Annotated in this window: 34 protein-coding genes and 1 pseudogene (1 of these 35 cut by a window edge); 20 read left to right on the forward strand and 15 right to left on the reverse strand. The window is 72.1% G+C overall.

Translation table 11 applies throughout. From position 1 onward, the window contains the following. The 3 genes from ACWDGI_RS36495 to ACWDGI_RS36505 all read left to right on the forward strand — a co-directional run. Window positions 1–515: the 3' portion of an ATP-binding protein gene (locus tag ACWDGI_RS36495; RefSeq protein WP_450766602.1), read on the forward strand. Its footprint begins 2149 nt before the window's first position; only the last 515 of its 2664 coding nucleotides appear in the window; the start codon falls outside the window, past its left edge; it ends in the stop codon at window positions 513–515. 349 nt (window positions 516–864) lie between these two features. Next, window positions 865–1587: a hypothetical protein gene (locus tag ACWDGI_RS36500; RefSeq protein ID WP_450766604.1), complete on the forward strand. Its 723-nt coding sequence runs from the start codon at window positions 865–867 to the stop codon at window positions 1585–1587. A gap of 72 nt (window positions 1588–1659) precedes the next feature. Continuing rightward, window positions 1660–2157, forward strand: a complete 498-nt coding sequence (locus ACWDGI_RS36505; RefSeq protein ID WP_046731250.1) for a glycosyltransferase family protein — start codon at window positions 1660–1662, stop codon at window positions 2155–2157. 6 nt (window positions 2158–2163) lie between these two features. On the opposite strand, the gene ACWDGI_RS36510 is transcribed toward ACWDGI_RS36505, so the two are convergent. Together ACWDGI_RS36510 and ACWDGI_RS36515 are read right to left on the reverse strand one after the other, a co-directional pair. Then, on the reverse strand, window positions 2164–4149 hold the full coding sequence (locus ACWDGI_RS36510; protein ID WP_450766606.1) for an N-acetylmuramoyl-L-alanine amidase: 1986 nt from the start codon (window positions 4147–4149) through the stop codon (window positions 2164–2166). Between the two features lie 254 nt (window positions 4150–4403). Beyond that, complete coding sequence (locus ACWDGI_RS36515; protein WP_450766608.1) at window positions 4404–5543, reverse strand: aminoglycoside phosphotransferase family protein; 1140 nt, start codon at window positions 5541–5543, stop codon at window positions 4404–4406. A 266-nt stretch (window positions 5544–5809) separates the two neighbouring features. On the opposite strand from ACWDGI_RS36515, the gene ACWDGI_RS36520 reads away from it, so the two are divergent. Continuing rightward, the gene (locus ACWDGI_RS36520; RefSeq protein ID WP_450766610.1) at window positions 5810–7309 is read left to right on the forward strand and encodes a DNA-binding protein NsdB; all 1500 of its coding nucleotides are present in this window, start codon (window positions 5810–5812) and stop codon (window positions 7307–7309) included. A 53-nt stretch (window positions 7310–7362) separates the two neighbouring features. Here the strand turns inward: ACWDGI_RS36520 and ACWDGI_RS36525 are convergent, their stop codons facing one another. Further along, on the reverse strand, window positions 7363–8793 hold the full coding sequence (locus ACWDGI_RS36525) for a PP2C family protein-serine/threonine phosphatase (protein WP_450766612.1): 1431 nt from the start codon (window positions 8791–8793) through the stop codon (window positions 7363–7365). Window positions 8794–9140: 347 nt separating this feature from the next. Here ACWDGI_RS36525 and ACWDGI_RS36530 point away from each other — a divergent pair, with 347 nt between their 5' ends. Continuing rightward, the gene (locus ACWDGI_RS36530; RefSeq protein WP_351707504.1) at window positions 9141–9554 is read left to right on the forward strand and encodes an SsgA family sporulation/cell division regulator; all 414 of its coding nucleotides are present in this window, start codon (window positions 9141–9143) and stop codon (window positions 9552–9554) included. 140 nt (window positions 9555–9694) lie between these two features. Then, window positions 9695–11728: a phosphocholine-specific phospholipase C gene (locus tag ACWDGI_RS36535; protein WP_450766614.1), complete on the forward strand. Its 2034-nt coding sequence runs from the start codon at window positions 9695–9697 to the stop codon at window positions 11726–11728. On the opposite strand, the gene ACWDGI_RS36540 is transcribed toward ACWDGI_RS36535, so the two are convergent. Together ACWDGI_RS36540 and ACWDGI_RS36545 are read right to left on the reverse strand one after the other, a co-directional pair. Beyond that, the gene (locus ACWDGI_RS36540) at window positions 11718–12746 is read right to left on the reverse strand and encodes a Gfo/Idh/MocA family protein (RefSeq protein ID WP_450766616.1); all 1029 of its coding nucleotides are present in this window, start codon (window positions 12744–12746) and stop codon (window positions 11718–11720) included. The two genes, ACWDGI_RS36535 and ACWDGI_RS36540, sit on opposite strands and share 11 nt — an antisense overlap. 67 nt (window positions 12747–12813) lie before the next feature. Further along, window positions 12814–13908: a baeRF3 domain-containing protein gene (locus ACWDGI_RS36545; RefSeq protein ID WP_450766618.1), complete on the reverse strand. Its 1095-nt coding sequence runs from the start codon at window positions 13906–13908 to the stop codon at window positions 12814–12816. A gap of 116 nt (window positions 13909–14024) precedes the next feature. Here ACWDGI_RS36545 and ACWDGI_RS36550 point away from each other — a divergent pair, with 116 nt between their 5' ends. The 3 genes from ACWDGI_RS36550 (at window position 14025) to asnB (ending at window position 17444) form a co-directional block, all read left to right on the forward strand. After that, window positions 14025–14375 (forward strand): hypothetical protein, encoded by a 351-nt coding sequence (locus ACWDGI_RS36550; protein WP_450766620.1) that lies wholly within the window; start codon window positions 14025–14027, stop codon window positions 14373–14375. A gap of 89 nt (window positions 14376–14464) precedes the next feature. After that, window positions 14465–15268, forward strand: a complete 804-nt coding sequence (locus ACWDGI_RS36555) for an alpha/beta fold hydrolase (protein ID WP_450766622.1) — start codon at window positions 14465–14467, stop codon at window positions 15266–15268. 337 nt (window positions 15269–15605) lie between these two features. Further along, complete coding sequence (asnB, locus tag ACWDGI_RS36560) at window positions 15606–17444, forward strand: asparagine synthase (glutamine-hydrolyzing) (protein ID WP_450766624.1); 1839 nt, start codon at window positions 15606–15608, stop codon at window positions 17442–17444. A gap of 3 nt (window positions 17445–17447) precedes the next feature. Here asnB and ACWDGI_RS36565 read toward each other — a convergent pair whose 3' ends face one another. Then, the gene (locus ACWDGI_RS36565; protein ID WP_450766626.1) at window positions 17448–19058 is read right to left on the reverse strand and encodes an alpha/beta hydrolase; all 1611 of its coding nucleotides are present in this window, start codon (window positions 19056–19058) and stop codon (window positions 17448–17450) included. Window positions 19059–19352: 294 nt separating this feature from the next. Here ACWDGI_RS36565 and ACWDGI_RS36570 point away from each other — a divergent pair, with 294 nt between their 5' ends. Then, complete coding sequence (locus tag ACWDGI_RS36570; protein ID WP_450766628.1) at window positions 19353–20066, forward strand: chaplin; 714 nt, start codon at window positions 19353–19355, stop codon at window positions 20064–20066. 413 nt (window positions 20067–20479) lie between these two features. Beyond that, the gene (locus tag ACWDGI_RS36575) at window positions 20480–21334 is read left to right on the forward strand and encodes a GNAT family N-acetyltransferase (RefSeq protein WP_450766630.1); all 855 of its coding nucleotides are present in this window, start codon (window positions 20480–20482) and stop codon (window positions 21332–21334) included. Here the strand turns inward: ACWDGI_RS36575 and ACWDGI_RS36580 are convergent. Then, window positions 21286–22545, reverse strand: coding sequence for an MFS transporter (locus ACWDGI_RS36580; protein WP_450766632.1), 1260 nt, complete (start codon window positions 22543–22545; stop codon window positions 21286–21288). The genes ACWDGI_RS36575 and ACWDGI_RS36580 overlap by 49 nt on opposite strands. A 60-nt stretch (window positions 22546–22605) precedes the next feature. On the opposite strand from ACWDGI_RS36580, the gene ACWDGI_RS36585 reads away from it, so the two are divergent. After that, window positions 22606–22980, forward strand: a complete 375-nt coding sequence (locus tag ACWDGI_RS36585; protein ID WP_450766634.1) for a MerR family transcriptional regulator — start codon at window positions 22606–22608, stop codon at window positions 22978–22980. Window positions 22981–23097: 117 nt separating this feature from the next. Here ACWDGI_RS36585 and ACWDGI_RS36590 read toward each other — a convergent pair whose 3' ends face one another. Continuing rightward, window positions 23098–23361 (reverse strand): GlsB/YeaQ/YmgE family stress response membrane protein, encoded by a 264-nt coding sequence (locus ACWDGI_RS36590; protein ID WP_450766636.1) that lies wholly within the window; start codon window positions 23359–23361, stop codon window positions 23098–23100. Between the two features lie 217 nt (window positions 23362–23578). Here ACWDGI_RS36590 and ACWDGI_RS36595 point away from each other — a divergent pair, with 217 nt between their 5' ends. Continuing rightward, window positions 23579–25012 (forward strand): hydrolase, encoded by a 1434-nt coding sequence (locus tag ACWDGI_RS36595; RefSeq protein WP_450766638.1) that lies wholly within the window; start codon window positions 23579–23581, stop codon window positions 25010–25012. On the opposite strand, the gene ACWDGI_RS36600 is transcribed toward ACWDGI_RS36595, so the two are convergent. Both ACWDGI_RS36600 and ACWDGI_RS36605 read right to left on the reverse strand, forming a co-directional pair. Further along, a complete protein-coding gene (locus ACWDGI_RS36600) occupies window positions 24999–27749 on the reverse strand; it encodes a glycoside hydrolase family 2 protein (RefSeq protein WP_450766639.1) in 2751 nt (916 codons plus the stop codon). The two genes, ACWDGI_RS36595 and ACWDGI_RS36600, sit on opposite strands and share 14 nt — an antisense overlap. Before the next feature lie 112 nt (window positions 27750–27861). Then, complete coding sequence (locus ACWDGI_RS36605; protein WP_450766641.1) at window positions 27862–29049, reverse strand: ROK family protein; 1188 nt, start codon at window positions 29047–29049, stop codon at window positions 27862–27864. 138 nt (window positions 29050–29187) lie between these two features. On the opposite strand from ACWDGI_RS36605, the gene ACWDGI_RS36610 reads away from it, so the two are divergent. The 3 genes from ACWDGI_RS36610 to ACWDGI_RS36620 all read left to right on the forward strand — a co-directional run bounded on the left by ACWDGI_RS36610 (window position 29188) and on the right by ACWDGI_RS36620 (window position 32082). Then, window positions 29188–30657, forward strand: coding sequence for an APC family permease (locus tag ACWDGI_RS36610; protein WP_450766643.1), 1470 nt, complete (start codon window positions 29188–29190; stop codon window positions 30655–30657). Window positions 30658–30719: 62 nt separating this feature from the next. Continuing rightward, window positions 30720–31259, forward strand: coding sequence for a GNAT family N-acetyltransferase (locus ACWDGI_RS36615; RefSeq protein ID WP_450766645.1), 540 nt, complete (start codon window positions 30720–30722; stop codon window positions 31257–31259). 55 nt (window positions 31260–31314) lie between these two features. After that, entirely contained in the window at window positions 31315–32082 is a 768-nt protein-coding gene (locus ACWDGI_RS36620; protein ID WP_450766647.1) for an ArsR/SmtB family transcription factor, read from the forward strand. A gap of 74 nt (window positions 32083–32156) precedes the next feature. On the opposite strand, the gene ACWDGI_RS36625 is transcribed toward ACWDGI_RS36620, so the two are convergent. After that, entirely contained in the window at window positions 32157–32597 is a 441-nt protein-coding gene (locus ACWDGI_RS36625; RefSeq protein ID WP_450766649.1) for an SPW repeat protein, read from the reverse strand. A 200-nt stretch (window positions 32598–32797) separates the two neighbouring features. Continuing rightward, entirely contained in the window at window positions 32798–33388 is a 591-nt protein-coding gene (locus ACWDGI_RS36630; RefSeq protein WP_450766651.1) for an RNA polymerase sigma factor, read from the reverse strand. 174 nt (window positions 33389–33562) lie between these two features. On the opposite strand from ACWDGI_RS36630, the gene ACWDGI_RS36635 reads away from it, so the two are divergent. Beyond that, window positions 33563–34600, forward strand: coding sequence for a MerR family transcriptional regulator (locus ACWDGI_RS36635; RefSeq protein WP_450766652.1), 1038 nt, complete (start codon window positions 33563–33565; stop codon window positions 34598–34600). 144 nt (window positions 34601–34744) lie between these two features. After that, window positions 34745–35992 (forward strand): NAD(P)/FAD-dependent oxidoreductase, encoded by a 1248-nt coding sequence (locus ACWDGI_RS36640; RefSeq protein WP_450766654.1) that lies wholly within the window; start codon window positions 34745–34747, stop codon window positions 35990–35992. Between the two features lie 13 nt (window positions 35993–36005). Here ACWDGI_RS36640 and ACWDGI_RS36645 read toward each other — a convergent pair whose 3' ends face one another. The 3 genes from ACWDGI_RS36645 to ACWDGI_RS36655 all read right to left on the reverse strand — a co-directional run bounded on the left by ACWDGI_RS36645 (window position 36006) and on the right by ACWDGI_RS36655 (window position 40501). Continuing rightward, window positions 36006–37511, reverse strand: a complete 1506-nt coding sequence (locus tag ACWDGI_RS36645; protein WP_450766655.1) for a cryptochrome/photolyase family protein — start codon at window positions 37509–37511, stop codon at window positions 36006–36008. Window positions 37512–37523: 12 nt separating this feature from the next. Then, on the reverse strand, window positions 37524–38897 hold the full coding sequence (locus tag ACWDGI_RS36650) for a cryptochrome/photolyase family protein (protein WP_450766657.1): 1374 nt from the start codon (window positions 38895–38897) through the stop codon (window positions 37524–37526). 74 nt (window positions 38898–38971) lie between these two features. Beyond that, a complete protein-coding gene (locus ACWDGI_RS36655; protein ID WP_450766659.1) occupies window positions 38972–40501 on the reverse strand; it encodes an SDR family oxidoreductase in 1530 nt (509 codons plus the stop codon). Between the two features lie 237 nt (window positions 40502–40738). On the opposite strand from ACWDGI_RS36655, the gene ACWDGI_RS36660 reads away from it, so the two are divergent. Both ACWDGI_RS36660 and ACWDGI_RS36665 read left to right on the forward strand, forming a co-directional pair. Further along, a complete protein-coding gene (locus ACWDGI_RS36660) occupies window positions 40739–40906 on the forward strand; it encodes a hypothetical protein (protein WP_450766661.1) in 168 nt (55 codons plus the stop codon). A gap of 196 nt (window positions 40907–41102) precedes the next feature. After that, a pseudogene (locus tag ACWDGI_RS36665) lies at window positions 41103–41262 on the forward strand (S-(hydroxymethyl)mycothiol dehydrogenase); the annotation flags it as partial. Window positions 41263–41495: the final 233 nt, after the last annotated feature.

The raw sequence follows: 41495 nt of genomic DNA on the forward strand, positions 1-41495 counted from the left end.
TCCCGGCGGCCGTGGTCTTCCCCGACGCCCAGACGGTCTACGGCGAACTGCTCCTCGCGCGCGGCCGCACCCAGGAGGCGGTGGCCGAGCTCTCAGCCGCGGGCCGCCGCCTGGAACCACGCGGTATCCGCAACCCCGCGTGGTGCCCCTGGCAGCTCCACCTGGCCCGCGCCGAGAGCCACGACGCACCCGACCGTGCGCTGGCCACGGCCCTGGAAGCGGTCGGCCGCGCCCGCCAGTTCGGTGCCCCGTCGGCGATCGGACAGGCCCTGCGCACGGCGGCGGAGGTCACGACGGGTCCGGCCCGCCTGACCTACCTGAAGGAAGCGGTGTCCCACCTGGAACGCTCTCCGGCAGCTTATGAACTGGCGTGCGCGCAGGTGTCCCTGGGCCGGGAACTCCGCGACGTCGGCCACCTCCGCAGGGGCCTGGAGACGGCCGAGCGGTGCGAGGCGGACGGCCTGGCGGACGAGGCGCGAGCCGAACTGGCAGCGGCGGAGACGGCGCCTCTCTAGCAGCGGTCGGCGACGACCCACCCAGGCGCGCGGGGCCGCATCCGACATGTGGCTCCGCCGCGCGGCGGTCCGGCGGCGAGTTCGACGGCCGGGCCGAGGCCGGTGGCGGTGTCGGCGCGGGCGCTCCCGCGGCGGGACGGGGCGCCCGGCTGCCGGAGCCGGAGAAGGCGCCATGGGCCGTCACGATCGCGGGCTTGGTCCGTCCGGGTCCCCCGTGGTGAGGCGGTCCGCCGACCACGGACGGCCCGGGATGCGGGAGGGTGCGTTTCGTTGGAACGTTGTCGTGTTCGAGGGTGCCGCCCCACATGCCTGGAGCGCGACGGTGCCCGTCCACGGGGCGAGGAGAAGAATGAGCGGCCTGCTCTCCGACGTTCTCGAGGCCCACGGCGGCGTGCGGCGGTGGGAGCAGCTGACGACCGCGACGGCCACCATCGTCAGCGACGGCGAACTCTTCGCGGCCAAGGGCCTGCCTCAGGACCTCCAGCCGCGCCGAATGACAATCGGTCTGCACGAGGAACGCGCGTCGGTGAGTCCCTTCGGCTCCCCCGAACAGCACACCGACTTCACGCCCGGCCGGGTAGCGATCATGCGGAGCGACGGCACGGTCGTCGCCGAGCGTCTCGACCCGCGCGAGTCGTTCTCGGGGCACGTCCTGGACACCCCCTGGGATCCGCTGGACCGTGCCTATTTCAACGGCTACGCGCTGTGGACGTACCTGACCACACCCTTTTTCATGATCATGGACGGCATGATCGTGGAAGAGAAGGAGGCCTGGGCCGAATCGCCGACCAAGCGCTGGCGCGGTCTGCGGGTCACGTTCCCGGACGCCGTCGCAAGCCACAGCACGGTCCAGGACTTCTACTTCGGGGACGACCTGCTCCTCAGGCGGCACGACTACCACGTGGACATCGCCGGCGGGTTCGCGGCCGCCCAGTACGTCACCGACTTCGAGGAAGGGGACGGCATCAGGTTCCCGACCAGGCGTCGCGCGTATCTGCGCGGGACCGACGGACGGCCCGATCATGATCACGTCATGGTGAGCATCGATCTGAGCGACGTGCGCTTCTCGTGACGCGTGTCCGGGCGCACCCATCGGGGAGGCGCGGCGGTGGGGAAAGCGCCGGGGCCCCGTACCATGGACCGCATGTCGTTCCTCCGTCGCCGCAGCGCCACTCCCGCCGGCCCCGACTTCGACGTACTGGCCATGGACCCGGGCGACTGGCCCGGCAACCTCGGCGCCGGGCTGCTGCCCGCCCCCGACGGCACCTGCCAGGGCGTCTTCCTGCGCTACGACCTCTTCGGCGGCCGCGGCCCCGCGATGATCATCGGCAACCTCCCCGAGGGCTCCCCGGCCCGCGAGGTCGCCGAGGACGAGGTCCCCTTCGAGGTGGGCCAGCTCCTGCTCGCGCTGGAGAACGACGAGGACGTCACCGTCGTCGGCACCGAGGACATGCCGGTGCTGCAGGGGGACAACCTGCTGATCGTGCGTCGCCTCAAGCTCTCCGAGAGCCGGATCTCCTGTGTCCAGTTCGACCGCAGTGACGGCGTCCTCGTGACCATCGCCGCCTGGGACCGCCCGATCACGGACGACCTGTACGCCCTGCTGAAGCCGCTCCCGGCGGAGTTGTTCCAGCAGGGCTGACGACGGTTACCTCCGCCCCCACCTGCCGGCGGGCGCCACCGTCACGTCGGCCGCGCGGACGAACTCGACCCGGTGGCCGTACTGGATCTCGTAGTACAGGTCCTTGCCGACCACGACCCGGTGCGAGGCGGTGTCGAAGGTGACCGCGTAGTAGTACTCGCCCGGCACCGCGTCACCGACCACGTACTCCTGGCCCGCGGGGATGGTGTACGGCAGCGCCGACACCGCCTGCGTGGGTACCCCGGAGGGGTACGCGGACGCCTCCGGATAGGCGCGGCCGTACACCGGGATGCTGGTCAGGCCCGCCTTGGGCGTCACCACCAGCCCCGCCGCGGTCACCGCCGTCGGCGCCTTCGCCGGGTTCTTGAACCAGGCCTTCTGCCCCAGGTACCAGATCGCCGTCCAGTCACCCCAGGTGTCCGCCACCGCGTACTGCTGGCCGGTGGAGACCCGCGAGGAGAGATCGTTCACGTCGGCCGTCGGCGTCCTGCCGAGGCCGATGTCCTTGATCAGGGCCGAGCTCTCGTCGTGGTCGGAGTACAGCCGTACCTCACTGGAACCGTGCGCGGCGCACGGCTGGCCACTGGTGGCACAACCGGTGTACGTCGGCTGGTTCGTGGCGTAGTCCGGCAGGATCGTCACCAGACCGCCCTTCTTGCCCGCCGTGCGCTTGAAGGGGTGCTCCAGCAGCTCGAAGTAGTGCCGCCAGTCCCAGTACGGGCCGGGGTCGGTGTGCATCCCGGGGATCGTGGAGGTGGTCGGCCCCGGCACGTTGTCGTGGCCCAGGATGTGCTGCCGGTCCAGCGGGATGCCGTACTCGGTGGTCAGGTACTTCACCAGCCGGGCCGACGACCGGTACATCGCCTCCGTGTACCAGGCGTCCGGCGCGGCGAGGAAGCCCTCGTGCTCGATGCCGATCGACTTGGCGTTGATGTACCAGTTGCCCGCGTGCCAGGCCACGTCCTTCGCCTTGACGTGCTGGGCGATCAGACCGTCGGTCGAGCGGATGGTGTAGTTCCAGGACACATAGGTCGGGTCCTGGACCAGGTTGATGGTCCCGTCCCAGGCGCCTTCCGTGTCATGGATGACGATGTACTTGATGCTCTGCGAGGCCGGCCGGTCGCCGAGGTCGTGGTTGCCGTAGTCGTTGTCCCCGAACTCCTCGTAGGGCGCCGGGATCCATTCGCACGACACCGTTGTCGGGCATTCCGTGTCGTCCGCCGCCACGGTGCGCAGCCCGGTCAGCTTCAGCTGCGCGCTGTCGGCCGTCAGCTTCGGCTGGGCGGCGAGGGCGACGAGCTGTCCCTCGTCGGTGGTGCGCTCCTCGCCCGTGTGGAGGACGTCGAACACGTCGTTCGCGTACGCCGCCGCGGTCGCCGAGTCGTCGGCGCCGGAGAAACGGGCGATCGCGCCGTACCAGTCGGCCGGGTCGGCGCTGAGCGGCTGGTGCAGGGACTGCTGGGCGGAGGCCAGCAGGGCGGCGCCGCCGGCCACGTTCGCCGCCGGGTCGGTGCGCAGCTCGGCCGCGGGGATGCCGGTCAGCCCGGCGGCCCGGACCAGGGTCCTGAGGCGGGCCGGGAGCGCGGAGTTCGCCGGCACCTTGACGCTGGGGTGCAGGGCCGGGCGGGCGCTGTCGCCGCGGGCGTCCTCGGTTCCGTCGGCGAAGTGCTCGGTGGTGGTGGCCAGCGCGGTGCGCGCGTCGGTGAGGTGCATCGGGCCGTAGCCGCCCGTCACACTCGGCGCGCCGCCATGGGTGTCCCAGCGGGACTGGAGATAGGAGACGGCCAGCAGAACGCTCTGCGGTACGTGGTACTCGGCGGCGGCGGACGCGAACGCACGCTGGAGCAGTCCGGCGGACGACGAGGTCTCGCCGGGCGGCGGAGCGGCACCCAGCAACGGCAACAGCAACGCCGCGGAGCCGACCGCAGCGGCCGCCCTCCGCATACGTCTGCCGCCACGAGTGGGCGCTGGCTCGGTGACGGATCCTCGCAATGCGGCCTCCTGGGGCGATCGAGCGCGGCGGGGCGTGCGGGGCTGAGCGTGGCTCAGTGGTACCGGCTTGCCGACGATCCGTCAATCATGCCCAGAGGAGGGAGAATTCCCATGTCATACGATGATCGTGGGAGTTTCGCGCCGGAGGCTCCCGGCCTGCGCGGCGTCAGTGGCGTACACCAGTGAACGGTACGGCCGTCCGAGAAATCCGCGGCGCGCGGTTGCCCTGAGCGCACCGCGGATTCCCGTCCCCGTCAGCGAGTGCCGACCGCCGCGCGCACGGCCCGGCGGGCCAGCTGGCAGTCGTCGTGCAGCCGCCGGAGCAGCAGCCGCTGTTCCTCGCCGGTCGGCGCGGCACTCGGATGGGCCATACCCTGTGCCGCCGGGGTCGCGTCGTGCATCGAACGCTGCACGGCGGTCTCGTAGGTCCGGATCTCCCGGGTGAGGACCAGCATCAGGTTCACCAGGAAGGCGTCCCGCGACGCGGGCCCCGCCGACTGGGCGATCTGGCTGATCTGACGACGCGCCACCGGAGCGTCCCCGAGCACCGACCAGAGGGTCGCCAGGTCGTACCCCGGCAGGTACCAGCCCGCGTGCTCCCAGTCCACCAGCACTGGACCGGCCGGCGACAACAGGATGTTCGACAGCAGGGCGTCGCCGTGGCAGAACTGGCCCATCCCCTGCCGGCCCGCCGCGACCGCGATGCCGTGCAGCAGCTTCTGCAGGTCACCCATGTCCCGGTCGGTGAGCAGACCCAGCTCGTGGTACCGGGAGATACGGGCCGCGTAGTCCACCGGGGCGTCGAAGGTGCCGGCCGGGGGTCGCCAGGCGTTCAGGCGGCAGATCGCGCCCAGGGCGGCCCGGATGTCCGCCCGGGGCGGAGCCTCCGCCGGGTGGCGCTGTACCGCCGCCACCCGACCGGGCATCCGCTCGATCACCAGCGTGCAGTTGTCCGGGTCGGCCGCGATCAGCCGCGGCACCCGGATGGGAGGCCGCTGCCGGACGAACGAGCGGTATGCGGCTATTTCGTGGCGGATCCGCTCCGCCCAGGCGGGGGAGTGGTCCAGTAGACACTTGGCTACTGCCGTGCTGCGCCCTGTCGTCCCGACGAGGATCACGGACCGCCCGGAGCGCCGCAGCACCTGCACCGGAGCGAACTCCGGGCAGATCCGGTGCACCGACGCGATGGCGGTGCGCAGCTGTGCCCCCTGGGGGCCGGACAGGTCGAGTCTCCCGCTGAGCGGTTGGGTGCCGGGCCCCGCGGCGCGCCGTTGCCGGCCCACGACCGGAACGGCGGCCCCTGTACGCGCGGGGTCGAGATAGGGTCCGCTGCCCGCCGGGCGGGGGCGCAGCGTCCGGGGCGGGGCGGACACGGAGGACGATGCTGCGTACATGGGCGATACAGATCCCTTCGTGTACCTGCGGTGCCTGCCTGAGAAGTCCTGCGAGAGGTCCTCGGCGCCCACCCGGCCCGGCCGCCCGGGCACACCCTGGGGAGTGTGCCCGTCGAGTGGCGACCGGGTCGGGGTGGCGCGTTCCTACCTGACACCCGTCGCCCAGTGGCACACCATCTGGCGCACCCTGGCGAACCGTGGCGAATAGTCGCCCGGCAATCGTCACGGGGCTACTGTCAACTCAGCCGAGAACCTGGGGGCTTGACGTGAGCGGACAATCCAACACCCGTCTCTCGGACCTGTTCGGCCTGGCCGGCTGGTCCAAGGGCGAACTCGCGAGGCTGGTCAACCGGCAGGCGGCGGCGATGGGCCACCCCCAGCTGGCGACCGACACCTCCCGGGTGCGGCGGTGGATCGACACGGGAGAGATCCCGCGCGATCCGGTGCCGCGGGTGCTGGCGGCCCTGTTCACCGAGCGTCTCGGCCGTGTCGTGACCATCGAGGACCTCGGTCTGGTACGGCACGGGCGTACGGGAAAACGGCCGGACGACGGGAACGTGGAACATCCCGACGGCATGCCGTGGGCGCCCGAACGAACCGCCGCGGTCCTCACCGAATTCACGGGAATGGACCTCATGCTCAACCGACGCGGCTTGGTGGGCGCGGGTGCCGCGCTCACCGCGGGATCCGTACTCAGCAGCGCCATGTACGACTGGCTGCACACCGACCCCACCCTGAAGGCCGACGCCCCCGTCCTCGACGATCCTCTGCACGCCGACCCCGCTGGGTTCGACCGCTACGAGGCCGCCCCCATCGGATCCGAGGAGATCGAGGAACTGGAGCGCTCCGTCGAGGTGTTCCGTGCCTGGGACGCGGCCCGCGGCGGCGGGCTGCAGCGCAAGGCCGTGGTGGGACAGCTCAACGAAGTGGGCGGCATGCTCGCCTACCGTCACCCCGACCATCTCCAGCGGCGCCTGTGGGGCGTCGCCGCCAACCTCGCCGTGCTCGCGGGCTGGATGTCGCACGACATCGGCCTGGAGCCCACGGCCCAGAAGTACTTCGTCATCGCCGCCCACGCGGCCCGTGAGGGCGGTGACCGGCCGCGTGCCGGGGAGGCGCTCTCCAGGGCGGCTCGCCAGATGGTGCACATCGGCCGGCCCGACGAGGCGCTCGACCTGATGAAACTCGCCCAGTCCGGCTCGGGTCACGAGGTGCTGCCGCGCACCCAGGCGATGTTCCACACCATCGAGGCGTGGGCACAGGCGTCGATGGGCAAGGGCCAGGCGATGCGCCGCACCCTCGGCCAGGCGGAGAGCCTCTTCGTCTCGGACCGCAGCGACGTGCCGCCGCCGAGCTGGATGCAGATGTTCAACGAGGCGGATCTGTACGGCATGCAGGCCCTGGCCTACCGCACGCTGGCCGACCATGACCCGAGCGCGGCCGTGCACGCCCGGCACTATGCGGACAAGGCCCTGACGTTGAGGGCCGACAGCAAGCAGGAGCGGTCGAAGATCTTCGACTTCCTCTCCATGGCCTCCGCCTGCTTCATCGCGGACGACCCCGAACAGGCGGGCCACTACGCACGGTTGGCCCTGGTGTCGATGGGATCGAACTCCTCCCACCGCACCTGGGACCGGCTGCGCCAGATGTACCGGCTCACCGCCGAATACTCCAGCTATCCGAGGATCCAGGACCTGCGGGAGGAGATCAAGCTCGCCCTGCCCAAGGTCAGGAACAGGGGGACGAACAACAGCGCACAGGCGTAGGGGGCCTGTGCGCATCCAGACTCACTGGTTGATCCGGGTGGCGGCAGCCGCCCTTATTCACTCACCTTGGCGATGAGCACGCAGGCCTCGTCCTCGCGTTCGGTCTCGCCGAACTCCTCGATCACGGCCCTGACACAGTCCTGGGCGGTGGGTGCCGCCCCGAACCGCGGGGACAGGCCGAGGAGACGGTCCAGGGAGTCCGCCGCGCTGTGCCCGGGCAACAGCCCGTCGGTGTGCAGCAGGAGCAGATCGCCCGGTTCCAGGGTCACTTCGGCCTGCCCGTAACCGGCTCCCGAGGTCGCGCCGAGCAGTACGCCGTCCGGCGCGCTCAGCACGCACCCCGTCCCGTCGCGGAACAGCAGCGGGGCGGGGTGCCCTGCCTGTGCCCAGGTCAGGGTGCGGGTCATGGGGCGGTAGCGGCAGCAGACGGCGCTGCCGAGGGCGGGTTGCACGGTCGCGTCGAGCAACTGGTTCAGCAGGGACATGAGCTGCCCCGGCTGGGCACCGGCCATCGCCATGCCGCGCACGGCGCCCAGCAGCATCGCCATGCCCGAGGCGACGGCGACACCGTGTCCGGTGAGGTCGCCGACGCTGAGCAGGGTGTCGCCGTCGGGCAGGTCCAGCGCGTCGTACCAGTCGCCGCCGAGCAGGGCGCCGGCCCCGGACGGCAGGTGGCGGGCGGCGGCGTCGAGGGTGCCCGGGCCGCCGCGTGGCAGCCGCAGCGCACTGCGCCCCGGCGGCAGCACGGCTTCCTGCAGTTCGGCCGCGAGCCGCTGCTCGGTACGGTCCTGCCGGTGCTGATGACGCATCGAGTCACGGGTCTCGCGCACCGTGCGCTGACTGCGCCGCAGTTCGCTGACGTCCCGCAGCACGGCCCACATCGAGGCGGTGCTGCCGTCACCGCCGAGCACCGGCTCGCCCATCATGTGCACGGTCCGCACGTTCCCGTCGGGCCGCAGGACGCGGAACTCGCCGTCGATCGGCTTGGCGTCGACCAGGCAGTCGGTGACCATCGCGGTCAGTCCGGGCCGGTCCTCGTCCAGGACCAGGGCGGGCAGTTCGTCGAGGGTGAGCGCGGGCGCGGCCGGGTCGCGGCCGAGGATCTGGTAGAGCTCGCCGGACCAACTGGCCTCGTCCGTCAGGAGGTTCCACTCCGCGCTGCCCACCCGGCTGAGCAGCGAACCGTGCGGGATGTCGGCCGGCGCAGACCGGTGCACCGGCGCGGTGTCCGGTCCGGGCGCCAGGGGCGCGGGGCCGTCCCGCAGCTGCGCCAGGTGCTCGTCCAGATCGTTGAGCTGATGCAGGGCCAGGTCGTACAGCGCGCGCTGCCAGCGGTCCCGGGGGTCCGCACCGTCGCTCCGGGTGTCCCGTCGTACGGCGTCCACGTCGCCCTTGAGCCGCCGCGTCTGCGATATCAACGCCTCGACCGAGCCGCGCCCGGGCGGCTGGGCGGCGGGGCGGTCCGCGGAGACATGGGACGGCATGACGCACTCCGATGCGGGGACGGTACGGCCAGGACGGGCGGGGGACCGGTTACGACTGTTGCACAGCCTGCGACGCCCCGTAAGGGATTTGGCAACACCCGATACGGTGGTGCTTCTGGCATATGCCAGAGTCTTCACGGGCTGGTGGACCGCTATGAAAGACGTACGCGGTCGGGTGGGCAAGTCGTAGGTGCGCTACGCGACTTGACTTACTTTCAAGAGCCTTCGTGTCGCGCTCGGGCGACTGTTCGACGTGCCTGTGTTCACAGTGTCGGGGTCTCGGCCAACCGCGGCAACTCTGTCCGGATTTCGCGTCATGCGAAGGGCACCTGTGGAGTCCTACAGGCATGGACATCACTTTCGAGCAACCCGCCCGCGCCCGGCTGATCACCGCCGAGGACCAGGAGGTCCCGGTGCCCGCCACGCTCCGGTACACCTCCGGTGATCCGCTGGCCGTGTTCGTCGACTTCCCCGCCGAGGTCACCCTCGGCGGCGAGGAGGTCACCTGGACCTTCGCGCGCTCGCTCCTCGACCAGGGTCTCGATGTCCCCGCCGGGCGCGGGGACGTGCACATCTGGCCCTGCGGCCGGGGCCGTACGGCCGTGGAGTTCCACTCGCCGCACGGGCTCGCCCTGCTCCAGTTCGACACCCAGGCGCTCGTCCGCTTCCTGCAGCGCACCCACGAGGTGGTGGCGCCGGGGGAGGAGGACGTCGAGGCGGTCGTGGAGCGGGGTCTGAGCACGTTGTTCGGGGGTGTCTGAGAGGGATCCGGCGGCGACCGACGCGTACTTTGAATTCTGTTCACTCCGTCTCACCGCTCCGGTCCGGACCCTGATGAACGCCCCGTGCACCCTTGCGCGCGGTGTGCCACACGGGCACACCCGTGACGAGGACGGGGCGAATGACACCGATCAGCCGAAGAGGCTTTGTGGGACTGGGCGCTTCCGTGGCGGCGGGCATGGCGGTGAGCGCCGCAGGCCCACGGACGGCGGCCGCGGCCGCGGCCCCGGCCACGGCGACCGGCACGATCTCGGACGTACAGCACGTGGTCGTCCTGATGCAGGAGAACCGCAGCTTCGACCACTACTTCGGGCGCCTCAAGGGTGTCCGCGGCTTCGCGGACCGCAGCGGTATCACCCTGAGCGGCGGCTACCCGGTCTTCAACCAGCCCAACGGGTCGGGCCGCCAGTATCCCTGGAAGCTCAGCGCCACCCCCGACGCCGGCGGCCAGAACGGCGAGACCCTGGCCCAGTGCAACGGCGACCTGCCGCACTCGTGGTCCTCCCAGCACTCCGCCTGGAACAAGGGCCGCCTCGACAACTGGGTCGCGGGAGTCGGCAACGTACGGTCCCTCGGCTATCTGGACCGGTCCGACATTCCCTTCCACTACGCGCTCGCCGACAACTACACGATCTGCGACGCCTACTTCTGCTCCACCCTCAGCGCCACCGGCCCCAACCGCACCTACCTGTGGAGCGGCAAGGTCGACGCAGCCAGCTACGACGGCGGTGACGAGTCCGGCCTGACCTGGCAGAACTACGCCGAGGCGCTGCAGAACGCCGGAGTGACCTGGAAGGTCTACCAGAACGCCCAGGACAACTACGGGGACAACGGCTGCGCCTACTTCAAGAACTTCGCCGGCGCCAAGGCGGGCAACCCGCTGTACGACCGGGGCATGGCCTCGGTCCCGAGGGTGACGGGCTCCACCCCCGACGACATCGCCGCCGCCATCAAGGCCGACGTCGTCGCGGGCACCCTCCCGCAGGTCTCCTGGGTGGTCGCCAACCAGGCCTTCTCCGAGCACCCCTACGCCCCGCCCGGCGACGGCGCCCACTTCGTCAACCTGGTCTATCAGGCCCTCGCCGCCGACGAGGACGTCTTCAACTCGACCGTCTTGTTCCTCAACTACGACGAAAACGACGGCTACTTCGACCACGTCCCGCCCCCGGCGCCGCCCGCCGGCACGGCCGGTGAGTTCCTGAACGGCGTGCCGTACGGCTTCGGGTTCCGCGTTCCGATGATCGTCATCTCGCCCTGGACGCGCGGCGGCTGGGTCTCCTCCGAGGTCTTCGAGCACACCTCCGTGCTGCGCTTCCTGGAGACCTGGACCGCGGCCCTCGGCAAGCCCGCGAACTGCCCCAACATCAGCGCCTGGCGGCGCTCGGTGAGCGGCGACCTGACCGGCGTCTTCGACTTCGCCAACCCGGTCCCCGGGGCCGTCGCCCTGCCCCCGACCAGCGTGATCGGCTACTCCACCTGCGGTCCGCTGCCCAACCCGGTGCCCACCACCAACGCCCTGCCCGCCCAGGAGTCCGGCACCCGCCCGGCCCGCGCACTGCCCTACCAGCCCAACGGGTACCTGGACCACCTGGAGTTCGGCACCGCCGGCAAGATCCTCGCCTGGTTCACCATGGCCAACCAGGGCACCCCGGCCACCCGGGCGGCGCACTTCTCCATCCACCCCAACGCCTACCGGGACACCACGCCCTGGCAGTACACGGTGACCGCGGGCGGCACCGCCTCGGACTCCTTCAACATCGGCACGGGGTACGGCGGCGGCAAGTACGACCTGAGCATGGTCGGCCCCAACCGCTTCCTGCGCCGCTTCCAGGGCGACGCGACCAAGGCCGGCAAGTCGGCCGAGGTGAGCACCCGTTACACCGTGGAGCCCGGCACCGGCAAGCTCGCCGTCTGGTTCAAGATGACCAACTCGGGCTCGGCACCGGTGAAGTTCACCATCACCGCGAACAACTACCGCACCGACGGACCCTGGACCTATCAGGTCGCCGCCGGTGCCTCGGCCGAGGACTACTTCAACGCCGTGGCCTACCAGGGTGGTTGGTACGACTTCACGGTCACGGTGGACTCCGACGCGACCTGGTCGCGCCGCTTCACCGGCCACCTGGAGACCGGCTCCGCGAGCGTCAGCGGCTGACGTCCCCGGCGTACAGGTCCGGGCGCGGGGCGAGTTCGACGGTCGTACGGCCGCCGGACTCCTGCGCCCGGACCCCGGCCTCGGCGACCACGGAGGACGCGTAGCCGTCCCAGACACTCGGTCCGGTCACCCGGCCCTGGCGGGTGGCGTCCACCCAGGACTGCACCTCGCGGTCATAGGCGTCGGCGAACCGCACCAGATAGTCCTGGGGCACCTCCGCGCGGGCGGCGCCCGCCGAGGTGACGAGCATGGTGTGGTCGTCCCCGATCCGGGCGCTGCCCCGCTCGCAGACGGCCTCGCAGCGCACCTGGTAGCCGAAGCCGCAGTTGACGAAGACCTCGACGTCGACGAGGGCGCCGCCGTCGGTCTCGAAGAGCACCAGCTGCGGGTCGAGCAGTCCCTGCGGGGCGCCCGAGGACGGCTGCGGCCGCAGCACGGTCACCGCGGTCAGCTCCTGGCCGAGCAGCCAGCGGGCCGCGTCGATCTCGTGCGAGACCGAGCTGTTGATCACCATGGCGCTGGTGAAGCCGGGCGGCGAGGACACGTTGCGGTGGGTGCAGTGCAGCATCAGCGGCCGGCCCAGCCCGCCGCCGTCCAGCAGGGTCTTGAGGCGTTGGTACTCGGCGTCGTAACGGCGCATGAACCCGATCTGGGCCAGCCTGCGGCCGAGCCTGGCTTCGGCCTCCACCACCCGCAGCGCACCTGTGGAGTCCGGCACCATGGGCTTCTCGCACAGCACCGGCAGTCCGCGGGCGAAGGCCGCGAGCAGCGGTTCCTCGTGCGCCGGGCCGGGCGAGGCGATCAGCACGGCCTCCACACCGGGTGCGTCCAGGGCGGCCAGCGGATCCGCGTGGACGGTGACCCCGTCGAGGCCGGCCACCGCCTCCTTGGCGCGGTCCAGGTCGGGGTCGGCGACGGCCGCCACCCTTGCGCCGCTCACCACTTGGTCGAGCCGTCGTATGTGGTCGGCACCCATGTGTCCGGCACCCAGTACCGCGACGCCCAGCAGCTCAGCCACGCCCACACTCCCTCTCAGCCGACGATCACGCTGCAGAGCCTAGACGTCGGCCGAGGGAGCGGATCCGTCAGTACCGCAGCACCCCGGCGATGCCGTTCTCGTCGCCCAGGGTGCCGTCCGGGACGAAGCGGACGTCGGCACCGGTCTCCAGGCACTGCTCGACGATCTCGTCCACGATGTCGTCGCGGGCATCGAGGTCGCCGCTCGCGGCCGGGATCAGGTGATCGCCGTCGTCACGGACGGCGGTGCGGTAGTTCTCCTCGACGGCCAGGAGCCGGACCCGGCCCTCGCGGGCGCTCTGCCAGACCTCGTCGACACCGGCCGCGAACGTCCTGTGACCGCGCGCGGATTCGAGTTCCCGGGTCACCGACGCGGTGTTGCGGCGGGAGTCCGCCTCCAGCAGCGGCCGGATCACCTGCCACACGGCCTCCGGACCGGCGTGCGTGAGGCCGCCGTGCTGTACCAGGATGCTGTTCCTGGCGACGTTGCCGAACTCCTCCCACAGGGACAGAGCGGCCTGCTCGCCGGTGACGTACAGGCGCCGCGGCTCCTCGCGCAGCAGCGCGGCCATCACGGTGTCCGCGTCCCGCAGGAAGCGCTTGGTGTCCTCGTCACGGAAGGTGCTGGGCATGTCTCCGATGCGCTGCAGACGCTCGGCGTCGAAGTTCTCCTGGCTGCGGGTCATCGGGAAGCCGCCGGCCTCGCTCTCGGTGACCCGGTCGACCCCGCCGTTCCACAGCGTGATCCGGTCGGCCGAGATCGACAGCACCCAGAACGGCCGCTCGGCGGCCTGGGCCGAGACCAGGTTGCGGGTGAGGAAGGTGTCCGAGAGCACCACGCGCTCGGGCACACTGCGGGCCAGCGACCACACCTGGTGCTCACCGGGCGCGGCGAAGATCACCAGACCGTCCTCGGCATGCGCCAGATCGACCTCGGCGAGGGCCCGGTCGAGCTGGTCGAAGAGGTCGCTGCGGCGCTCGCGGGTGACCGCGGGATCGGTCTCCAGCTGCTTCTTCGCCTCGGCCACGACATTGCGCAGCCGGACGGGATCCTGGGTGTTGTCGGGCTCGCGGCGGTGCGTCGGCGTCAGCACGGACACGGCGGGGTAGGGGCGCGGGCGGCGCAGCTCGGCGAGGGTCGAAGGACTGAGTGCGTGCTCCATACCAGCACCATAGGGCCGATTCGCCATTGCGGCATTTGGGGTAATCAACCCAAAGGGAATCACGCGCTGGGAATCACGCGGCGGGATTCGTCCGGTGAGTGGTGGAGGTGAGCGCGATGGCCCGGCTGACCGTCGACGGTGACGAGGTCGTCGTCCGTCTGGGAGGGCGGGAGCGGCTGCTCGCCCACCGCCGCGGGCTCAGGGTGCCGCTCGCGCAGGTGCGCGGGGCCTCGGTGGAGCCCGACTGGTGGCGGGTGCTGCGCGGCGAACCGCACCCGGGCCGCTTCCTGCCCGACCGGTACTGCGTCGGCGCCTGGCAGTACCCGGGCGGGCAGGACTTCGTCGCCGTCCACGAACACGGCCCGGTGGTCCTGGTCGACCTGGCGCCGTCCGCGCCCTTCGCCCGGCTCGCGGTGTCCGCGGACGACGCCGAGGCGACCGTGGCGGCCATCAGACGCACGCTGTAACCGTGTTGAGGCCGGCCGCCCGATGACGGTGGCCGGGGCGGCCGGTTACCGTACCCGGCAGTAACCGGATCACGCCCCAGGAGGCCCCCATGCCGCAGCTCGAAGTCGACGGAGCGGCGCTGACGTACGACGACGAGGGCCCCCGGGACGGCGCCGCCGCACCCCTGGTGTTCATCCACGGCTGGACCGCCGACCGGCACCGCTGGGACCACCAGATGGCACACTTCGCCGAGGACCGCCGGGTGATCCGCCTCGACCTGCGCGGTCACGGCGAGAGCACCGGGGCCGGCGTGAAGACGATCGCCGAACTCTCCCAGGACGTCGTCGCCCTGCTCGACCATCTCGAGGTGGACCGTTTCGTCCCCGTCGGTCACTCCATGGGCGGCATGATCTCCCAGACCCTCGCGCTCACCCACCCCGAGCGGGTCGAGCGGATGGTGCTGGTCAACTCCATCGGCCGGATGACGTACAGCCGCGGCCGCGGTCTGCTGATGGCGGCCTCCACCCTGGTGCCGTTCAAGCTGTTCGTCGCCGCCAACATCCAGCGCGCCTTCGCCCCGGGGTACCCCCGCGAGGAGATACGCGAGTACGTCCGCGCCTCCGCGGACACCCTGCGCGAGGTCGTGATGACGCTGTACGGCGCCATGCGGGCCTTCGACGTCCTCGACCGGGCCGGGGAGATCACCGCGCCCACCCTGATGGTGCACGGCTATCACGACATCCAGCTGCCGGTCGGACAGATGCTGCGGATGGCCAAGGCCTACCCGGACGCCGAGGTCCGGATCATCGACGCCGGCCATGAGCTTCCCGTGGAGCGGCCGGCCGAGCTGACGGCGACGCTGGACCGGTTCCTGACGGCGGCGCCGGTGCGCGAGGAGCGCGCGGACGTGTAGCGCGAGGACGCGACAGCGACAGCGGCAGCGGCAGGTGCCCGGCGCCCGGTGAGAACCGCGGCGCCGGTTCCGTTTGGGGAAGTTTTTGCGGTTGGCCTGTTCCGGGCGGGCGGGGCCCGGTGCGGAGCGGGTTCGCGGGCCTCGCGCGGGCAAAGCGCGGCCGAAAGAGTGAGGCGGGGCGGCCGTTCGTGTTACGGCCAGGTTGACCGGCCCGGGTCCCGGGCGCACGCTCGTTATATAGGTGCTGAATACAAGTGGTTCGCTCGGGCAATCGCCTTCCGTCGTGTAACCGCAGGTGGCGGGTGTTGTCCGGGGGGCCGGCAGCAGGAGGTAACGCATGTGTGGCATCACCGGCTGGGTCTCCTTCGACCGTGACCTCACCACCGAGACGCGCGCATTGGATGCAATGACGGAGACCATGGCCTGCCGCGGTCCCGACGACCGCGGTACCTGGAGCGAGGGCCCCGCCGCCCTCGGCCACCGCCGGCTCGCGATCATCGACCTGCCAGGCGGCCGCCAGCCCATGACCGTCCGCACCCCGGACGGCACCGTCGCGATGGTCTACTCCGGCGAGGCCTACAACTTCACCGAGCTGCGCCGCGAACTCATCGACCGCGGCCACGAGTTCACCACCGACTCCGACACCGAGGTCGTCCTGCGCGGCTATGTGGAGTGGGGCGACACCGTCGCCGAGCGGCTGAACGGCATGTACGCCTTCGCCGTCTGGGACGGCCGCCACGACAAGCTCGTGATGATCCGCGACCGTATGGGCATCAAGCCGTTCTACCTGTACCCGACCCCGGACGGCGTCCTGTTCGGCTCCGAGCCGAAGGCGATCCTGGCCAACCCGCTGGTGCGCCCCCGGGTCGGCCTGGACGGGCTGCGCGAGCTGTTCACCATGGTCAAGACCCCCGGGCACGCCGTGTGGGAGGGCATGCGGGAGGTGGAACCCGGCACCGTCGTCACCGTCGACCGCCACGGACCGCGCACCCGGACCTACTGGCGGCTGGAGACCCGCCCGCACCCCGACGACCGCGACACCACCGTCGCCACCGTCCGCGAGCTTCTCGACGACATCGTGCGCCGCCAGCTGGTCGCCGACGTGCCCCGCTGCACCCTGCTCTCCGGCGGCCTCGACTCCTCGGCCATGACCGCCCTGGCCGCCCGTCAGCTCGCCGTGCAGGGCGAGAAGGTCCGCAGCTTCGCCGTCGACTTCGTCGGCCAGACCGACAACTTCGTCGCCGACGAACTGCGTGGCACCCCCGACACGCCCTTCGTGCACGACGTGGCCCGGCTCGCCCGCACCGACCACCAGGACATCGTCCTGGACGTGAACAGCCTCGCCGACCCCGCCGTCCGCGAGCGGGTGATCCGGGCCCGCGACCTGCCGGCCGGGTTCGGGGACATGGACGCCTCGCTCCTGCTGCTCTTCCGGGCCGTCCGCGACCAGTCCACCGTCGCGCTGTCGGGGGAGTCCGCCGACGAGGTGTTCGGCGGTTACCTGCAGTTCTTCGACGAGGACGCACGCACCGCCGACACCTTCCCCTGGCTGTACCTGGCCGGCCGGCACTTCGGCGACGACACCGACGTGCTGCGCACCGACCTCACCAAGTCCCTCGACCTGGAGTCGTACATCGCCGACGGCTACCACTCCGCCGTCACCGGCGTCCAGCGCCTGGACGGGGAGAGCGACATCGAGTTCCGGATGCGCCGGATGAGCTACCTGCACCTCACCCGTTTCGTACGCATGCTGCTCGACCGCAAGGACCGGATGAGCATGGCCGTCGGCCTGGAGGTCCGGGTGCCGTTCTGCGACCACCGGCTGGTCGAGTACGTCTACAACGCGCCCTGGGCCCTGAAGTCCTTCGACGGCCGCGAGAAGACCCTGCTCCGGGAGGCCACCCGGGACGTCCTGCCGCAGTCCGTGTACGACCGGGTCAAGAGCCCCTACCCGTCCACCCAGGACCCCGAGTACGGCCGGGCCCTCCAGGACCAGGTCAAGGACCTGCTGACCCGGCCCGACCACCGGGTCTTCGACCTCGTCGACCGCGAGAAGGTGGACCGCGCGGCCCACCGGACCGGGCTGAGCAACCAGGGCGCCCGGCGCGGCCTGGAACGCACCCTCGACCTGGCGCACTGGCTCGACCTCTACACCCCCGAGCTGACCCTGTCCTGAGCCTCAGCCCGACGAGCCGGTGCCCGCGCCGCGGGCGTCGGCGTCCGCCGGGCAGGAGCTGCCGTCGGCCGGCAGCGTGCCGTACAGCAGGAAGTCGTCGACCTTGCCGTGCACGCACTTGGAGGACGTGTACCCGGTGTGGCCGTCGCCCCGGTTGTCCAGCACCACGGCCGACGGCCCGAGCCGCTTCGCCGTCTCGAGCGTCCAGCGGTACGGCGTCGCCGGGTCGCCGCGCGTGCCCACCAGCAGCATCGGGGCGGACGGCACGTCCTTCACCTCGTCGCGGATGAAGTCGGTGCCGCGCGGCCGGCCGTAGCAGAGCAGCACCTGGGTCAGCCGGAACCGGCCGAAGATCGGGGACGCCTGCTGGTACTCCTTGCCGAGCCGGTCGACGTCCTGGGTGAGCCGCCGGGCGCTCGGCCGGTCGGGGTCGTCGGCGCAGTTGATCGCCATCAGGGCGGCGGACAGGTTGTCCACGGGGATGTCGGCGCTGTCCACCAGCCCGCTGCCGCGCCGCTGCCCGACCGGGAGGGAGTAGCCCCCCGACGCGAAGTTCTGCACGGCCCGGGTGTCCCCGTCCTCGATCAGGGAGGCCAGCGCCCGCTCCAGCAGCGGCCACAGTTCCCTGCCGTACAGCCCCTGCCCGATGGCGGCCACCAGGTCCTGACCGGTGAAGGAGCCGCCGAAGTCGGACGGCACCGGGTTCTCGTCCAGCGAGCGCACCAGCTCCGCGACCGCCTCGCCCGCCTTGCGCCGGTCCTGCCCGAACGGACACCCCAGGTCGGTGACGCACCAGTCCAGGAAGTCGTCCAGCGCCGTCTGCTGCCCCTGGGCGCCCGCCACCCCCTGCTCGGCCAGCGACTCGGTCAGCGTGTCCACACCGTCCAGGACCATGCGGCCCACCTGGTGCGGGAACTGCGCCGCGTACACCGCGCCGAGCTTGGTGCCGTAGGAGAAGCCCAGGTAGTTCAGTTTCTTGTCGCCGAGCGCCTGGCGGATGACGTCCAGGTCGCGGGAGGCGTTCACGGTGCCTATGTGGGACAGCACGGGCCCGGAGTGCTCGGTGCACCGGACCGTCAGCTGTTCGAGGATCTTCATCAGGGCCTGCGGGTGGGCGACGTCGGGGATCTTGCCGGTGCTCCCGCCGTCCGAGGACTGGTCGAGGCCGTCGCCGCAGCTGACGGGGGAGGAGCGGCCGACCCCACGCGGATCGAAGCCGACCACGTCATAGCCGTTGGTCAGGCTCATGAAGTCCTTGCCGGTCTGCCCGAGGCCGCTGACGCCCGAGCCGCCGGGGCCGCCGAAGTTCAGCAGCACCGAGCCGCGTGACTTCCCGGTCGCCCGGTACCGGGACAGCGCCAGGTCGATGGTGCCCTTGGCCGGTTTCGCGTAGTCGAGCGGCACGGTCACCCTGGCGCACTGCATGTCCTTGGGCAGCTCCACGTCCTTGCACGCAGTCCAGTGGGCCTTCTGCCGGTAGAAGCGGCTCAGGTCCGGCTCCTTGGCGCTCGTCGCCGCGGCAGCGGGCAGCCCCGCGCCGAGCAGGGCCAGCGCGACGGCTCCGGCGCCGGCGCAGCGACGCACGGCGAGCCGGTTACGGGGCATGGCCGGCATCGAGGGCCTCCAGGGACACTCCGTGGCGGACCGGGAAGGGGCAGACCGGGAAGAGGGCTTTCGATCACCATAAGCGGGTCCCGGTGAGCACGCCTCCCGGCGAGCGGGCCGGACCGGGTCGCCGTATCCTGCCGCGATCACCGGCTTCGGATTCCTAGCACGGTTTTGCCCCGAGTTCGATAACGATGTCACTCGATGGGGTGAAATGTGGATAAGCCATAACTCACATGGTGCGGCCACGGTTTAACCGGTGCGGGCGAGCGCCCGCGAAAATGTCTGGAAGGCAGGGAACCTATGAAACGGGTTACCCGAAACGGTGTGATCGCCGTCGCCGCCGCCTCCGGTGCGATGGCCGTGGCGGTCCCGTCCTGGGCCGACTCGGGCGCGGACGGCATCGCCGCCGGTTCGCCCGGAGCGATCTCCGGCAACGGCATTCAGCTGCCGGTGCACGTCCCGGTGAGCGTGTGCGGGAACACCGTCAACGTGGTGGGGCTCCTGAACCCGGCGGCCGGCAACACCTGCGTGAACGAGGGCGGCGCCGCCGCCGACGGCAAGTCCGGCGGCTCGGCCTCGACCGGTGGCGCCGGTGACAGCAAGTCCGGCGGCTCGGCCACCACCGGCGGCGCGTCGGCGCAGGGCGCCGAGGAGGACTCCCCCGGAGTGATCTCCGGCAACGGCATCCAGTTGCCGGTCGACCTCCCGGTCAACGTCAGCGGCAACAGCGTGAACGTGGTCGGGGCACTCAATCCGGCCACCGGCAACACCTCCGTGAACACCTCCGGCGACCACCCGAGCACGGAGACGCCGACCACCCCGCCCCCCACCCCGACCCCCGTCAGGACCCACCCCGGTCCCAAGACGGACCACCCCGCCCCACCGCCGGCCGCGACGACCACGCTCGCCCACACCGGGACGGACCTCACGGGTACCGCCGCCGCGGGCAGCGCGGCGCTGCTGCTCGCCGGGACCGTCCTGCACCGGCGCTTCCGGCCGGGCCGCATGCGCTGACCGCCCGGCGCGCCGCCGAGACGGCACGCCCAGAAACGTGCCTGCAGGCCCCACCGGACCCCGACCGGTGGGGCCTGCGCCATGTGCGTGTCCCGGCGCGCCGCTTCGGTCAACAGCCCCGTCGAAGCGGCTGGTTGCGCGTGCCGATGGTTTGATCCCGGTGTGGTGGCTTGGTCAACAGCGCGGTTGAGGTGGCTGGTTGCCTGTGCCGATGGTTTGATCCGGACTAGGTGCTTCGGTCAACAGCGCGGTCGAAGCGGCTGGTTGCGCATGCCGACGGCTTGATCCCGGCGTGGTGCGGTGCCCGGCGATCGGGAAGGATGCTGCGGACGCGGCACCGCCCGCCGCGCTGTCCGACCGCACCCTGTGGGCGGCCCGGGCCGCCCCGACCAGCCGCTGAATGGAGCGCATCGATGACCACTCCGGCCCCCCAGGACCTCGTCGTCACCCAGGCCACGCCCGAGGACTGGCCGGTGGTCCGAGGCTGGGCCGTGGACGAGGGCTGGAATCCGGGGCTGGCGGACCTCCCCGCCTTCTTCGCCCAGGACCCCGAGGGGTTCTTCATCGGCCGCGTCGACGGCGCACCGGTGTCGGCGGTCTCCGTCGTCAACCACGGCCCCGACTACGCCTTCCTCGGCTGGTACCTGGTCCGCCCCGACCTGCGCGGCCACGGCCACGGCCTCGCCACCTGGAAGACCGCACTGGCCCACGCCGGCACCCGTACGGTCGGCCTCGACGGAGTGGTGGCCCAGCAGGACAACTACCGCCAGTCGGGCTTCGAACTGGCCTACCGCACCGCCCGGTTCGTGGGGCACGCCCCGGCCGCCGAGACCCCCGCGGGTGTCCGCCCGGCACGCGCCACCGACCTGCCGGCCGTCACCGCGTACGACAGCGCCTGCTGCCCGGCCGACCGGCCGCGGTTCGTGGCCGCCTGGCTGACCGGCGCCGGCCACCGGGCCTTCGTCCGCCACGACGGCGACCGCGTCACCGGCTACGGCGTGATCCGCCCCGGGCACGACTGCCTGCGCATCGGCCCCCTGTTCGGCGACACCGCCGAGGACGCCCGCGCCGTGTTCACCGCCCTGATGGCCGAGGCGGCCGGCCGGCAGGTCGCCGTCGATGTGCCCGAGATCAGCACGGCGGGCGTCGCCCTCGCCGAAGAGGCCGGATTCACCCCGTCGTTCGAGACCGCCCGCATGTACACGGGGCCGGTCCGCGACTACGCCCTTGAGCGGGTCTTCGGGGTGACGACGCTCGAACTCGGCTGACCGGACGCACGGTCGCGTGCCACGCCGGGCCGGCCGCCCGGGAACGCGTCCCGCCGGCCCAGGGCGACGACCACCAGCGCGACCGACACCAGCGGCAGCGCGGTCCAGGGCAGCGCGGCCGCGCCCAGCCGGTCCAGGGTGAGGCCGCCGGCCAGCGAACCGGCGGCGATGCCCGTGTTGTAGACGGTGGTCTGCAGCGAGGTCGCCACCTCGGCGTCGGCGGGTCCGGAGGCGTCCACCAGCGCCGTCTGGATCAGGGTGGGCGCCCCGCCGAAGGCCACGCCCCACAGGGCGGCGGCGCCGACCAGCACCGCGGGCGTGCCGGCGTACCGTCCGAGGACCAGCAGCACGGAGGCGAACAGGGCCAGCGCGGCGAGCAGCGTGGCCCGGGGATGCCGGTCGACGAGGAGGCCCGTGAGCCAGATCCCGGCGACGGTGGCCGTGCCGAACACCGCCAGCAGCAGTCCCGTACGGCCCTCGCCGAACCCGGCGTGCCGCGCGAACGGCGCGAGGTAGGTGTACATCGCCTGGTGCCCGAGCAGCAGGAACAGGGTCACGGACAGCACCGGGCGGATGCCCGGCCGTGCGGCGACCTTCAGGAACGGCGTGCGCGCGTGGCGCGGTTCACCGGGGAAGCCGGGCACCCGCCACCGCACCCAGCCCATCAGCGCCGCGGCGAACCCGGCCAGGGCGGCGAAGGCGGCACGCCAGCCCGCCGCGGCGGCCAGCGCCGTACCGGCGGGCACGCCCAGGGCCAGCGCCAGGGTGATTCCGGCGAGGACGACCGCGATCGCCCGGCCACGCCGCCCGGCCGGCACCATGCGGGCCGCGTACCCGGCGAGCATCGCCCACAGTGGCCCGCCCATGGCTCCGGCCAGCAGCCGGGCCGCGAAGCTGAGCGCGTAGGACGACGACAGCGCCACCAGGGCGTCGCTCACCGCCAGCCCGGCCAGCGCGCCGCCCAGCACCCGGCGCCTCGGCAGCCCGCGCAGGGCTGCGGTGAGCGGGATCGCGGCCAGGAAGGAGGCCGCCGCGTAGCCGGTGACCAGGAAGCCGACCCGGGACTCGGACACCCCGAGAGCCGGGGCCATCGAGGGCAGCAGCCCGGCCGGGAGGAGTTCGGTCAGCACGGCGGTGAAGGCGGTCGCGGACAGGGCGAGCAGCCCGGACCAGGGCAGCGCAGCGTCCTTGACCTGGGAAGAGGTGGTCATGCGACCATGGTCGGACCCTGACATCAGTGTGAAGGCAAGCAGTCGCCGCGGAGGCCCGTGATGAGGATCGGTGAACTCTCCCGCCGCACCGGCGTCCCCACCCGGCTGCTGCGCTACTACGAGGAACAGGACCTGCTCCACCCCGGCCGCGCCGACAACGGCTACCGGTCCTACGGCGAGGCCGCGGTCCAGGACGTCCAGCAGATCCGCGGGCTGCTCGACTCCGGGCTGACCACGGAGATGATCCGCGCGATCCTGCCGTATCTCTCCGGGCCCGAGCAGATCCATCCGCCGCGCGAGTGCGTGACCCCGCAGACGGCCGCGCTGCTCAGCGGGCACGTCGAGCGCATCCAGGCCCGCATCGACTGCCTTGCCCGCAACCGGGACCGGCTCGTCGCCTACCTGGCCGTGGTACGGCCGCAGGGCGACCGGTAGGGGCTGTCCCCCCGGTCGCCCTGCAGCATGTTCCGGCGTCCGACGCGGCCTGGCGGTCCTGCTAGGCGATGTGCCGGTCCGCCGGCCGTCCGTGGCCGGTCGCGCGCGTTCCCGTGGTCACCGGCGGGCCCTGGTCCGGTCGAGAGCCGCCACGCCCAGCGCCGCCAGCGCGATCTGGATGAACCACTCGATCCAGTCCGGCCCCTTGGTGTCCGCCACGCCGAAGCCGGCCGCGATCGCCGAGCCCAGCAGCGCCGCCACGATGCCGACGACGATGGTCAGCAGAATGCCGATGTGCTGGCGGCCGGGAACGACCAGGCGCCCCAGCACACCGATGACGATACCGATGATGATGGCACTGATGATGCCCGAGATCTCCATGTCCGCCCCTCTTCGCCGGTACTCCGCTGAAGTCCAATCTGCCCGCTCAACTGACAGGCAGTCCCCTCCGGTTGTTACAGCGGTTTTCTGTTCACCGATCCGACATGCCATGTACCTTTCAATGAGTCGACGCGTGTAGAAATCTCAACCAGGTTCTACGCGCGAAGAGTTGGCGCCCCCACCGCCGCTACCCCACCCCCTCATGGAGGTTCGCCGGATGTTCGGATCCAACAGATCCCGCCACAGAATCACCACCGCCCTGGCCGGGTTCGCCCTGCTCACCACGGGAGCCGCCCTCCAGGTCGGCACCGCGGCCGCCCCCGCGCACGCGGCCACCACCTACCGCGTCCTGTTCGACGACGGCCACGCCGAGGAGGCCGGCAACGCGGACTGGATCATCTCCACCAGCAAGCCCGACCCGCTCTCCCAGGACTCCTCGCCCTCCTCGGAGACGGACTGGACCGGCGCCCTCTCGTCATGGGGCGTCGCCCTCCAGAAGACCGGCAGCTACAGCCTCAAGACCGCCACCAGCGCGCTGACGTACGGCGGCTCGTCGACGACCGACCTGTCGAAGTTCGACGCGCTGGTACTGCCCGAGCCGAACACGCTGTTCACGACCGCCGAGAAGACGGCCATCATGAACTTCGTGAAGAACGGCGGCGGCCTGTTCATGGTCTCCGACCACACCGGTGCCGACCGCAACAACGACGGCGAGGACGCCGTCGAGATCTTCAACGACCTGATGACGAACAACAGCGTCGACTCGACCGACCCGTTCGGCCTCTCGATCGACACGCTCGACATCAGCTCCGGCTACCCGGCCGCGATCAGCGACAGCTCCGACCCGGTCCTGCACGGCTCCTTCGGCACCGTCACCAAGAGCCTGATCGCCGACGGTACGACGGCGACCCTGAAGCCGTCGGACAACTCCGCCGTGAAGGGCCTCCTCTACCGCAGCGGTTACTCCGGCAACACCGGCGCCTTCTTCGCCACCAGTACCTTCGGCAGCGGGCGGGTCGCCTTCTGGGGTGACAGTTCACCCATCGACGACGGCACCGGCCAGTCCGGCAACACGCTCTACGACGGCTGGAACGACAGCGGTGCCACCAACGCGGCCCTCGCCCTGAACGCCACCGCCTGGCTCGCCGGGGGCGGCAGCAGCGGGGGAGGCGGCGGGGGTGGTGGCGGTGGCGGCACCTGCACCGCAGCCCAGCTGCTCGGCAACCCCGGCTTCGAGTCCGGCAACACCACCTGGACCGCGAGCAGCGGGGTCATCACCAACTCCAGCAGCGAGGCCGCCCGCACCGGTTCGTACAAGGCCTGGCTCGACGGCTACGGATCCGCCCACACCGACACCCTGTCCCAGTCGGTGACCATTCCGTCCGGCTGCTCCGCGACCCTCAGCTTCTATCTGCACGTGGACACCGCGGAGACCACCACCAGCACCGCCTACGACAAGCTGACGGTGTCGGCCGGATCCACCACCCTGGCCACGTACTCCAACCTCAACGCGGCCTCCGGATACGTCCTCAAGAGCATCGACGTCTCCTCCCTGGCCGGCACCACGGCCACCATCAAGTTCACCGGCGTCGAGGGATCGACCCTCCAGACGTCCTTCGTCATCGACGACACCGCGCTCAACGTGAGCTGAGCTCGGCGGACGGTTCCGGCGCGGCTGCCGGAACCGTCCGCTCGGCCGCGTTCCAGCCGGAGACCCGCACCCGGGGCTCCGAGCCGTGCAGATCGGCGGTGCGGTAGGTGGCCGTGAGGGTCGCCGACTCGCCCGGCCACAGGCTGACCTCGTTGTCCGACCAGCGCACCGGCAGCACCGGCCTGCCGTTCGCGTCGACGAGATGCACGTCCGTCAGCAGCGCCGGAGTCCTGTCCGTACCGGCGTTGCGGACCGTCACCGTGGTGGTCGACATACCGTCCGCGGCCGTGGTCGACGCCGTGGCCGTGACCGGCACCTGTGCCATCGACGTCAGCCCCTTCAGATCCGCGTAGCCCGTCGTCGGCGTGTGGTACCAGTCGGTGCTCGCCCAGTCGAGGGTGTCCGCCTTGGTGGAGAGCCAGTAGACGTTGCGGCTCACCTCCTGGCCGGCCGCGTCGGTCAGGACCAGCCTCGCCAGGTACGTGGACGCCAGCCCGCTCACCGACGCCGGCAGGGTGAGCGCGGTGGTGTGCGCGCCGTCGCCCTTGACCGAGAGACCGGCGACGGTCCGGTCGTACCGCTGGGTGCCGTCCGGGTCGAAGAGCGTGACCCGCGCGGTGAGCTGGGACTCCGCGGTGTGCCGGTTGTTCACCACGGCCACCGTGCGGTCGTCGTAGGAGTACTGGACGTGCAGCGGCTCGTTGGCCTTCTTCGCGCCGAAGTAGGCGCCGCCCTGGTCGAGGTAACGGTCCATCAGCTGCCAGTGCAGGGACGTCCAGCCGCTGTCGAACATCCAGTAGACGACTCCGGTGGACGGCTTGGAGGCGTCGGTCTGGTTGCGTCCGTACGCCTCGTACTGGGCGCGGACGTTCTCGTACTGGGCGAGCTGCGCCTTGCGTACGTAGTCGGTGAGGCTCTTCGGGGCCCCGTAACGGCCGGTGAGGGCGTCGTCGTAGATCTTGAGGGTGCCGAAGACCGGGGACGGGGAGCGGTGGTACTGCCTGAGGTCCGGGTTCTTCCAGAGGGTGTCGAGCTCGGCCGGGGTCATCATGCGGCGCAGGGTGTCGAGGGTGGGGATGTCCGGGCCGGCGCTGGTCTCGGAGTTGAAGCCGGTGGCGCCGCCCTCCCGCTTGTCGTACCAGTAGTTCGGCGGGATCCAGTCGTAGGGCCCTGTCATCTTCATGCCCGAACTACCCAGCTGTGGCGTTGAGTTGTCGGAGGCGGCGGAGACCACGGGGACGGTCCAGTCGGCCGCGTTCAGGGCGTCGAGATAGGTCTTCTCGATCTTCGCGTCGGGTGCGAAGTCGCTGCCGATCAGGAACGAGACGACGCTCGGGTGGTCCCGCAGCCGGGCGGCCTCGGCGGCCATGGACGCCTGGGCGACCGGATAGTCGGCGGCCGTCCACCTCTCGCCCCGCTCGCCGTCGCCGTTGACCTGGCCCTCCCACTTGTCGCAGCACTCCCAGCCGGGCAGGGTGAGGACGCCGTACCGGTCGGCGAGGTCGAAGAACTCGTCGGGCTCGATGTGGCCTTCCAGGCGGATGGCGTTGAGGCCGAGGTCGAGCGCGTACTTCAGGCGGTCCTCGACATAGGCCGAATCCCAGCGCAGGAACTCGTCCGGTGACCAGCCGCCGCCCTTGATCAGCAGCCTGCGGCCGTTGATCGAGTACTGGCGGGCGCCGTCGGAGTTCAGCGGGGCCCGCACGTCACGGATGCCGAAGCTCTCGTGCGCGGTGTCCGACGCCGTCCCGCTGACCGAGGCGGTGAGGTCGAGGTCGTACAGCGGCTGGCCGCCCATGCCGGCCGGCCACCACACCTTCGGGGAGGTGAGGTGCAGGCCGGGGACGTCGGCGGGGGTGAAGGTGACGGTCTTGGTCTGGTGGGCGGCGAGGGCGACCGACCTGGTGACCGCGACTCCGGCGACCGTGCCGGAGACCTCGGCGGTGACCGGCGCGTCGGAGTCGTTGCGGGCCTGCGCCTTCACCGTCAGGTCGGCCGTCGCCAGGGACGGCACCGCCAGCTTGGTCACCACGTGCGCGTCGCGCAGCGCGACCGGCCCGCCGCGCCGGACCAGGACGTCACGGACGATGCCCATGTTCTGGTCGGGCGGCGGCTGGAGCCAGTCGATCCAGCCCATGGTGAGGTTCTTGTCCGGGTCGTTGGGCTGGATACGGAAGGCGACCGTGTTGGTCCCGGCCCCGACCAGCGAGGTGACGTCCAGCTCGTGGTGCGTGTAGGCGCCGGTGACGTCGGCGGTCGTCGCGACCCGGTGGCCGTTGACGTACACGTCGGCCGCCGAGATCACCCCGCTGAAGTCCAGGTAGGTACGGTGCGAGGGATCCGCCACGGTGAAGTCGCTGCGATACCACCAGGGCACCTGGAAGGGTGACTTGGGGATCTTCTGCAGGTTGGTGGAGACGAACGGGTCGTCGTAGGCGCCGTCGGCGAGGAGTGCGGCCAGCACCGTGGAGCGGGGGCCCGCCGGATACCAGCCCTTGGCCGGGTAGCCGGGGGAGGAGACCGCGGCCGCCGAGTCGCTCACGTCGGCCGTCGACCGGATCGCGTAGCCGGACAGCGCGGTCTCCGACCCGGCGGTGGACGGCACACGGGTGATCCGGGCGGGCCCGTGGGCCGGGTCGCGGGCCCCGGCCCAGGCGCTGGTGTTGAGTGAACCGAGCAGGCCCAGGGCCACGGCGGCCGTGGCGAGGCGGTGTCCGGGGGCGCGGCGAGGGAACACGGTGGTCTCCAGGCTCGTAAAGTTAGGAAACTTTACTAACCCGGCTCAAGCTAGGGTCCGAAGAGGGCCGTGTCAATCACCGTGGCGCCCGCGCGAGTTGGCGGCGGCGGATTCAGGACGCGGCCGACCTGCGCTCGAAGACCAGGTCACGGGCGGTGCCGAGGGCCGTGGCCACCGCGCCGAGCAGCACCGCGTCCTCGCCGAGCCGGCTGGGCGCGAGCTTCGGGCGCAGCGGGGTGAGCGTGCGCAGATGGTCCCTGACCGGACGCAGCAGCAGGTCGACGCTGTGGCCGACACCGCCGCCGAGCACCACCAGGTCGGGGTCGAGTACGGCCGCGGCGGCCGCCACCGTATGGGCGATCCGCTCGCCCTCGAGCCGTACCGCCTCGACGGCCGCCGGGTCGCCCTGCCGGGCCGCGTCGAACACGGACTTCGCGGTGAGCTGCCCGGTCATCCCGAACCGGCGCGCCGCCTCGACCACGGCCACCCCCGACACCGCGTCCTCCAGCCGCTCCGGCTTGCGCTGCCGCCCGGGCCAGGGCAGGAAGCCGATCTCCCCGGCGAGCCCGTGAGCGCCCGTGAACAGCCGCCCCTCGCTGACGACCCCCATCCCCAGACCGGTGCCGATCATGATGTACGCGAACAGCCGGCTGCCCGCCCCGACGCCGTACGTGTACTCGCCGAGCGCCGCGAGATTGGCGTCGTTGTGCACCTCCAGCGGGACGCCCAGCTCCTCGTGCATCCGGTCGAACAGCCCGGCGCGTCCCCAGCCCGGCAGGTGCATCGCGTACCGCACCCGCCGCTGCCGCTCGTCGTACACGCCTGGCGTGCCCACCACCCCGTGCACCACCTCGGCCGGATCGACCCCGGAGTTGGCGACGACCTGCCGTGCGGTGGTGACCAGCAGGTCGGCCATGGCGCCCGAGCCGCGGGCCCGGTTGCGCACGTCGGAGCGGGCGACCAGGGTGCCGTCCAGGTCGGCGACCGCCACCCGCAGCCAGCCGCGGCCCACGTCGACGCCGAGCGCGTACCCGGCCGCCGGGTCGGGGGCGTACAGCACGGCGGTGCGGCCGCGCTCCGGCGCGTGGGTGCCCACCTCGTGGACCAGGCCCGCCGACTCCAGCGCCGCCAGCGCGCTGGAGACCGTCGGCTTCGACAGGCCGGTCTCGCGGGCGAGTTGGGCGCGGGAGGCGGAACCGAGCAGGCGCAGCCGGTCCAGCAGCAGCCGCTCGTTGGTGCTGCGCAGTCGCTGCCGGCTCCAGGGCTGTTCCTGCTGCTCTACGACGTCGCTGGCGGCCATCACACCATTCTCACCGATTCCTGACGCATACTTGACGCATCTAGTAAGGCTCCTTAACTTTATCGGCCATCCCGCCGAATCGGCCGCCGTCCGTCGTCAGCGTCCGCCTCTTCCCCAGCGCCTCGCTCAGGAGCCCCCATGTCCGGTAGTCCCGGTAGTCCCCTCGGTCCCGGTAGCCCGCCGTCCGACGGCGGTTTCGTCCGGCGCGTCGGCCTGTTCCAGGCCACCGCCATCAACATGAGCCAGATGTGCGGCATCGGCCCGTTCGTGACCATCCCGCTGATGGTGTCCGCGTTCGGCGGCCCGCAGGCGGTGATCGGTTTCGTCGCGGGCGCCCTGCTCGCCCTCTGCGACGGCCTCGTCTGGGCCGAGCTCGGCGCCGCGATGCCCGGCTCCGGCGGCAGTTACGTCTACCTGCGCCAGGCCTTCCAGTACCGCACCGGACGCCTGATGCCGTTCCTGTTCGTCTGGACGGCGATGCTCTTCATCCCGCTGATCATGTCCACGGGCGTGGTCGGCTTCGTGCAGTACCTGGGCTATCTCGCCCCCGGCCTCGGCCAGACCTCCGGCGACCTGATCGGGCTCGGCATCATCGCCCTCGTGGTGCTCCTGCTGTGGCGGGGGATCGAGCACATCGCCCGGATCACCGCCGTCATGTGGACGGTGATGATCGCCTCGGTGCTGCTGGTGATCGTCGCCGCGGCCTCCGACTTCAGCCCGCACCTCGCCTTCACCTACCCGGCGCACGCCTTCGACCTGACCAGCGACCACTTCTGGCTGGGCTTCGCCGCGGGCCTGACCATCGGCATCTACGACTACCTCGGCTACAACACCACCGCCTACATGGGCGCCGAGATCAAGGACCCGGGCCGCATCCTGCCGCGCTCCATCCTCTTCTCGATCGTCGGCATCATGGCGATCTACCTGCTGCTGCAGATCGGCACGCTCGGCGTCATCGACTGGCAGCGCATGACGAAGCCGGGCGACATCGCCTCGACCTCGGTGGCCTCCGCGGTCCTGGAGGAGACCTGGGGCAAGGGCGCCGCCGACACGGTGACCGTGCTGATCCTGATCACTGCCTTCGCCTCGGTCTTCACCGGCCTGCTCGGCGGCTCCAGGGTGCCCTACGACGCGGCCCGCGACCGGGTCTTCTTCCGCCCCTACGAGAAGCTCCACCCCAAGCACCGCTTCCCGATGCTGGGCCTGGCCACCATGGGCGTGATCACCGCGATCGGCTTCCTGATCGGCCGCCACACCGACCTGGCCACGCTCATCCAGCTGCTCACCACCGTGATGGTGATCGTGCAGGCACTGGCCCAGATCGTGGCGCTCACCGTGCTGCGCCGCCGCCAGCCGACGCTGAAACGGCCGTACCGGATGTGGCTCTACCCGGTGCCGAGCATCGTCGCCTTCGCCGGGTGGTGCGTGATCTACGGCTACGCCGACAAGAACTCCCCGGGCCGCCACCCCATCGAATGGTCCCTGGCCTGGCTCGTCCTCGGTTGTGTGGCGTTCCTGATCTGGGCGCGCATGGAGAAGGTGTGGCCGTTCGGGCGCAGGGAGATCAGCGAGGAGTATCTGGCAGCCGAGAGCCCGGTCACGGTGTAGTCTCCGGACCACACGTCAGCCTCTCCCGGCGGGGTCAACTCCCGTCGGGTGAGGCTTTTTTCATGTCCGACACCACAGAAACCGACGTCGTCGTCCGCCCGGCCTCCGCCGAGGACCGCCCTGCCGTCGAACGGTTGTGGCAGCTGTTCCGCCACGACCTGTCCGAGTTCCAGCGGCTCCTGCCCGGTCCCGCCGGGACGTTCCGCAGCGAACGCGTCGAGGACGCCTTCACCTCGCCCGACTGGGCGCCCTACCTGTTCGTACAGGGCGAGCATCCGGTCGGCTTCGCGTTCGTCCGGGGCCTGGGCGCGTCCGTGCGGGTGCTCAACAGCTTCTTCGTGGTCCGCGGCGCCCGCCGGTCGGGCCTCGGGCTGCGGACCGTCCGTGAGGTCCTCACCCGGCATCCGGGCAGCTGGGAGATCGCGTTCCAGTACGAGAACCCGGGCGCCGTCGCCTTCTGGCGGCGGGCCGCGGCCGAGCTCGCGGGTGACGCCTGGACGGAGGAGACCCGTCCGGTGCCGGGCCTGCCGGAGCTGCCGCCGGACGTGTGGATCTCGTTCGGCGTGGGAGTCCGAGTGCGCGCCACGCGCTGCCGGAATTGACATGCAGGTAACTGCCTGCATAACGTTGAGTGTGCGATCAGGGGATGACGGTGGGATGGACCAGGTCTTCAAAGCGCTCGCCGACGACACGCGCAGACGGTTGCTGGACCGGCTGCACGAGCAGAACGGGCAGACGCTGGGCGAGCTGTGCGAGCGCATCGCGATGACCCGGCAGTCGGTGACCCAGCATCTGGCCGTCCTGGAGGCCGCGAACCTGATCAGCACGGTGCGGCGCGGGCGGGAGAAGCTGCACTACCTCAACCCCGTGCCGCTCCACGAGATCCAGGAGCGGTGGATCGACAAGTTCGAGCGCCCGCGCCTGCGCGCGCTCGGCGACCTGAAGCGACGAGCCGAGGAAGCCATGAGCGAGAAGCCCAGCTATGTCTACGTCACCTATATCGCCGGCACCCCCGAGAAGGTCTGGGACGCTCTCACGGACGCCGACCTGACCGCCGTCTACTGGGGGCACTCGAACGTATCCGACTGGCGGCCCGGCTCCCGCTGGGAGCATGTGCGCACCGACGGCACCGGCATCGCAGACGCGGTCGGCACGGTCGTCGAGAGCGAGCGTCCCACCCGGCTGGTGACCAGCTGGGCCGCGCCGGAGCACGAAGGCGAGCCGGACCGGCATTCCCGGGTCACGTTCGACATCCAGCCGCACGCCGACATCGTCCGGCTCACCGTCACCCACGAGGACCTGGACGGCGAGGACGAACTGCGCGCCATCTCGGCCGGCTGGCCGGCCGTGCTGTCCAACCTGAAGTCCCTCATCGAGACCGGCAGTCCGCTCCCGCAGGAGCCCTGGCTGGTGCCCGGCCGGTGACCGACGCGGCGGGGCCGGTCCGCCGTCACCGGACCGGCCCCGCGTCCTCCCTTCTGAGGGGGAGTTCTGCGCGGCTACGGCAGGGGCGTCCGCCGGGCCGACGAAGCGGCACACACGACCCCGAGACAGAGTGTCAGCGCGCCGATGATCACGTTGTTGATGATGACGCCCGTGTCCGGGCTGCGGCCGACCACCCAGGGCGCGATGATCATCCAGATACCCAGGGCGCACATGGCCCAGCTGAGGCCGTACATGCGCTCCGGAGCCCGGGTGAATCCCAGTGCCAGCAGGCCTATCGCTATGCCCATGATCAGGTTGTGGGTCATCAGCGCCGGCTGGCTCGCCGCGTAGTGGACGATCCACGGGGACGCCGCGCAGTACAGACCGAGCAGGAACACCGGTCCGTCCACGAGGGCCACATCACGACCGCCGAGCATGCGGGCGTAACGCTCCCGCATCTCGCCTACATCGGGGTGGCTCGATATGTCGCTTCTGCCGTGCGAGACGTTGGCCATGAGTCGTCTCCTTTGACTGTGCAGGCCTGACCGCATCTGGTGCGTGCGTTATACGCCGCTATCAGACATTCTGCACTTATTTCCTCTTTATGTGTAGAGCGGGGCGTGAGTGCGGGAGCGGGCAGAGTCTGCCGACCCGTACGAAGGCCTGCACCGTTTCTGCATCGAAAAGGCGTACGGAAGCCGAACCGGTGATCGGCTCAGTCGCCCGCCTGCTGCTGGAGACAGCCGCGCAGCCGGCGCAGGCCACGGCGGGCATGACTCTTGACCGTGCCCAGCGGCCAGCCGGTGCGTTCCGCGATCTGGAGGTGGGTGAGGTCCTCGTAGAAGGCCAGCCGGAGCACCCGCTGCTGAGGGGCGGGCAGCCTGGCCAGCTCGTGCAGGACGATGACCCGGTCGAGGGCCGCGTCGGGCTGCCGGGCCGCCGGATCGGCCAGGGCGAGCGACGAGCCGGCCGACGCGACCAGGGCGAGCCGGCGGGTCCGGGCGGCCAGCGCGTCGGCGATCTTCCGCCGGGTGATCCCCGTGATCCAGCCGCCGAACGAGCCGCGCTCCGGACGAAAGCCCCCGCGCCCACGCCACACTCCGAGGAACACCTGCTGGGTCACGTCCTCCGCCTCCCTGGCATCGCCCAGGGAGCGCCAGGCCAGCGTGTGCACCAGGGCCGACCAGCGGTGATAGGCCGCCTCCAGGCAGTCCTCGTCGCCCGCCACGAGCCCGCGCGCGAGCTCCTCGTCGGTGCGGGACTCCGCCGCCGGCGCCGACGCGACGGCACTGTCCTGCGGGCTCATGACGGCGGCTCCTCACGTCGCACGGCGATCTGCAGGGGACTCGCGGCCCGGCCGGACGGCTGCCGGGAGGGCGGACCGGGGACGGCCGCCGCCGCGAGCCCTGACACCGCCATCGTCCGAGGGGTCGAACCAGGTCATCAACTCGCATCGGTTCTGCGTCGTATAGTCGATGCCATGAGTCAGCCAGCCACGTCCGGGGACTCCCGGCACGCCGAGGTGCAGGACCGGCCCGGACGGTCCGCGAAGGCGGCGGACGTGCCCCTGACGACCGGGGCACTGGCCCGTCGGCTGGGGGTGTCGCCCACCACGCTCCGCTCCTGGGACCGCCGCTACGGCATCGGACCCGCGGTCCGCGCCGACGGACGGCACCGCCGCTGGACCCCGCAGGACGTGGCCGTGCTCGAGGAGATGTGCCGGCTGACCTCGTCGGGGGTACCGCCGGCCGAGGCCGCCCGTGCCGCCAGGGAGACGGCCGAGGCACCGCCGGGGGCGGCCGGGACGACGGTACGCCCGCCGGACCGCGGTCCTTCGCACGCGGCCGGCGCGCTGTCGCTCGCCGACGTGCGCCAGGAGTGCCGCGGGCTGGCCCGTGCGGCCGTACGGCTGGACGCCCCGGCCGTCGAGGAACTGCTGACCGCCGCCGTGGAGCAGTACGGCATCGCCGTCGCCTGGCAGGAGGTGATGGCGCCGACCCTGCACGCCGTCGGACGCAAGTGGGTCTCCTCCGGCGACCGTTACGTCGAGGTCGAGCACCTGCTGTCCTGGCACGTCTCCACCGCCCTGCGCCGTCGCACCCCGCCGCCCGACCGGCAGGGCACCGGACCCGTCGTCCTGGCCTGCGTCCCCGGCGAGCAGCACACCCTGCCGATCGAGGCCCTCAACGCCGGCCTGGGCGAACTGCGCCTGCCCACCCGCATGTTCGGCGCCGCCGTGCCTGCGGAGGCGCTCGCGGCGGCGGTGCGGCGGCTGGGCCCGTCGGCCGTGGTGCTGTGGGCGCAGGCGCGCTCCACGGCCAGCCTGCCGCTGGCACGGCATGTCGCCGACACCCAGTGGGGCGTGAAGGGCGCGCGCCGCCGTCCCCTCGTGGTGCTGGGCGGGCCCGGCTGGTCCGGTCCGTCGGTTCACGGAATGCTCCGGCCGCCGAGCCTGCAGCACGCCCTCGACATCCTCGCCGTCGCGCACCGGGAGGGACTGTCCGGCGAACCGGCCTGACGATCACTTCAGGGGAGGTCGGGCAGCGGCCGCCGCATCCGGGGTACCCGGGGGACGGGAAGTCGTTCCCGCACACGTGCGCCGTCGCGCACGGCCGACGCCGGCCGGGACCCACCCGGCGGCCCGACAGCCGAGGGGCCCGCCATGTCCGCGTCCGCCCGTACCCCCGACGTTCTCGTGATCGGCGCAGGCGTCGCCGGACTGGCCTGCGCCCGGGACCTGCTGGGTGCCGGGCTCGACGTCCGGGTCCTCGAAGCGTCCGACGCGGTCGGCGGACGGATGCGCTCCGACCGGGTCGACGGCTTCGTCGTCGACCGCGGCTTCCAGGTCTTCAACACGTCGTATCCCCAGGTCCGCCGCCGGCTGTCGCTGCGTGCCCTCAGGCTCCGGCCGTTCACGCCCGGCTTCCTCGTCCACACCGGGGACGGCGGCCCGCTGCGCTTCGGCGACCCCACCCGGCGGCCCCGCACCCTGCCCGACCTGGTCACGGGGCGGGTCGCCGGCCCCCGCGACCTCGCGGCCCTCGCGCTGCTGTCGGCCCGGGACATGCTCGCCCCGGTACGGCTGGTGAAGCGGTCGCAGGACCGCACCACCCGCACCGCGCTGGCCGCCGCCGGATTCTCCGAGGACTTCGTCGAACGGTTCCTCCGGCCGTTCCTCTCGGGCGTGTTCCTGGAGGACGACCTGGAGACGTCCAGCCGGTTCTTCCACCTCGTCTGGCGCAGCATGCTGCGCGGCACCCTGTGCCTGCCGGCCGCCGGGATCGGCGCGGTGCCCGAGGCGCTCGCCGCCGCCCTGCCCGGCGGGACGGTCCGGCTGGACACACCCGTGACCGCCCTCACCGACGACGGTGCCGTCACGGCCGACGGCACCGAGGTGCCCGCACGTGCCGTGGTGGTGGCGACCGGCCCCGGCCCGGCGGCCGGCCTGCTCCCCGGCCTGGACGTGCCCGGCGGGCGGACGGTGACGACGTACAACCACGTCGCCCCGCGCTCGCCGCTGGGCGAGCCCACCCTCCTCGTCGACGGGCGCCGCCGCTTCCTCAACACCTGCGTCCTCAGCGACGTGGTCCCGGGCCACGCGCCGGCCGGTGCCGCGCTCGTCGCCACCTCGGTCCTCGGCGCGGCCGACGAAGGACGGGAGCCGTCGGTGCGCGCGGCGCTGGCCGAGGCGTACGGCACCGACACCGCCGGCTGGGACCTGCTCACCACCGTCACGGTCCCGGACGCGCTGCCCGCGATGCCGCCCCCGTGGCCCCTCAGCCGTACCACCCGGGTGGGCCCGGGCCGCCACGTGTGCGGGGACCACCGTGCCACCGGCTCGGTCCAGGGCGCCCTCGCCTCCGGGGCCCGCGCCGCCCGCGAGGTGCTGGCGGAGCTGCACCGCGGCTAGCCCGCCACCGGGGTCAGGGCGGGCCGTCGCCCCGCCGTCTCTCCGCGCGCAGGAGTTCGTCGAGGTCGGGGAGGCGGTCCAGGCCGTGGAGCGCCCGGGCCATGCGGGGGTTGCCCGCCAGGCGCCCCCGGTGGCGGTGCAGGAAGGACCAGTAGCCGGCCGTGAACGGGCAGGCCCGCTCGCCGACGCGGTCGGCGGGGCGGTAGGCGCACGGCCCGCACAGGTCGCTCATGCGGTGCACGTACGCGCCGCCCGAGGTGTACGGCTTGGTCGTCATGCGCCCGCCGTCCGCGTACTGGGACATGCCGACCACGTTCGGCAGCATCACCCAGTCGTAGCCGTCGACGAAGCAGCGGTGGAACCAGTCGGTCACCGCGGCCGGGTCCCAGCCCCGCTGGAGGGCATGGCTGCCCAGCAGCATCAGACGGGGGATGTGGTGGGTCCAGCCGGTGTCGCGCACCTGCGCGAGGACGGTCGCCAGGCAGTGCGCGGTGACCGCGTCGGCGTCCAGTTCCAGGAACCACTCCGGCAGCGGCGCGTGGTGCCGCAGCGCGTTGCGGTGGCGGTACTCCTCGCCGAAGTACCAGTACAGCTGCCACACGTACTCGCGCCACCCGGCGATCTGCCGTACGAACCCCTCGGCACTGTTGACCGGAGCCGCCCCCGCACGCCAGGCCGACTCGGCGCGTGCCACGCACTCCAGCGGGTCGAGGAGCCCCAGGTTGAGCGAGGCGGACAGCAGGCTGTGGCTCATGACCGGGTCCGCGGCGAGCACGGCGTCCTCGTACGGACCGAAGCCGGCCAGGCGGTGCTCGGTGAACCGGCGCAGCGCGGCGAGCGCCTCCCGGCGGGTGGCCGGGAAGAGACGCGGGCCGTCCCGCCCCACGAAGCGGATGCCCTCCTCGCGCTCCCAGCGGTCGAGGTCACGGCGGACCTCCTCGTCCACCTCGTCCTCACGCGGCCGGTAGGGCGCCGGGGCGCCGAGCGTCCGTGCGCCCTTCGGCGGCGGTTCGCGGTTGTCGTGGTCGTGGTTCCAGCGGCCGCCGGCCGGGACGTCGCCGTCCATCAGGATGCCGTGGCCGCGCCGCACCCAGCGGTAGAAGTCCTCCTGGCGCAGCCGCTGCCCGCCGTGGCCGTCCGCCCAGGCGCGGAAGTCCTCGTGCGGGACCAGGAATCCGCGCGCGGGCAGGACCGTGACGCCGGGCAGTGCCGACACCAGCCGCAGGGCGGCCCGCGAAGTGGGATGACGGACCGTCACAGGGCTGTCGCCGACGGCCTGCCGGAGTCCCTCGCGGTAGGTCTCGGCCCGCACGTACCGCACCCGGTCGCCCAGTTCGGCCGCGCGATGCCGCAGCGCGGACAGCACGAGATGGGCCTTGGCCCGGTGGAAGCGCCGGCGCCGGAAGACCGACCTGGCCTCGATCATCACGACCGGAGCGCCGGGGTCGGGGCCGCCGTCGCCGGCGGCCAGGAAGTGCGGGCCGAGCTGGTCGCCGAAAAGCCAGTGCGGAGTGGCCATGCGCGGTGTCCTTCAGTCGCGGGCGCGAGCCCTCTTGAAGCGGGCGAGGCCCTCCGGCAGCTCGACCACCGGGTCCGGGTAGTCGCCGAGACCGGCCCGCTCCGGCTCCCGCAGCTTCCAGGGCTCGTGCACCGCCGGGCCGTCGACCGAGGCGAGTTCGGGAACCCAGCGGCGGACGTACGCCCCGTCGGGGTCGTAGCGCTTGGCCTGGGTCACGGGGTTCAGGACGCGATTGGGGCGGGTGTCGGTGCCGGTGCCCGCCATCCACTGCCAGTTGAGCTGGTTGTTGGCGACGTCGCCGTCGACCAGGAGGTCCAGGAAATGGCGGGCACCCACGCGCCAGTCGACGTACAGGGTCTTGGCGAGGAAACTCGCGGCCAGCAGCCGGCCCCGGTTGTGCATCCAGCCCTCGTGACGCAGCTGGCGCATCGCCGCGTCGATGACCGGGTACCCGGTGCGCCCCTCCTTCCAGGCCTCGATGTCCTCCCGCGCCGCGTACTCGGAGCGCCAGTGGTCACGTTTGGTCCGGTAGTCGGCCGTGGCGGCCGCGGGCCGGGCGGCGAGCACCTGGCGGTGGAAGTCACGCCAGGCGAGCTGCCGTACGAAGGCCGCCGCGCCGGGTCCGCCCGCCCGCCGCGCCCGGTGGACCAGTTCGACGGAGGAGAGCGTCCCGAAGTGCAGATGGGGCGAGAGCCGGGAGGTGGCGTCGCCCGCCAGGTCGTCGTGGCGGTCCTCGTACGCGCCGATCCCGTCGCGCAGCCAGGCGGACACCCGCCTGCGGCCCACGGTCTCCCCGCCGGCCGCCAGGCCCTCGGAGATCCCGGAGAGGTCCGCGCGGGCGGGCAGGTCCTCGGAGCCGACGCCGTCCGGGACCCGCACGGTGCGCGGCGCGGCCAGCGCGTCCCGCAGCCGCACTCCGGACCACTGGCGGAAGTACGGGGTGAAGACGGCGAAGTGGTCCGAGGAGGCCGGGGTGAGGTCGCCGGGCGTCACTGCGGTGGTCACGGTGTCGTGCACGTGCAGCCGCCGGCCCTCCGGCTCCAGCGCCCGGCGCAGCCGCCGTTCCCGCAGCTGGGCGTAGGCGCTGACGTCGCCGGCCACGTGGACCTCGTCGGCGTCCGTCTCGGCGGCCACCTTGCACACCTCCTCGACGACGTCCCCGGAGCGCACCACCAGCCGCCCGCCCCGCTTGCGCAGACCGCCGTCGAGGTCCCGCAGGCAGTCGGCGAGGAAGGCCATCCGGTTGGGCACGGCGAAGCCGGCGTCCGAGACGCCCGTGTCGCGTACGAACAACGGGACCACCTCACGGGCCTCGCCGGCCGCCCGCAGCGGCGGATGGTCGTGCAGACGCAGGTCGGCGGTGAACAGGACGACCGAGACGTTCATGGTGCTTCTCCGGAGTCGAATGGCGGGCGGCCGGTGTGCTGCTTCCGGGCCGGCCGGTCCTGCGGATGCGGCCGTCACCCGCGGGGCGTGAATTCCCTCGCGGGGGTGACCGGGGTGCGGGCCGCGGCGAGCGCGATGTTGCGGGCCATGCCGCCGAACACGACCGTGTGGAAGGGGGAGACGCTCCACCAGTAGGCGTGGCCGAGCAGCCCGTGCGGATGGAACATGGCCCGCTGGCGGTAGCGGGTACGGCCCCCGGGCTCCGTGTCGGCGTACATCTCCAGCCAGGCGAGACCCGGCAGCCGCATCTCGGCCCGCAGCCGCAGCAGACGGCCGGGCTCGATCTCCTCCACCCGCCAGAAGTCCAGCGAGTCGCCGACCCGCAGCCGTGCCGCGTCCCGCCGCCCCCGGCGCAGCCCCACCCCGCCCACCAGCCGGTCCAGGCCGCCCCGCACCGCCCAGGCCAGCGGGAAGGAGTACCAGCCGTTGTCCCCGCCGATCCCCTCGATCACCCGCCACAGGGCCTCCCGCGAGGCGTTCACGGTCAGCTCCCGCCGGTCCGTGTACAGGCTGCCGCCCGCCCAGTCGGGGTCGGTGGGCAGCGGATCGCTGGGCGCGCCCGGCACCGACGCCGACGACCAGCGGGTGGTCACCTGCGCGTCCTGGATGCGCTGCAGGGCCAGCCGTGCCGCCTCGTCGAAGCCGAACGGATGCCCGGGCGGGTCCGGCACGTACCGGGCGATGTCGTGCTCGTGGCAGACGACCTCGTGGCGCAGCGACTCGGTCAGCGGCCGGGCGATCGACGCGGGGACCGGGGTGACCAGTCCGACCCAGTGACTGGACAGGCCGGGGGTCAGCACCGGCACGGGGAAGATGACCCGGCGGGGCAGTCCGGCGACCGCCGCGTACCGCAGCATCATGTCGCGGTAGGTCAGGACGTCCGGGCCGCCGATGTCGAAGGCGCGGCTGACGCCGGCCGGCATCCGGGCGCTGCCGACGAGGTACCGCAGCACGTCCCGGACCGCCACGGGCTGGATACGGGTGCGCACCCAGCTGGGGGTGATCATGACCGGCAGACGCTCGGTGAGATAGCGCAGCATCTCGAAGGAGACGGAGCCCGAACCGATGACCACCGCGGCCCGCAGCACGGTCGTGGGCACCCCTGAGCCCAGCAGGATCCGGCCCACCTCGGCCCGGGACCGCAGATGCGGCGACAGCTCGGACTCCGGCACACCCGACGGCGTCAGACCGCCGAGGTAGACGACGCGCCGTACCCCGGCGGCCAGGGCCGCCTCGCCGAAGATCCGCGCCGCCTTCCGGTCGGTCGCCTCGAAGTCGTCGCCGCTGCCCAGAGCGTGCACCAGGTAGTAGGCCACGTCGACGCCCCGCATGGCCTCGGCGACGTCGGCGGCTTCCGTGACGTCGCCCCGCACCACCTCCGCCTCCCCGGCCCACGGGTGGTCGCGCAGCTTGCCGGGGGAGCGCGCCAGGCAGCGCACCCGATGGCCCTCGGCGAGCAGCTCCGGCACCAGCCTGCCGCCGATGTATCCGGTCGCCCCGGTCACCAGGCAACGCAGACCCGGAGCGTCGTCGTCAGCGTTCATCAGCTCTGCGTCCTCCGCGTCGGCCCCCCTGGAGATCACTTCCCCGCGTGCCGCCGTTTCGGATGCGACGGATTCCATGATCTGCCCGCCGGCGAGAACGGTCGACCGGGGACGGCGGACGGCCGACGGCGGGCCCGCGCCGGCTCCCTGGGCATGTCCGCGCCGATCGCGGGCAGACGAACCGCAGGACAGAGGCCGGATCCGGCCGGAGGAAGGACGCTGGAGGTGTCTGCCGCCATGAACGCGAAGGTGTTGGAACGTTTCCCCGCCGGAGCTCCGCGAGGATCGTGGCCGGCGGAGGAGTACGCGGCGGAGCGCCGCGCCGAGGGTGAGCCCGCGACGGTCGTGATGGATCTGCGGACGGACGCCTTCCTGGTCGTCGTCCCCGGCCCGGACGACGACTGACTTCACGGACACCAGTCGGCTCACGGTCGGCTCGGCGGTGAAGAACTCCGCCACCGGCTTGACGGCGCCGTCTGCCGCGCCGTCAGATCCTCCCGCCGGCCGTCCTCCCGCCGGCCGTCCTGCGCCGGCCGTCCTGCGCCGGCCGTCCTGCGCCGGCCGTCCTGCGCCGGCCGTCCTGCGTCGGTCTCCCGGGCCGGTCTCCCGGGCCGGTGGGCGGCCGGAGGCCTGCCGGCAGGCCTTCTGCGCCCGTGACCTCGCCGGGGCGGTGGTGCTGGTCGGCGTCCCCACCCCGGAGATGCCTACCGGGACTGCCGCTGCCGGACGTCCTCGCCAGGGGCGGGGCGCTGAAGCCGTCCTGATTCGGGGGCTGCCCGCCGGGCCGTCCGCCGGGCGGGGCGCTGAACTTGTCCTGGTACGGGGGCTGCCCGCCGGGCGGGGCGCTGAAGTCGTCCTGATTCGGGGGCTGCCCGCCGGGCCGTCCGCCGGGCGGGGTGCTGAACTTGTCCTGGTACGGGGGCTGCCCGCCGGGCGGGGCGCTGAAGTCGTCCTGATTCGGGGGCTGCCCGCCGGGCCGTCCGCCGGGCGGGGA

This window comes from Streptomyces sp. NPDC001220 (genome assembly GCF_053597895.1).

Excerpts from the sequence above, each read along its gene's own strand:
- ACWDGI_RS36500 (WP_450766604.1), top strand. The coding sequence starts at position 865 with ATGAGCGGCCTGCTCTCCGACGTTCTCGAGGCCCACGGCGGCGTGCGG.
- ACWDGI_RS36505 (WP_046731250.1), top strand. The coding sequence starts at position 1,660 with ATGTCGTTCCTCCGTCGCCGCAGCGCCACTCCCGCCGGCCCCGACTTC.
- ACWDGI_RS36515 (WP_450766608.1), bottom strand. The coding sequence starts at position 5,543 with ATGTACGCAGCATCGTCCTCCGTGTCCGCCCCGCCCCGGACGCTGCGC.
- ACWDGI_RS36525 (WP_450766612.1), bottom strand. The coding sequence starts at position 8,793 with ATGCCGTCCCATGTCTCCGCGGACCGCCCCGCCGCCCAGCCGCCCGGG.
- ACWDGI_RS36530 (WP_351707504.1), top strand. The coding sequence starts at position 9,141 with ATGGACATCACTTTCGAGCAACCCGCCCGCGCCCGGCTGATCACCGCC.
- ACWDGI_RS36535 (WP_450766614.1), top strand. The coding sequence starts at position 9,695 with ATGACACCGATCAGCCGAAGAGGCTTTGTGGGACTGGGCGCTTCCGTG.
- ACWDGI_RS36545 (WP_450766618.1), bottom strand. The coding sequence starts at position 13,908 with ATGGAGCACGCACTCAGTCCTTCGACCCTCGCCGAGCTGCGCCGCCCG.
- ACWDGI_RS36550 (WP_450766620.1), top strand. The coding sequence starts at position 14,025 with ATGGCCCGGCTGACCGTCGACGGTGACGAGGTCGTCGTCCGTCTGGGA.
- ACWDGI_RS36555 (WP_450766622.1), top strand. The coding sequence starts at position 14,465 with ATGCCGCAGCTCGAAGTCGACGGAGCGGCGCTGACGTACGACGACGAG.
- asnB (WP_450766624.1), top strand. The coding sequence starts at position 15,606 with ATGTGTGGCATCACCGGCTGGGTCTCCTTCGACCGTGACCTCACCACC.
- ACWDGI_RS36565 (WP_450766626.1), bottom strand. The coding sequence starts at position 19,058 with ATGCCGGCCATGCCCCGTAACCGGCTCGCCGTGCGTCGCTGCGCCGGC.
- ACWDGI_RS36570 (WP_450766628.1), top strand. The coding sequence starts at position 19,353 with ATGAAACGGGTTACCCGAAACGGTGTGATCGCCGTCGCCGCCGCCTCC.
- ACWDGI_RS36575 (WP_450766630.1), top strand. The coding sequence starts at position 20,480 with ATGACCACTCCGGCCCCCCAGGACCTCGTCGTCACCCAGGCCACGCCC.
- ACWDGI_RS36580 (WP_450766632.1), bottom strand. The coding sequence starts at position 22,545 with ATGACCACCTCTTCCCAGGTCAAGGACGCTGCGCTGCCCTGGTCCGGG.
- ACWDGI_RS36585 (WP_450766634.1), top strand. The coding sequence starts at position 22,606 with ATGAGGATCGGTGAACTCTCCCGCCGCACCGGCGTCCCCACCCGGCTG.
- ACWDGI_RS36590 (WP_450766636.1), bottom strand. The coding sequence starts at position 23,361 with ATGGAGATCTCGGGCATCATCAGTGCCATCATCATCGGTATCGTCATC.
- ACWDGI_RS36595 (WP_450766638.1), top strand. The coding sequence starts at position 23,579 with ATGTTCGGATCCAACAGATCCCGCCACAGAATCACCACCGCCCTGGCC.
- ACWDGI_RS36605 (WP_450766641.1), bottom strand. The coding sequence starts at position 29,049 with ATGGCCGCCAGCGACGTCGTAGAGCAGCAGGAACAGCCCTGGAGCCGG.
- ACWDGI_RS36610 (WP_450766643.1), top strand. The coding sequence starts at position 29,188 with ATGTCCGGTAGTCCCGGTAGTCCCCTCGGTCCCGGTAGCCCGCCGTCC.
- ACWDGI_RS36615 (WP_450766645.1), top strand. The coding sequence starts at position 30,720 with ATGTCCGACACCACAGAAACCGACGTCGTCGTCCGCCCGGCCTCCGCC.
- ACWDGI_RS36620 (WP_450766647.1), top strand. The coding sequence starts at position 31,315 with ATGGACCAGGTCTTCAAAGCGCTCGCCGACGACACGCGCAGACGGTTG.
- ACWDGI_RS36625 (WP_450766649.1), bottom strand. The coding sequence starts at position 32,597 with ATGGCCAACGTCTCGCACGGCAGAAGCGACATATCGAGCCACCCCGAT.
- ACWDGI_RS36630 (WP_450766651.1), bottom strand. The coding sequence starts at position 33,388 with ATGAGCCCGCAGGACAGTGCCGTCGCGTCGGCGCCGGCGGCGGAGTCC.
- ACWDGI_RS36635 (WP_450766652.1), top strand. The coding sequence starts at position 33,563 with ATGAGTCAGCCAGCCACGTCCGGGGACTCCCGGCACGCCGAGGTGCAG.
- ACWDGI_RS36640 (WP_450766654.1), top strand. The coding sequence starts at position 34,745 with ATGTCCGCGTCCGCCCGTACCCCCGACGTTCTCGTGATCGGCGCAGGC.
- ACWDGI_RS36645 (WP_450766655.1), bottom strand. The coding sequence starts at position 37,511 with ATGGCCACTCCGCACTGGCTTTTCGGCGACCAGCTCGGCCCGCACTTC.
- ACWDGI_RS36650 (WP_450766657.1), bottom strand. The coding sequence starts at position 38,897 with ATGAACGTCTCGGTCGTCCTGTTCACCGCCGACCTGCGTCTGCACGAC.
- ACWDGI_RS36655 (WP_450766659.1), bottom strand. The coding sequence starts at position 40,501 with ATGAACGCTGACGACGACGCTCCGGGTCTGCGTTGCCTGGTGACCGGG.
- ACWDGI_RS36660 (WP_450766661.1), top strand. The coding sequence starts at position 40,739 with ATGAACGCGAAGGTGTTGGAACGTTTCCCCGCCGGAGCTCCGCGAGGA.